General features: G+C 63.7%; 44 protein-coding genes. 20 read left to right on the forward strand and 24 right to left on the reverse strand.

Annotated features, from left to right (window positions below; translation table 11 throughout):
* Positions 1–169: 169 nt before the first annotated feature.
* From AWB65_RS27635 to AWB65_RS27660, 6 genes are all read right to left on the reverse strand, one after another.
* Positions 170–1,012 carry an ABC transporter permease gene (locus tag AWB65_RS27635; protein ID WP_087670199.1) on the reverse strand — a complete coding sequence of 281 codons (843 nt, stop codon included), beginning with the start codon at positions 1,010–1,012 and terminating at the stop codon, positions 170–172.
* Entirely contained in the window at positions 1,009–1,926 is a 918-nt protein-coding gene (locus tag AWB65_RS27640) for an ABC transporter permease (protein WP_087658898.1), read from the reverse strand. Before AWB65_RS27640 ends, AWB65_RS27635 begins: the two co-directional genes overlap by 4 nt.
* A 5-nt stretch (positions 1,927–1,931) precedes the next feature.
* Positions 1,932–3,029, reverse strand: a complete 1,098-nt coding sequence (locus AWB65_RS27645; protein ID WP_087658899.1) for an ABC transporter substrate-binding protein — start codon at positions 3,027–3,029, stop codon at positions 1,932–1,934.
* A 145-nt stretch (positions 3,030–3,174) separates the two neighbouring features.
* Entirely contained in the window at positions 3,175–4,098 is a 924-nt protein-coding gene (locus tag AWB65_RS27650) for a transglutaminase family protein (protein ID WP_087670200.1), read from the reverse strand.
* Positions 4,095–6,671, reverse strand: a complete 2,577-nt coding sequence (locus AWB65_RS27655; RefSeq protein WP_087670201.1) for a circularly permuted type 2 ATP-grasp protein — start codon at positions 6,669–6,671, stop codon at positions 4,095–4,097. The genes AWB65_RS27650 and AWB65_RS27655 overlap by 4 nt, the downstream gene beginning before the upstream one ends.
* 53 nt (positions 6,672–6,724) lie before the next feature.
* The gene (locus AWB65_RS27660; RefSeq protein WP_087670202.1) at positions 6,725–10,177 is read right to left on the reverse strand and encodes a transglutaminase family protein; all 3,453 of its coding nucleotides are present in this window, start codon (positions 10,175–10,177) and stop codon (positions 6,725–6,727) included.
* A 197-nt stretch (positions 10,178–10,374) separates the two neighbouring features.
* On the opposite strand from AWB65_RS27660, the gene AWB65_RS27665 reads away from it, so the two are divergent.
* On the forward strand, positions 10,375–11,577 hold the full coding sequence (locus tag AWB65_RS27665; RefSeq protein ID WP_087670203.1) for a zinc-binding metallopeptidase family protein: 1,203 nt from the start codon (positions 10,375–10,377) through the stop codon (positions 11,575–11,577).
* Between the two features lie 64 nt (positions 11,578–11,641).
* Positions 11,642–12,448, forward strand: coding sequence for a transglutaminase-like domain-containing protein (locus AWB65_RS27670; RefSeq protein WP_087670204.1), 807 nt, complete (start codon positions 11,642–11,644; stop codon positions 12,446–12,448).
* A gap of 16 nt (positions 12,449–12,464) precedes the next feature.
* Here AWB65_RS27670 and AWB65_RS27675 read toward each other — a convergent pair whose 3' ends face one another.
* Complete coding sequence (locus AWB65_RS27675; protein ID WP_087670205.1) at positions 12,465–13,487, reverse strand: alpha-E domain-containing protein; 1,023 nt, start codon at positions 13,485–13,487, stop codon at positions 12,465–12,467.
* Between the two features lie 61 nt (positions 13,488–13,548).
* Positions 13,549–15,021: a circularly permuted type 2 ATP-grasp protein gene (locus AWB65_RS27680; RefSeq protein ID WP_087670206.1), complete on the reverse strand. Its 1,473-nt coding sequence runs from the start codon at positions 15,019–15,021 to the stop codon at positions 13,549–13,551.
* 414 nt (positions 15,022–15,435) lie between these two features.
* Between AWB65_RS27680 and AWB65_RS27685 the strand changes: the two genes are divergently transcribed.
* Positions 15,436–16,266 (forward strand): alpha/beta fold hydrolase, encoded by an 831-nt coding sequence (locus tag AWB65_RS27685; RefSeq protein ID WP_087670207.1) that lies wholly within the window; start codon positions 15,436–15,438, stop codon positions 16,264–16,266.
* A gap of 193 nt (positions 16,267–16,459) precedes the next feature.
* A complete protein-coding gene (locus AWB65_RS27690; protein ID WP_087670208.1) occupies positions 16,460–16,915 on the forward strand; it encodes a response regulator in 456 nt (151 codons plus the stop codon).
* 3 nt (positions 16,916–16,918) lie between these two features.
* Here AWB65_RS27690 and AWB65_RS27695 read toward each other — a convergent pair whose 3' ends face one another.
* Both AWB65_RS27695 and AWB65_RS27700 read right to left on the reverse strand, forming a co-directional pair.
* Positions 16,919–17,158: a hypothetical protein gene (locus AWB65_RS27695; RefSeq protein WP_087670209.1), complete on the reverse strand. Its 240-nt coding sequence runs from the start codon at positions 17,156–17,158 to the stop codon at positions 16,919–16,921.
* Between the two features lie 52 nt (positions 17,159–17,210).
* Positions 17,211–18,776 (reverse strand): diguanylate cyclase domain-containing protein, encoded by a 1,566-nt coding sequence (locus tag AWB65_RS27700; protein ID WP_087670210.1) that lies wholly within the window; start codon positions 18,774–18,776, stop codon positions 17,211–17,213.
* A gap of 173 nt (positions 18,777–18,949) precedes the next feature.
* Here AWB65_RS27700 and AWB65_RS27705 point away from each other — a divergent pair, with 173 nt between their 5' ends.
* Positions 18,950–19,183: a hypothetical protein gene (locus tag AWB65_RS27705; protein WP_087670211.1), complete on the forward strand. Its 234-nt coding sequence runs from the start codon at positions 18,950–18,952 to the stop codon at positions 19,181–19,183.
* Between the two features lie 7 nt (positions 19,184–19,190).
* Here the strand turns inward: AWB65_RS27705 and AWB65_RS27710 are convergent, their stop codons facing one another.
* Positions 19,191–19,613: a type II toxin-antitoxin system HicB family antitoxin gene (locus AWB65_RS27710; RefSeq protein WP_087670212.1), complete on the reverse strand. Its 423-nt coding sequence runs from the start codon at positions 19,611–19,613 to the stop codon at positions 19,191–19,193.
* A gap of 602 nt (positions 19,614–20,215) precedes the next feature.
* Positions 20,216–20,581 (reverse strand): hypothetical protein, encoded by a 366-nt coding sequence (locus AWB65_RS27720; RefSeq protein WP_087670213.1) that lies wholly within the window; start codon positions 20,579–20,581, stop codon positions 20,216–20,218.
* A 257-nt stretch (positions 20,582–20,838) separates the two neighbouring features.
* Between AWB65_RS27720 and AWB65_RS27725 the strand changes: the two genes are divergently transcribed.
* The 4 genes from AWB65_RS27725 (at position 20,839) to AWB65_RS27740 (ending at position 23,848) form a co-directional block, all read left to right on the forward strand.
* Positions 20,839–21,960, forward strand: coding sequence for a purine-nucleoside phosphorylase (locus AWB65_RS27725; protein WP_087670214.1), 1,122 nt, complete (start codon positions 20,839–20,841; stop codon positions 21,958–21,960).
* Between the two features lie 469 nt (positions 21,961–22,429).
* Complete coding sequence (locus AWB65_RS27730) at positions 22,430–22,711, forward strand: hypothetical protein (protein ID WP_235007793.1); 282 nt, start codon at positions 22,430–22,432, stop codon at positions 22,709–22,711.
* Between the two features lie 257 nt (positions 22,712–22,968).
* A complete protein-coding gene (locus tag AWB65_RS27735; RefSeq protein ID WP_087670215.1) occupies positions 22,969–23,409 on the forward strand; it encodes an Hsp20/alpha crystallin family protein in 441 nt (146 codons plus the stop codon).
* A 25-nt stretch (positions 23,410–23,434) separates the two neighbouring features.
* On the forward strand, positions 23,435–23,848 hold the full coding sequence (locus tag AWB65_RS27740) for an Hsp20/alpha crystallin family protein (protein WP_087670216.1): 414 nt from the start codon (positions 23,435–23,437) through the stop codon (positions 23,846–23,848).
* A gap of 43 nt (positions 23,849–23,891) precedes the next feature.
* Here AWB65_RS27740 and AWB65_RS27745 read toward each other — a convergent pair whose 3' ends face one another.
* From AWB65_RS27745 to AWB65_RS27765, 5 genes are all read right to left on the reverse strand, one after another.
* Positions 23,892–24,428 carry a PIN domain-containing protein gene (locus AWB65_RS27745; RefSeq protein ID WP_087670217.1) on the reverse strand — a complete coding sequence of 179 codons (537 nt, stop codon included), beginning with the start codon at positions 24,426–24,428 and terminating at the stop codon, positions 23,892–23,894.
* Positions 24,409–25,476: a helix-turn-helix domain-containing protein gene (locus tag AWB65_RS27750; RefSeq protein ID WP_087670218.1), complete on the reverse strand. Its 1,068-nt coding sequence runs from the start codon at positions 25,474–25,476 to the stop codon at positions 24,409–24,411. Before AWB65_RS27750 ends, AWB65_RS27745 begins: the two co-directional genes overlap by 20 nt.
* A gap of 73 nt (positions 25,477–25,549) precedes the next feature.
* Positions 25,550–28,699, reverse strand: coding sequence for a bifunctional diguanylate cyclase/phosphodiesterase (locus AWB65_RS27755; protein WP_087670219.1), 3,150 nt, complete (start codon positions 28,697–28,699; stop codon positions 25,550–25,552).
* Positions 28,696–29,508, reverse strand: a complete 813-nt coding sequence (locus AWB65_RS27760; RefSeq protein ID WP_087670220.1) for a substrate-binding periplasmic protein — start codon at positions 29,506–29,508, stop codon at positions 28,696–28,698. Before AWB65_RS27760 ends, AWB65_RS27755 begins: the two co-directional genes overlap by 4 nt.
* Before the next feature lie 244 nt (positions 29,509–29,752).
* Positions 29,753–30,763 (reverse strand): cyclase family protein, encoded by a 1,011-nt coding sequence (locus AWB65_RS27765; protein ID WP_159907821.1) that lies wholly within the window; start codon positions 30,761–30,763, stop codon positions 29,753–29,755.
* A gap of 62 nt (positions 30,764–30,825) precedes the next feature.
* On the opposite strand from AWB65_RS27765, the gene AWB65_RS35860 reads away from it, so the two are divergent.
* From AWB65_RS35860 to AWB65_RS27775, 3 genes are all read left to right on the forward strand, one after another.
* Positions 30,826–31,083 (forward strand): hypothetical protein, encoded by a 258-nt coding sequence (locus tag AWB65_RS35860; protein WP_125474220.1) that lies wholly within the window; start codon positions 30,826–30,828, stop codon positions 31,081–31,083.
* Positions 31,084–31,282: 199 nt separating this feature from the next.
* A complete protein-coding gene (locus tag AWB65_RS27770; RefSeq protein ID WP_235007794.1) occupies positions 31,283–31,915 on the forward strand; it encodes a hypothetical protein in 633 nt (210 codons plus the stop codon).
* A gap of 24 nt (positions 31,916–31,939) precedes the next feature.
* Complete coding sequence (locus AWB65_RS27775; RefSeq protein WP_087670222.1) at positions 31,940–32,305, forward strand: hypothetical protein; 366 nt, start codon at positions 31,940–31,942, stop codon at positions 32,303–32,305.
* Positions 32,306–32,314: 9 nt separating this feature from the next.
* Here the strand turns inward: AWB65_RS27775 and AWB65_RS27780 are convergent, their stop codons facing one another.
* The 4 genes from AWB65_RS27780 to AWB65_RS27795 all read right to left on the reverse strand — a co-directional run bounded on the left by AWB65_RS27780 (position 32,315) and on the right by AWB65_RS27795 (position 37,046).
* Positions 32,315–33,868 carry a phospholipase D family protein gene (locus AWB65_RS27780; RefSeq protein ID WP_087670223.1) on the reverse strand — a complete coding sequence of 518 codons (1,554 nt, stop codon included), beginning with the start codon at positions 33,866–33,868 and terminating at the stop codon, positions 32,315–32,317.
* 71 nt (positions 33,869–33,939) lie between these two features.
* Positions 33,940–34,227 carry a hypothetical protein gene (locus AWB65_RS27785; protein ID WP_087670224.1) on the reverse strand — a complete coding sequence of 96 codons (288 nt, stop codon included), beginning with the start codon at positions 34,225–34,227 and terminating at the stop codon, positions 33,940–33,942.
* 69 nt (positions 34,228–34,296) lie between these two features.
* Positions 34,297–35,397, reverse strand: coding sequence for an extracellular catalytic domain type 2 short-chain-length polyhydroxyalkanoate depolymerase (locus AWB65_RS27790; RefSeq protein ID WP_087670225.1), 1,101 nt, complete (start codon positions 35,395–35,397; stop codon positions 34,297–34,299).
* A gap of 77 nt (positions 35,398–35,474) precedes the next feature.
* Positions 35,475–37,046: a sensor domain-containing diguanylate cyclase gene (locus AWB65_RS27795; RefSeq protein ID WP_087670226.1), complete on the reverse strand. Its 1,572-nt coding sequence runs from the start codon at positions 37,044–37,046 to the stop codon at positions 35,475–35,477.
* A 383-nt stretch (positions 37,047–37,429) separates the two neighbouring features.
* On the opposite strand from AWB65_RS27795, the gene AWB65_RS27800 reads away from it, so the two are divergent.
* Positions 37,430–38,620, forward strand: a complete 1,191-nt coding sequence (locus tag AWB65_RS27800) for a chromate transporter (RefSeq protein ID WP_087670227.1) — start codon at positions 37,430–37,432, stop codon at positions 38,618–38,620.
* Here the strand turns inward: AWB65_RS27800 and AWB65_RS27805 are convergent, their stop codons facing one another.
* Positions 38,621–39,397, reverse strand: a complete 777-nt coding sequence (locus tag AWB65_RS27805) for a ProQ/FinO family protein (protein WP_087670228.1) — start codon at positions 39,395–39,397, stop codon at positions 38,621–38,623. It abuts the gene before it with no gap.
* Between the two features lie 323 nt (positions 39,398–39,720).
* Here AWB65_RS27805 and AWB65_RS27810 point away from each other — a divergent pair, with 323 nt between their 5' ends.
* Positions 39,721–40,104: a DUF6632 domain-containing protein gene (locus AWB65_RS27810; RefSeq protein WP_087670229.1), complete on the forward strand. Its 384-nt coding sequence runs from the start codon at positions 39,721–39,723 to the stop codon at positions 40,102–40,104.
* Between the two features lie 66 nt (positions 40,105–40,170).
* Positions 40,171–40,845, forward strand: coding sequence for an HAD family hydrolase (locus tag AWB65_RS27815; RefSeq protein WP_087658929.1), 675 nt, complete (start codon positions 40,171–40,173; stop codon positions 40,843–40,845).
* Between the two features lie 373 nt (positions 40,846–41,218).
* Here the strand turns inward: AWB65_RS27815 and AWB65_RS27820 are convergent, their stop codons facing one another.
* Complete coding sequence (locus AWB65_RS27820) at positions 41,219–41,665, reverse strand: DUF3597 domain-containing protein (protein WP_087670230.1); 447 nt, start codon at positions 41,663–41,665, stop codon at positions 41,219–41,221.
* 369 nt (positions 41,666–42,034) lie between these two features.
* Here AWB65_RS27820 and AWB65_RS36720 point away from each other — a divergent pair, with 369 nt between their 5' ends.
* On the forward strand, positions 42,035–42,328 hold the full coding sequence (locus tag AWB65_RS36720) for a hypothetical protein (protein WP_087670231.1): 294 nt from the start codon (positions 42,035–42,037) through the stop codon (positions 42,326–42,328).
* A 52-nt stretch (positions 42,329–42,380) separates the two neighbouring features.
* Here AWB65_RS36720 and AWB65_RS27830 read toward each other — a convergent pair whose 3' ends face one another.
* Positions 42,381–44,315, reverse strand: a complete 1,935-nt coding sequence (locus tag AWB65_RS27830) for a glycoside hydrolase family 28 protein (protein ID WP_087670238.1) — start codon at positions 44,313–44,315, stop codon at positions 42,381–42,383.
* A 485-nt stretch (positions 44,316–44,800) separates the two neighbouring features.
* Between AWB65_RS27830 and AWB65_RS27835 the strand changes: the two genes are divergently transcribed.
* The 4 genes from AWB65_RS27835 to AWB65_RS27850 form a co-directional block, all read left to right on the forward strand.
* Complete coding sequence (locus tag AWB65_RS27835; protein WP_087670232.1) at positions 44,801–46,120, forward strand: MFS transporter; 1,320 nt, start codon at positions 44,801–44,803, stop codon at positions 46,118–46,120.
* Between the two features lie 29 nt (positions 46,121–46,149).
* On the forward strand, positions 46,150–46,950 hold the full coding sequence (locus tag AWB65_RS27840; protein ID WP_087670233.1) for an NAD-dependent epimerase/dehydratase family protein: 801 nt from the start codon (positions 46,150–46,152) through the stop codon (positions 46,948–46,950).
* 161 nt (positions 46,951–47,111) lie between these two features.
* A complete protein-coding gene (locus tag AWB65_RS27845; protein WP_087670234.1) occupies positions 47,112–47,900 on the forward strand; it encodes an HpcH/HpaI aldolase family protein in 789 nt (262 codons plus the stop codon).
* Positions 47,901–48,551: 651 nt separating this feature from the next.
* Positions 48,552–49,418 (forward strand): type VI secretion system Vgr family protein (locus AWB65_RS27850; protein WP_200821814.1); only part of this gene is annotated, 867 nt, incomplete at its 3' end.

The following is a 49,418-nucleotide window of genomic DNA, read 5'->3' on the forward strand; positions in this document are numbered from 1 at the left end:
GGAAGCTGCTTTCTTTGCTTACTTTCTTTGCAGCAGCAAAGAAAGTGAGTCCCGCCCCGGACAGGGGCAGAGCGAATAGACCGAAAAGAAAGCAAGTTCCATCGGAGCACAAGCGCATCAGACGGCTCACACACCAACCCCACCCCCACCCCCAAGCGCCAGCAAAAAATCACACCGCGACGCCGGCATCTCCTACCAGCTTCTCAAGCATCCAGATAAGCCCAAAGTCGATCACAACGATAAAGACGGCAAACGAAAACACCGTAGGATCGAGCGAAGAAACCGTGCGGCTATAAAGCCAGACCGGCAAGGTCATCGTATCGATGTTGTAGAGAAAGAATGTCACCGTGAACTCGTTGAACGAGACGATGAAAGCGAACAGCATTCCCGCAAGAATGCCCGGCCGCATCAACGGCAGGATCACATCCACGAGCGAGCGCAGCGGCGAGGCCCCCATCACGGTCGCCGCCTCCTCGAACTCCGGCCCGATCGAAGCAACCGAAGCCGCGCAATTCTTCACCGTGAACGGCAGCGCGAGAATCACATGCGCGATGATGAGCCGCACGACGCCCAGCTCCACCGGCAGCGCATTGAACACGAGCAGCAGCGAAAGCCCAAGCATCACCATCGGATACACGAGCGGCAACGCAACGAGTTGCTCGACGAACGCCTTGCCCCGAAACTCATAGCGATTCAAAGCATAAGCCGCCGGCACCGATACGGCAGTCGCAATCAACATCGTCGATACCGCGACGATCATGCTCGTCTTCATCGCCTCGCCGATCGAAAGCACATCGCTCGCATCCGGCGATACGAAGTTGTGCCAGGCCGCCCGATACCACTGCAAGCCGAAATGCTGCGGCGGAAATTCGAGCGTGCCCGACGCGCCGAACGACATCACGATCATCGTGATGATCGGCGCCGCGGTCAGCACGAGAACGATCGTCGCAAGCACGCTCGTCGCCCGCCCAAGCTCGCCCGGCAAGCGCCTCGTAAAACCCATCGTGCTCATCGCCTCGCTCCCAGCATGCCGTGCACGCGCTTCGTCAATGTCTTCGATAACGCCATCACCGCGAGCGCGGCCGCCATCAGCGCAACCCCCGATGCCGACGCCGCCGGCCAGTTCAGCAACGGCGCGACCTGATCGTGCACGAGCAGTGCGAGCATCGGCACACGCCGTCCGCCGAGCAGCAAAGGCACCGCGAATGCGCTCACGTTGTACGCGAACACGAGCAGCGCACCCGCGACGAATCCCGGCATCGCGAGTGGCAACGTCACGTCGCGCAGAATCTGCAAGCGCGTGGCGCCGAGCGTCGCGGCGGCTTCCTCGTGCGAGCGCGAAATCGCACGCAACGCGCTGGACAACGGCAGCACGGCAAGCGGGAACGCAGTCTGGATCAGCCCAAGCAACACGCCCTGCTCGCGATACAGCCACAACACCGGCCGATGTATCAGCCCCGTCGCGAGCATCATCCGGTTCAACAAGCCCGCAGGCCCGAGGATCACGAGCCACCCGTACCCTTGCAGCAGCAGGTTGACGAGCAGCGGCAGCAGCACGCCCGCGAGCAAGAGACGCCGCGCGAACCGCGATTGCACACGCGCCATCGCCAGCGCCACCGGAATCGCGAGCAGCACCGCGAACACCGTGCTCTCGGCGGCGAGGCGCAACGTGAGCAGCATCGAGCGCACGAAATACGGCTCGGCCAGCGCCACGTAGTTCGCGAGCGTGAAGCCGTGCCATTCGTCGCCGCGCGCACCAAAGCTCATTCGCACCACGACGAGCGCCGCCGCGAGCAGCACCGCGAGGAAGAAAAGGATCGGCGCGAGCAGCAGCCACGCGCGCACGCTCCCGCCGCCGATCACCGCGGGCCGAACGAGCGGATCGTCGTCGGGCGGCGCGGCGTGCTCCGTGTCGAGCGCGGTCATCGGGTTCACGCCGAGAAGATCTCGGTGTAGCGCTTGATCCACTGATCGTGCACGGCGGCGAGCGCCTTGTCGTCGTGGAGGATCGCCTTGTCCGCGATCAGCTTCGGACTCGGCACGAGCGCAAGACTCTGCTGCGGAATCACGGCCTTCGAATTGACCGGGCCGTTCAGCACGTCGGCGGCCATCTTGCCTTGCACGCCTGCGTCGAGCGAATGATTGATGAACGCGTGGATCAAATCGATGTCACCCGGATGCGCCTTCGGGATCACCGTGAACATCAGTTGCGCGGCAAAGCCTTCCTTCATGCCGTAGGTCACGCCCATCTTGTACTCGGGCTTTCTGATCGCGTCGGGGAAAAAGGCCGGTGAATAGATCCCGCCGATATCGAGCGACCCCGTGCGGAACAGGTCCGCCACCTGATTCGGATTCTCGCCGAGCGTCATTACACGGTCCTTCAGTTGCGCCAGCTTCTTGAAGCCCGGTTCGATGTTCTGCTGCGAGCCGCCATCGAGGCGCGCCGCGATGATCGCCATGTCGACCGCTTCCACCCATTCCGGCGGCGGCAGGAAAATGCGGCCGGCGTACTTCGGGTCCCACATCGTTTCGTAGGTCGTCGGCGCCTGCTTGAACGTCGTCGTGCTGTAGATGAGGCCGTCGGTCCACAACAGATAGCCGACGCCGAAGCCGTTCGCGCCCGATCGATACGACGCGGGCACGTCCTTCAGGTTCGGCAGCTTGTCGGGATCGGGCTTGGTCAGAAGGCCGGCGTCCGCGAGACCCGACGCGCCGACGCCCGCGAGTGTGATCACGTCGTATTGCGGCTTGTCGCCCGCGGCCTTCAGTTTCGCGACCATGCCCGACGTGCCGTCCGCGCGGTCGGCGATGACCTTCGCGCCCGTCTTCGCCGTGAACGTCGCGGCGATGTTCTTCAGCGCGGCGAGACCGGTGTCGTCGGACCACGTCAAAAGGCGCAGCGTCTTGCCCGAGAAGTTCTGGGTTTGCTGCGCGCGCGCCGCGATGAATGGCGCGGGCAACACCGATGCGGCGAGTCCCGCACCGATGGTCTTGAGCGCGTCTCTTCTGCCACGTTTGATCGATTGCACGTCAGTCTCCTTGAGCGATGCCGCCGCAAGAATGGTCGGCGCGCACGAGCAAGGTAGGTTTGCCAAAATACGCCCGCAAGCGAAATATCGTCATGGTTGCCATGCGTTGGGCGCATGGCTACTGGCTGTGATTGAAGGGAATGCTTCAGGTGTCGGAAGCGGCTTCCTCTTCGGGCGCGTCGAGCCCGAGCACCGTCACGCCAACATCCACGCGATGCGACCCGCCGCCGAGAATCAGCCCTCTCAGCAGCGACACGTCGCTGTAATCGCGGCCGATCGCGAGCGTGATGTGATCGAGGTCCGCGAGGACGTCGTTGGTCGGGTCGAGGTCGATCCAGCCGCTGCCCGGGCAGAACACCGACACCCAGGCGTGCGACGCATCCGCGCCGATCAGCTTGACCTGCCCTGGCGGCGGATCGTTGCGCAGGTAGCCGCTCACGTACCGCGCCGGCAGGCCGATCGCCCGCATGCAGCCGATCATCACCTGCGCGAAATCCTGGCACACGCCGCTCTTCAGTTCAAACGCCTGATGCGCGGGCGTATCGTATGAAGTGGACATCGGCCGGTATGCGAAATCCGCATGGATGCGGTGCATCAGGTCGATGGCGCCCTCGGCGAGCGGCCGCCCTTCCGAAAAGCTTTCGAGCCCGTAATCCTGCAAGTCCTGCCTGAGCCCGATATTCGGCGACGCGAAGCAGAACTCCGTCTCCGGCAGGAACGGCGCGCCCGCGCTGAAACGCGTGCTCGCCGAGATGCTTTCCCACGCGGGCGTCGCGGCGGGATCGAGCGATGCCCAGCGCGGCGTGAGTTCCACCGTCGTCTCGCTCAGCATCTGCAGCGAGCGATGCGGCGATTCCAGCGAAAAGTACAGCACGTCGTTGCCGAACGCATCGACGCGGCTGTTGATATACGACGGCTCCGGCTCGATGCTTTCCTCGTGCGCGATCACGCGCTGCCACGCGGTGTTCTGCGGGCGGATCGTCGCGAGATGCTGTGCGGTTTCGACGAACGTCGAGTAGCGGTAAGTGGTCCGGTGCGACACGGACAGGATGGATTTCTCGATCGTCACGACGACACCTGCAGCGATTGCGTCTTCGCGTGGCTGAAAAAGCGCGCGCTGATTTCGTGGGCGGCGGCGCTCGCGTTGTCCTCGAGTTCGTCGCAGGTGGAAATGAGTTCCGCGTAGGTGCCTTCGGCATCGGTCGTGCAGAGCGTTTCGAGATCCGGCAGCGATGCCGCGAGACGCGTCGCCTGGCTGAAATCGCTGTGCGTGCCTCGGCCCGCAGCCTGCGAAATCTCGATGAGCTTCGCGCACAGCCGACGGTACACGCCGTAAAGCCCGCGTGGATTCGTCGGCTCGACCACCAGCAGGTCGATCAGTGGCGGCACCTCGAAGCGCCCCGGATAGAGCGACCGATACGTCAGCGTGCTGTCGAAGAGTTGCAGCAGGAGATCGAACGCGGCGGGCGTCGAAATCTGTCCGTGCTTCGCCGCCGTGCGAAGGTAAGTCGCCATCGTCGCGACGCGTTCGATATGACGCCCCGCGAACACGAGCCGCCACGCTTCGTCCCGCGTCATGCGATCGCCCTGCGCGCCGCTGATCGCGAGCAACTGCGCCGCGAGCGTTTCGAGCGTGCGCGTGAGCATCACGCGGTCGTAGCGCTCAACGCCGCGCGGCGGTTTCAGCGCCTCGATGGCATCGCGGAAATCATTGCGCGCCGCGAGGATCGTGCGCCAGTGGTCGGTCGAAAGGCGTCCGCGAATCTCGCCGCTTGCGCGCGCCTGGCTCGCAAGGTTCTGCCCGATGCTCGCCGCCGCGCTGCCCTCGCCGAGATTCGCGACGAGCAGACGCTCCAGCGACGCCGCCGTGTGCCCGCTCTTCGGCGCGCCCGGCGGCAGCAGGCCCGACTGCCACGCGAGATCGACCATCGTCTCAAGCATGCCTTCGGCGTCGTTACTTTCCAGCGACGAGAGAATCACGCGCACGAGCCGAACGTTGTTCTCGGCGCGCTCGCCGTAGCGGCCGGCCCAGAAGAGGTTCTCCGCGGCGCGGCTCGATACCGTCCGATGCTTGCGCACGAGATCGTCGGGCGTCATCGGCGTGGGGAGCAGCGAGAAGGTGGAGCTAGGATGGCTCGACAGCACCCACGTATCGACGCTGCTGCTGCCGTACTGCATCGATACCGACGGCTGGCGTTCGGCACCGAGGCGCGTGAAGCCGCCCGGCATCACCGACCAGCCGCCGTCCATGTCGGCGATCGCGTAGACGCGCAGCACGCACGAGCGTCCCGCGATCGTGCTCTCTTCGTAGCGCGGCGCGTGCGAGCCGGGGAACAGCTCCTGGATCGTGAAGGCGTCGGGCATCGCTTCGATGCGCTTTTTCCATGCCTCCAGCGGCTGGAGCCCGTCACCGAAACCGCGCGGGCTGTGGCCGTCGAGTTCGACGCCGGGCCACGTCGGAATCACGAACGCCTCGTCGAGCGAGTCCAGCGCCGACTCGCGTGCGGCCTCTTCGCCGCACCACCACGTCGGCACGCTCGCCAGTTCGAGCCGTTCGTTCAGCAGCAAATGCGAAATCGCGGGCAGAAAGCCGTGCAACGCAGGCGATTCGACGAACCCCGACCCGGGCACGTTCGACACCATCACGTTGCCCGCGCGCATCACCTGCAACAGGCCCGGCACGCCGATGCTCGAATCGGCGCGCAACTCGACGGGGTCGCAGAAGGCGTCGTCGAGACGGCGGACCAGCACGTGCACGCGTTCCAGGCCCGCAAAGGTCTTGAGGAACAGCTTGTCGTCGCGCACGGTGAGGTCCTTCCCCTCGACCAGCGTCACGCCGAGATAGCGCGCGAGAAACGCATGCTCGAAGAAAGTCTCGCTGAAGGGGCCGGGCGTGAGAAGCGCGATGTGCGGCGAGCCTTCCTCGCCCGCCATCGTCGCGCGGCCGCCTTCCACGAGCGACGCGATCAGCCGCGAGTAGAACGGCGCAAGCCGCTGCACGCGCATCGAGCGGAACGGATCGGCGAACGTGCCCGCGACGATCAGCCGGTTTTCGAGCGCGTAGCCGAGCCCCGAAGGCGCCGCGGTCTTGTGCGCCATGATGACCCACGCGCCGCTCGGCTCGCGCGCGAGATCCACCGCGACGAGTTGCAGATACTGCCCGCCCGGCGGCGTGAAGCCTTTCACCGAACGAAGATAGCCGGGATGCCCGAACACGAGCGCAGGCGGCAAGAAGCCTTCGTGCAGCAGGCGCTGCGGGCCGTACACGTCCTTGACGATCGCGTTCAACAGCGTCGCGCGCTGCTTCACGGCGCGCTCCAGCACCGACCACTCCGCCTCGTCGATGATGAACGGCAGCAGGTCGAGCGCCCACGGACGCGGCTCGCCGTTGTCCGCGTAGACGTTGTAGCTGATGTCGTTGTCGCGCACCTGCTGCGCCACCGACTCGACCGCGTGATCCAGCCCGGCGATGCCTTCATCGCCCAGCAGGTCGAAGAAGCGCCGCCAGATGTCGCGCAACTGGCCCGACTCGTCACGCAGTTCGTCCCAGTGCCCTTCCCTCACCGGGAGCGCACGCAATGGCGACGACACCTTCGCGCGGTCCGCGACTTCTTCGAAAGGGAGTGAAGTTTGAACGGCCAAGTTTGACTTTTTTGGTTTAGGGAGTCGCCGCCGCTGCCGTCTCAGTGAAAAGATCACCGTCGGCGGCGCAGGTCGAGCGTGAACGGAAACTCCAGACTGCGCTGTGCTGTGCCCACTTCCATGCGTCCCGGCGTGTGTCCGGTCTTGAAGAAACGCGCGCGCCGGCGGCTCTCCGCCTCATAGGCGTTGACCGGAAAGGTCGCGTAGTTGCGCCCGCCCGGATGCGATACATGATACCGGCATCCACCGATCGAGCGGCTGTTCCAGGTATCGACGACATCGAAGGTGAGCGGCGCATCCACGCCGATCGACGGATGCAGCGCCGACGACTGCTCCCACGCCCGAAAACGTACGCCCGCGACGTGCTCGCTCGCGCGGCCGGTGGGCTGCATCGGCAGCGGCGCGCCGTTGACGGTGACGACATAGCGGTTGTCATTGAGACCAAGCACGTGCACTTCGAGCCGTTCCACCGACGAGTCCACGTAACGCACCGTGCCGCCGACCGAGCCTTCCTCGCCCATCACGTGCCACGGTTCGAGCGCGTTACGCACGGTCAGCTCGATGCCGCTCGTCTGGATCGCGCCGACGAGCGGGAAGCGGAACTCGAAGTGCGGCGCGAACCACGCGGCGTCGAAGGCATAACCCGCTTCGTTGAGTTCGGCGATGACGTCGTCGAAATCCATCCTGATGAATGTGCCGAGCAGGAAACGGTCGTGCAGTTCCGTGCCCCAGCGCGTAAGACGCGTCGTGTACGGCTTGTCCCAGAAGCGCGCGACGAGCGTGCGCAGCAGCAGTTGCTGCACGAGACTCATGCGCGCGTGCGGCGGCATTTCGAAGCCACGCAGTTCCAGCAGGCCGAGGCGGCCGGTCGGGCCGTCGGGCGAATAGAGCTTGTCGATGCAGAACTCGGCGCGGTGCGTATTGCCGGTCACGTCGATCAGCAGGTTGCGCAGCGTGCGATCGATCAGCCACGGCGGAATCCGCGCGCCTTCTCGGCCGCCGAGACGATCGAGCTGGCGTTGCAGTTCGTGGAACGCGAGTTCGAGTTCGTAGAGCTGGTCGTTGCGCGCCTCGTCGACGCGCGGCGCCTGGCTGGTCGGCCCGAGGAACAGCCCGGAGAACAGGTACGACAGCGACGGGTGATTGATGAAGTAACCGATCAGGCTCGCGAGCAGGTCCGGGCGCCGCAGGAACGGGCTGTCGGAGGGCGTCGCGCCGCCGAGCACGAAATGATTGCCGCCGCCGGTGCCGGTGTGGCGGCCGTCGGTCATGAACTTCTCGGTGCTCAGATACGTCTCGTGCGCCGACTGATACAGGTACTCGGTGTGATCGACGAGTTGGTCCCAGTTCGACGCCGGATGGATGTTCACCTCGATCACGCCCGGGTCAGGCGTCACCTGCAGCATCTTCAGGCGCACGTCGCGCGGCGGCGGATAGCCTTCGATGATCACCTTCATGGTGAGGTCGGCCGAAGTCGCTTCGACGGCGGCGATCAGGTCGAGGTAATCGTCGAGTTCGGTGAGCGGCGGCATGAAGACGTGCAAGAGGCTCTTGCCGCTGCCGAACGCTTCGGCTTCGACCTTCGGCCCCGCCGCGCGCGCGGGGTCGCGTGTTTCGACGCAGAGCGCCGTGCGTCGAATCCATGACGCGGATTCGCCTCGCGAGGGCGAACGTGATGCCTGCGCGGAGGTGGCCGGTCCTGCTGCTGCTCCGGCAACTCCCGCTGCATTGGTAGCACCTTCGCCCGTGCCGACATCGCCTTCGGCCAGCGTCCCGCCGCCATACTGCATCCGCAGTTCCGCCGCCGATCGCAACGGCGCCGGCGGCGCGAACGGATCGTGCGCGTGCTGGTACGGATAATCGCCCTTGCTCACCCACGGCAGCGATTCGAGCGGCAGCCGGTAACCCATCGGCGAATCGCCCGGGATCAGGTACATGCGGTCGTCGCGGAAGAACCACGGGCCGCTCACCCAGCGCGGCGGCTGCATCGGCAGGTCGCGTTCGCGCGTGATCGGCAGCACGTAGCCCGTCACCTTCGACAAACCCGCGTCGAACACGCGCCGCAGACGCACGCGTTCCAGTTCGTCGTCGAGTTCGGATTCGAACGGATCGACGTTCACCGGCAGACGACGCTCGCGCCACAGGTAGTAGAACGTGTCTTCGTAGCCCGGCTGGATGTGCTTCGTATCGAGCGCGAGCTTCTGCGTCAGGTGCGTGATGAAGCGCTCGGCGTCCGCCGGCGTGTAGTTGCCGGGCTCGCGTTCATCGGCGAACAGCGACGGATTCGACCAGATCGGCTCGCCGTCCGCGCGCCAGTAGAGCGACATCGCCCAGCGCGGCAGTTGCTCGCCCGGATACCACTTGCCCTGGCCGATATGCAGGAAGCCGCCCTCGCCGTAGCGCGCGCGCAACTTGTCCATCAAGCCGACCGCGTAGCCGCGCTTGGTCGGCCCGAGCGCGTCGGTGTTCCATTCGGCGGCGTCACGATCGCGCACCGCGACGAAGGTCGGCTCGCCGCCCATCGTGAGGCGCACGTCCATTTCGTCCAGACGCTGGTCAACTTTCGCGCCCATCGCCTGGACGTCGGCCCAGACTTCCTCGCTGTACGGCTTTGTCACGCGCGGCGTTTCCAGCACGCGCTCGACCGACATCAAATGCTCGAACTCGACTTCGCTCTTGTCGACGGCGCCCGAAATCGGCGCCGCGCTGCCCGGCTCCGGCGTGCACGCGACCGGAATGTGCCCTTCGCCCGCGAGCAGCCCCGACGTCGGATCGAAGCCGATCCACCCCGCGCCCGGCAGATAGACCTCGCACCACGCGTGGAGGTCGGTGAAATCGACTTCGGTGCCGCTCGGGCCGTCGAGCGAGCGCTGATCGGGCGTAAGCTGGATCAGGTAGCCCGACACGAAGCGCGCCGCGAGGCCGAGTTGCCGCAGCGTCTCCACGAGCAGCCAGCTCGTGTCGCGGCAGGAGCCGAGCGCCTTCTCGAGTGTTTCCTCGGGCGTCTGCACGCCCGGCTCCATGCGGATGATGTAGGCAACCTCGCGCTGCAGCCGCTGGTTCAGTTCGACCAGAAAATTGGTCGTGCCGGCGGGCGTCCTGTCGATGCTGTCGACGAACGCCTTGAAGCGCGGCGTCATCTCGCGCTTGACGAGATACGGCGCGAGTTCCTCCGCGACGTGTGGCTCGTACTTGAACGGAAAATCCTCGGCGCTCGGCTCAAGGAAGAAGTCGAACGGGTTGTACACCGCCATCTCGACGACTAGATCAACCGTGATCTTGAACTCGCGCGTCTTCTCCGGAAAGACGAGGCGCGCCTGGTAGTTCGCGAACGCGTCCTGCTGCCAGTTGATGAAGTGATCGGCCGGCTCGACGCGCATCGAATACGACACGATCGGCGTGCGGCAATGGGGTGCGGGCCGCAGCCGCAGCGTTTGCGGCCCCAGCGCCACGAGGCGGTCATAACGGTAGTGCGTGATGTGGTTCAGCGCGACTCGGATCGACACACCTGGCTCCTCAACGAATTATTAGCAACGACGCCGTTGCGGTTCTGGCGGATTGTACGTCTCAACCTGCGGCGGACAATTTACCGAATGCTAAAAGTCACTGGACGGTTCACCGTGTGCAAAGCCACCAAAAATACGCGGCACGCGCCTTGCTGACAGCGGTCAGACCGCCCTCTGTCCTTATCCCACTGTCTACCATGAAAACATTTCACTGCGATCGCTGCCAACAGCACGTCTTCTTCGAAAACGTGAAATGCGAATCCTGCGCGGCGCTGCTCGGTTACGTGCCCGAGCTCGCCGAGGTCTGCGCATTCGAGCCGGCCGCCCAGGAAGGCGAAGGCGTGCCGCTCTGGGTCAATCTCCATGCGAGCGCGAACGGCGCGCTCTATAAACAATGCAATAACTACGCGTTGGAGAACGTCTGCAACTGGATGATGCCCGCCGATTCCCCGGACGTGCTCTGTCCCGCGTGCAACCTCAATCACACGATCCCCAATCTTTCCGTGCCGGAGAACCGCGTCTACTGGTATCGGCTGGAAACGGCCAAGCGGCGTCTGCTCTACGCGCTCGCCGCGCTCGGGCTGCATGTCGAGTCGCGCAAGAGCGACCCGGTCACCGGCTTGCAGTTCGAGTTCATGGAAGATGGCGGCGTCGGCGAGAAAGTGCTGACCGGGCATGACAACGGCCTCATCACGATGAACATCGCCGAAGCCGACGACGCCCATCGCGAGAAAACGCGCATGGAGATGGGCGAGCCGTACCGCACCTTGCTGGGGCATTTCCGGCATGAAATCGGCCACTACTATTTCGACCGCCTCATCACCGGCACGCAGTGGGAGGAGCCGTTTCGCGAACTCTTCGGCGACGAGCGCGCGGACTACGGCGAGGCGCTCGCGGCGCACTACGAATCGGGACCGCCCGCTGACTGGGACATGTCCTACGTGAGCGCGTACGCGACGACGCATCCGTGGGAGGACTGGGCGGAGACGTGGGCGCACTACCTGCACATCGTCGATACGATCGATACGGCGGCCGCATGCGGTCTGGAACTCAAGCCCGACGACGACAACGAGCCGACCCTCACCGACAGCTCGCCGATCGAAAGCGAAACCTTCGACAACCTGATGAAGCGCTGGTTTCCGCTGACATACGCGCTCAACAGCCTCAATCGCAGCCTGGGTCTCGCGGACGCGTATCCGTTCACGCTCGCGCCTGCGGTCATCGACAAATTGCGCTTCGTTCATAAGGTGATCGCGAAGGCGGGCGAAACGTCGCACGAGCCGGTACAGAAGCAGATCAGCGAGCCTGGCGTCGAAGTTGCGCAAGCGGACGTTGTCCAGGACGCGCCCGCTCCCGTGGACGCCGCAGCGAACCCGGAAGGTGGTACAGCAGTTGCTTGATTGCAAAAGCCGCGAGCGGCATCTTTTGTGATCTTCATCCTGCACAACCTGAAAGGGCACTTCGATGAGACTGCGCGTTGGTTACGAACTGGTTTTCGAGTGTCCGCAGCCAACGCCGATGTTGCTGATGCTCAACACGCATTACTCGCGTGCGCAGGACATGCTCGTGCCGGATCACATCTATACCAATCCGCTCGTCCCGCTGCGGCAATACCAGGACGTGTTCGGCAATCTCTGCACGCGGCTGACCGCGCCGCCCGGCGTGCTCACGCTCTCCGCACGCGGCGTGTTCGAAGTCCCGCCGCATCACGAGCTGCCCGACCTGAACGGCTATCAGCACAGCATCGAAGAGTTGCCCGACGAGTGCATGGTCTACCTGCTCGGTAGCCGCTATTGCGAGACGGATCTCCTGTCGAACGCCGCGTGGCAGATGTTCGGCCAAATGCCGCTCGGGCGCGATCGCGTGCAGGCGATCTGCAACTACGTGCACAACCATATTCACTTCGACTACAACTGCGCACGGCCGACCAAGACCGCCTTCGAAACCTGGAGGGACGGCGTGGGCGTCTGCCGAGACTACGCGCATCTCGCCGTCGCGCTGTGCCGCGCGATGAACATTCCGGCGCGCTACTGCACCGGCTACATCAGCGACGTGGGCCTGCCGCCGCCCTACGCGCCGATGGACTTCTGCGCGTGGTTCGAGGCGTATCTCGGCGGCACGTGGCACACGTTCGACCCGCGCAACAACGCGCCGCGCACAGGACGCATCCTGATGGCACGCGGCCGCGATGCCGCCGATGTCGCGATCAGCAACACGTTCGGGACATCGCTGCTGCGCAGCTTTCTGGTCGTCTGCGAACCGGATTCCTGAACGCGTTGCCGCGGCTTCACGGCACCGGCGGCACAGATTCCAGCTTCTGCGTCTGCCCTTCTTGCGACTGCGATTGCGACTGAGCGCCTGGGTCCGGTGCAAGCGGCACCAGGAAGTCACGGCTGATGCGGCTCGCGAGGTCGTTCACACGTGCAAGAAAATCGACGAGATAGGCATGCAGTCCGCTATCCATGATGTCCTGGATACGGCCTTCGGCAAGTTCCTGACACAATGCCACCGCGAGCCTCGACGTCTCCGAACTGCGGCCGTTCATCACGCGTCCGATCAGGTGCTGCACTTCCGCGATACTCGCCGCAAGCGAACGCGGCCAGTCGACGTACAGAATCAGCAGCCCCGCGACGCGCTCGGGCGTAATCACATCGCGATACACCTTGCGATACACCTCGAAACCCGACACCGAACGCAGCACCGCCGTCCAGTGGTAATAATCGAACGGCTGCGCCGAGGTATCCGCGCGCTGCTCCAGCATCTCGAACTTCACATCGAGAATGCGCGCCGTGTTGTCCGCGCGTTCGATGAAGGTGCCAAGGCGCATGAACCAGAACGCGTCGTCTTTCACCAGCGTGCCAAGCTGCACGCCGCGCGACAGGTGCGAGCGGAACTTGACCCATTCGAGAAACTCGTAGGGATCGCGTTCGAGCACGCCGTCGGCTAGCAGGCGCTGCGCATCGAGCCACGTCGTGTTGAGGCTTTCCCATAGTTCGCTGTTGGTCGAGCTGCGCACGGCGCGCGCGTTCTCGCGAGCCGCGCGCAGGCAGCTCATGATCGACGACGGATTCGACAGGTCGCGCGCCATGAAATCGATCACGTCGCGGTTGCTCATGCCCTGATGCCCGGCGGCGTAATCGCCGGAGAGCTCGGAGATCGACAGCATCGCGCGCCATCCCAGTTCCGCGTATTCGTCGGATTGGGGCAGCAGCGACAACTGGTAATTCGCGTCGAGCATCCGGGCGGTATTTTCGGCGCGCTCGGTATAGCGCGCCATCCAGAAAAGATGATCCGCGGTACGGCTCAGCATGGGTGGTCCGGTCCTCTTGTTCGACTCTTGTTGAATGGTCCGACGTGTTCTTTCCAGCGTCTCAGCGCTCGAGCACCCACGTATCCTTCGTGCCGCCGCCCTGCGACGAGTTCACGACGAGCGACCCTTCGCGCAGCGCGACGCGCGTGAGTCCGCCCGGCACCATGCGCACCTGGTTGCCCGACAGCACGAACGGCCGCAAGTCGATATGGCGCGGCGCGATGCCCGCTTCCACGTAGGTCGGACAGGTTGAGAGCGCGAGCGTCGGCTGGGCGATGTACTTCGCCGGATTGGCGACGAGCGCCGCGCGGAACGCCTCGATCTCTGCTTTCGTCGATGCCGGCCCGACGAGCATGCCATAGCCGCCCGCGCCGTGCGTTTCCTTCACGACCAGATCGTGCAGGTTGTCGAGCACGTGACCGAGATCGTCGGCCTTGCGGCACATCCACGTCGGCACGTTGTTGAGGATCGGTTCCTCACCGAGGTAGAAGCGCACCATGTCCGGCACGTAGGGGTAGATCGACTTGTCGTCGGCGATGCCGGTGCCCACCGCGTTGCACAGCGACACGTTGCCCGCGCGATACGCGGCGATCAGGCCCGGCACGCCGAGCGTCGAATCCGCGCGGAAGACGTTCGGGTCGAGGAAGTCGTCATCGAGGCGCCGGTAGATCACGTCGACGCGCTGCGGACCCTGCGTCGTGCGCATGTAGACGTGATCGTTATCGACGAAGAGGTCCTGCCCTTCGACCAGCTCTACGCCCATCTGCTGCGCAAGGAACGCGTGCTCGAAGTACGCCGAGTTGTACATGCCCGGCGTCAGGACGACGATACCGGGGTTGTCGACGCCATCGGGTGCGGCGGCGCGCAGTGTATCGAGCAACAGGTCGGGATAGTGCGCGACGGGCGCCACGCGGTTGCGCGCGAAAAGATCGGGGAAGAGCCGCATCATCATCTTGCGGTTCTCGAGCATGTACGACACGCCCGACGGCACGCGCAGGTTGTCCTCGAGCACGTAGAACTCGCCCTGCCCCGCCCGCACGATGTCGATGCCCGCGATATGCGCATAAATATCGCGCACCACGTTCACGCCGACCATCTCCGGCCGGTACTGCGCGTTGTTCAGGATCTGCTCGGCGGGAATGATGCCCGCGCGGATGATCTCCTGCTCGTGATACACGTCGTGGATGAAGCGATTGAGCGCATTCACGCGCTGTCGCAGGCCGCGTTCGAGCGCCGCCCATTCAGCGGCGGGAAAGATGCGCGGGATCACGTCGAAGGGAATCGTGCGCTCGGCATCGACGCCGGGCTCGTCCTTCGCGCCATACACGGCGAACGTGATGCCGACGCGCCGGAAGTTGAGGTCCGCCTCGGCGCGCTTGTTGCGGATCTGCTGCTCGCTTTGCGTCGCGAGCCAGTTCATGAATTCAAGGTAGTGCGAGCGCGGATCGCCCGCACCGCGAAATGCCGCGGGCGGCACGCCGGCCGCCTGCAAGTCGGATCGCTCGAACATCTCGTTGAAGAATGCTTGCGTCATAAACCGGTCTTCCATGTGAAGTGCCTGCCGGATCGACTCCGGCCTTCTTGTGCCTGCCTGGCTTCAGTACGCGCGCAACCGGTGCACCGGCTTGGGGCCGGCGCTTCATGTGCGGCGCGTGCCCAAAGCGCGATGCACATATTCTTCCCCGACAAAAAGAGCGAGAACGTGCGATGCACAACGCGTTGCGCCATCCATCGCCGCGTCCGGTCGATTTAACTCTTTGGTTAAAGCAACAAGCGCGCCATGCCAACGTGTTCATAAGGGGCGGCGCAGACGCGGCTTGGCTCGCAGCGGATTGCACCAGCGACCGTGGATCGCGTGTAATTAAACCGATGCACCAGCACGGGGCATGGTGTGCACCCGGCTTCGCTTTATCCTTAATGTTCGTCAATTTCCCTGACCGAGGCACTCATGACCGGCGCGCTCTCTTTGCCAGAATCGTTCGACTTTGAAGGCCAGATGGTCCGCTTCGGCGTGATCGGGTCTGGCGAGCCGATGGTGTTCGTCCACGGCACGCCGTTTTCGTCGCAAGTGTGGCGACGCATCGCGCCCATCGCGGCACGCACGCGGCGCGTCTTCTATTTCGACCTGCTCGGATACGGCATATCGGAGCAGCGCGATGGGCAGGACGTGTCGCTCGGCGTGCAGAACCGGCTCCTCGCCGCGCTGCTCGCGCACTGGCGGATCGAAAGGCCCGACGTCGTCGCCCACGACTTCGGCGGCGCGACGGCGCTGCGGGCCGCGCTCCTGAACGGCTGCGAATACCGGTCGCTGCTGCTGATCGATCCGGTCGCGGTCGCGCCGTGGGGTTCACCGTTCGTGCGACACGTGCGCCAGCACGAGGCGGCGTTCGCGGGTGTGCCGCCGTACATCCATCAGGCGATGCTCGACGCTTATCTGCAAGGCGCCGTGCACCGTCCGCTCGATGCCCGGACGCTGCGCATCCATTCGTCGCCGTGGACGGGGGCGACGGGGCAAGCGGCGTTTTATCGGCAGATCGCGCAGATGGACCAGCGCTACACCGACGAAGTCGAGCCGAGGTACGGGACGCTGCGTTGCCCGGTATCGATCCTGTGGGGCGAGGAGGACGGCTGGATTCCAATAGAGCGCGGCGAAATGCTGTCGGCGATGATTCCGGGCGCGCGCTTCACGCGGGTGGCTGGCTCAGGTCATTTGATGCAGGAGGACGCGCCGGAAGCGATCGTCGGAGAGTTGCTTGCCTTCATGCAGCCGGAAACCTGAACGCGACCCTGGCCCAGATAGTGCATTTCCCACCCACCTGAAAGCGGCGCGCACGTCCAGACGGGCCGCGCCCCCGATAAATGCCCCGGCGCAGTGCGTTCGTCATCCAAGCTGGTGCACGATGCTGCTGCGATGCACAAGAACGGCATCCGTTGAAGTTAAAAATGCCATCCCCGACCCTGACGAGGATTACGTGAACAATCGCGCGTCCGAACCGAGCCTGGCACGATATGCACTCTGGAATCGCAAGCACAAACGCAACACGTCGAAGTCGAAACGCGTACTCGTCGCCGATGCCGACAAGGCGCTCGGCGAGTCGCTCGTATCGTTGTTTGCGCTGAAGGGATTTGCCACGCAGTACGCGCTCGACGTAGCGTCGCTACGAACGATCGTTCGAACGTGGCAACCGCAGGTGATCTTTCTCGACACGCGCATCGGCGCGTGCGGCAACTACGCGCTCGTGCGCGAACTGCACGCGATCAACGACGAACCGGCGAGTCACATCATCGCGATGAGCGGGTTTTTGCCGGAGGAGCCGGTTAATCTGCTGAAGGAGGCGGGCTACGACGGACATTGCCGGCGGCCGTGCGCCGTCTGGCAAATGACCGATCTGCTCGATGAAGCCTTCGCGCCCGGGACGCCGCGCTGAGGTTCAATTGGCGCGATGCTGGGCGACGCTCGTCGCCTCTTGCGATGGCGGCTGCGGTTGCGGCGTGAGTGCGAAGCCAGCGGGAGCCGCATCGCTCGCGGCAACGGTTCTTTCGACGGTGCCCGGATCGGTCACCTGCGCGTGCTTGCCGCCGCCTCCGTAGCTCACGATCATGAGCGTTGCGAACACGGCGACGCCGACCAGAACCGCTACAACGGCAAATCCCTGACTCTTCTTCCGCATATTTCTTCCCGATTCCGATTCGATATTTTCACGCGCATCTTAAACACAACCCTCAAGGCTCGCGCGCGAAAAGCGCCGATGCTTCCTCCGGGGTCTGCCGCGGGCCGCGCAAGCGTACGACGCCCCGTCCGGCCGCCTTCGCGTCGTAGAGCGCAAGGTCGGCGTGTTTCAGGACCTGATCGAACGATTCGCCCTTCTCGGCCACCGCGATGCCGACGCTCGCGCACACGACCGCCCGCGTACCCGAAGACAGCACATACGGCGCGCCCAGTTCCTTGACGATGCGCTGGGCGAGCACGTCACTCGACGACGCGCCCGTCTGCGTGACGACGACCGCGAACTCGTCGCCGCCCAGCCGCGCGACGAGTTCGCCGCGCCGCATCACGTTGCGCAGACGGTCCGCGACCTGCTTCAGCACTTCGTCGCCGGCATTGTGGCCGTGCGAATCGTTGACGTCCTTGAAGCCATCGAGATCGACGTACATCACCGTCACGCGATGCCCCACGCCGCTCGCGCATCCGGCCATCAGCCGTCCCGCGTGGTCGCTCAGGTAGCGGCGGTTCGGCAGGCCCGTCAGCGAATCGTGATGCGCCCAGTGCAGGATCTTCGCCTCCGACTTCTTGCGCTCGGTGACGTCCTCGATGATGACGACCTCGCTTCCGTCGGGCACCGGATTGCGCGTCATCTCCAGATGACGGCCGTCGGTGAGCTTGAGGTCGAGCGGCGCGCGTTCGTCCGCGAGCCATTGCGTGCAACGCTCGACGAGTTGCGAGCGCAGCGTCTCGCCGAATTTCGCGAGCCCCACGTAGCCGATGAACTCCGGCAGCGGCACGTTGAGCCGCAGCATCTCGACGGTCGCGCCGAACAGTTCCGCCGCCTTCCGGTTAGCGATGACGACACGGCCGTCCGCATCGATCGTGCAGAGTCCGTGCGGCATGTGGGCGAGCGCGGCGTCAAAGCGCGCCGCGAGTTCCGCGTGTCGCTGCTCGGCCGTCATCAGGCCGACCAGGCCGCTGTAGTGGCGCTGCACCACCGACGCCATCGCGCCGATGTACAGAAAGAGCGGCGGCACGAGGATCCAGCAGGCGGTGTCGTCGGCGAGCGCCGCGCCGATGCCGATCGGAACCGCGCCGAGGCACACCTGCGCGACCGCGAGGCGCGGCAGCGACGCGTTGCGCGACGCGATCCCGCCGAGGATGCCCGCTGTCACCATGATGGCGAGCGCGGCGAGCACATAGTCGCCCGACATCACGCAGCCCATCGTGCCGAGCCCGAAGAGCAAGCACGCGGCGAGCGCAAACGGCGTGTAGCGCGCGGCCCACGGTCCGGGGTGAAGCGCCGCCGGACGGCTTCGCACGCGATAGCAATGCACGACGCCGAGCCGCGCGCCGAGGATCGCGAGATCGAGCGCCAGCCACAGAAGCGGCCACCACTGGTACAGGCGCACGGCTGCGGCCAGCGCGACGAACATGCTCGCCGCGCCCGAAAGCAGCAGCGGACGACGGTCTTCTAGGACGGTCGAGAGGAGGGCACTGCGGATGGCGGGCGTGATTTGCTGGCCGTCCTCGGTCGGCGGCGTCGCCAGAATGGAATCGAGGAGGGAGGTGTTGCCTGACATACGGTGGCCGTGTCCGAACGAGGGTTCCGAGAGGCCGCACCGGAGCCGCCGCTAACCATATTTACGGCGCGGGCCGGCGGTTTCTTTAACGACGGCGGATAGCGGCGCCGTGTGGCCGAGCGCACATGGTAACGGTTATGCCGCAGCGGCGCTCGGGAAACGCGGCGGCTAAAATGGCGGCGTCGCAACCCTTCTACACCGCCATGCCCGATTCACCCGGACGCGCGCGCTCGAAGCGCAAACCGCTGCGCGGCGCGCTCATGCGCTATCAGGACCGCATCGCCGAAGTGCTGGGCGAAGCACGCGGACAGCGCGTGATGATCCGCTCGATCCATGCTGATGGCGTGGAGCGGAGGACTGCGGTGAAGTGGCGAAATCTGCTGCCGTTGGAGGAACAGTTGTTTTAGGGGTGGGTCACGCGGGCGTAGCGGTGATCTCCAGTTGCAAGCCCAATGCCGCGAGGGCGGCGGCAATCGTATCGATTTTCGTCGCGTGGCCAAGGTCGATTACGCGGTTTACCTCCTGCCGCCGCGTGTTCAAACGGCGCGCCAGTTCGGCGGGCGTCACCTCTTGCGCGACCATCGCGTTAAGCAGCAACACTTTTGCTGCGACGCTCGCCGGCAGTTCAATCAGCACGTCGCCGCGCTTCGGCCGCGACGGCGGTGGCACTGCGCGCTTGTCTTCGAAGTAGAAATCCATCGCGGTAACAAGCGCGTCGGCGGCCATCTCAATCGCTTCTTCGCGCGTCTCTCCGCATGTGATCGCTTCGGGTATATCGCGGAATGTGACCGCGAAGCCAGTGCCGTCAGGAATCAGGCGGACGGGGTATCTGAACATGGTGGTTCCTGTATTCGTCGCAGGATGCGGGCAGCTTACGCCGCCCACTTTCATTTGATGCCGAGTTGTCTGAGAATGAGCTTTCTGGTCACGTCGCCAAGTTAGGCACCGGGGTGCCGGGGCATCACCGACTGCCGCCCATGCAAGAAGATTTTCGTATGGCGCGACCCCTCAGTGAACATCGCGCCCTGCCGGGCAAGCCATCTCTTGAATTCACTTTGCTTCACCTTCCCCTCGCATCGTTTGCATTTTATCACTGTAATCATAAATGTTTACATCAGATGAAATGTGTAACGTTGCGTGTTAGTTTGGCGCGCCTAATTCGATGCAGAGATCAAATCGTTGAGAGTGTGGTCAGCTACCGTGGGGATCATTGTTTAAAAGGACGTCCTGCTCAGCGCGAAGCGCGTTTCGGAATACTCAGGAGGACGCAATCGTGGTTGCTACTAGGACGCACGACAAACAGTAGGGAGTACCGCAAAAGCACGGCAATCCGGCGAGCAGGATGGGCGCCAGGCCATTCACTGTTATGAAATTGAACGTCACTAATCCCGATTTCACGAAGGTAGCGACTTCGTCGATCGACTAGTAGCCCATCGCGCTCACGCGGTCCGCCCGTGCCTCCACCGCGTGGGAGACGGCATCAAGGCCGACACTAGTGCGAACGCCTGCCGGATCATCGAAGGCTTTGCGCTTTCGATCACCTCCGGCTCGCTTACGACTTCCTGCGCCGATGGTTTATCAGGCTGCGGCAGCGCCTCTCGCGCGTCAGCGCATCGCCGGTTGAGCAACATGCGCATCTCACGCTCGTCGATCAGCCCACGCGCCTGCAGCCAGCCGCGCTCGAAGCGCAGTTCGTAGTCGATGTCGGTGAAATCGTGATAGCGGCCGGTATCGGCCAGCGCCATCGCCGATGAAATGACACGCTGCAGCGTCCACGCTTCTATTTCGTTGATGTCCGTCGGCACGCGCCCCTCGCTCACGGATGAGGTGTTCGGATCATAGCCCGGCTTGGCTGTGGACTCCGTCGTCTGCGGACAACACCCTCTCAAAAAAGAGCGGCGTGCGGCGTTTCGACGGATGCGCGTCGTAAGGCTCAAGCATCGTCCAGTCTCGCAAGCGCCATCCGTCTTCGATTTCCCGCCCGCCCGAACTTTTTTCGCTTCTATAATCCCCCGTGCCATCCGGCCCGTCCCTCGTGCTTTCCAACCTCACGGAGTCACCGATGAATGCGATTGCGCTGTCCAAGAAGAGCCTGCCACTCCGCCGCTCGTCCCGGGTGCTCATCGCAAGGAGCGCGGTCGCGATCGCCGCCACGCTCGCCTTCGGCGCTTGCACGACAACGTTTGCGCAAGACTCCGGCGGCTCCCGATTCGAGCGGCATCATGGCGGCGAAGGCCGCGACGTCAAGGTCATGATCATCTCGATGTTCGGACCGGAAGGACAGGTCTGGCTCGATCGTCTCGGACCGTGGAAGGCCATCAAGGTGCCGGGCCTGTCGCCCGACTATCCCGATGTGCATTGCAACCGGCAGGACATCTGCGTGATGACGACCGGCATGGGCCACACGAATGCGGCGGCGTCGCTGATGGCGCTCACGTTCTCCGATCGCTTCGACCTGCGCCGCACGTACTTCATGATCGCGGGCATCGCCGGCATCGATCCGCAGCAGGGCACGATCGGCTCGGCGGCGTGGGCGAAGTACCTCGTCGATTTCGGCATTCAGTGGGAGATCGATGCGCGCGAGAAACCCGATAGCTGGCCGAGCGGCTTCCTCGGCATCAATACGAAGACACCCGATCAGAAGCCGCCGCTCGACTACCGGACGGAAGTGTTCGCGCTGAATGCGAAGCTCGCCGACACGGCTTTCGCGCTGTCGCGCAATGTGACGCTGTCGGACAGCGCCGAGGCGCAGACGGCGCGCGCGAAATTCGACTACGCGCCGGCGAACCGCGCGCCCAAGGTGATCCAGTGCGATACGCTCGCGGGCGATACGTGGTGGTCGGGCAAATATATCGGCGAGCGGGCGCGCGTCTGGACGAAACAACTCACCGACGGCAAGGGCGTCTACTGCACGACGCAGCAAGAGGACAACGCGACATACGAAGCGCTCAAGCGCGCGGCAAGTACGGGTCGCGTCGATTTGAACCGTGTCGCGGCGCTGCGCTCGGGTTCGGATTTCGATCGTCCGTATGAAGGGCAATCCGCTGCCGACAATCTCGTCAACTATGCGACTCAAGGTGGCTTTGCGCCGGCCATCGAGAACCTGTATCGCGCGGGCAATCCACTCGTGCAGGATATCGCCACGCATTGGGGCGAGTGGTGTGATGGCGTGCCCGCACGATAAGTTCCTGGGGCGGCGCGAGTATGGTCGCGGGTCCTTGAGCTGAGTTGGCCTGAATCAATAAATGCGCCCACGCTCTTCAGGAATTTTGCTTCGATTTATTAGCGTTGCTTTGAATAGCAGCAACGCTAATAGACTTCCTTTCAAGTCCTGGCGGCAAGCACTGAATTAATCACCTGGCGAACGCGAATCACTGCCTTTGCGTCACGCACTCAAGCAAGTAAGTAACATCTCCATATGCCCTCCCCCCAAACGAATACCCGCTTGACGAGGACTATACGTTAGCTGGCGGCGTCTATAACTTTAGTGTCGTGCTTGCCGTCATGCATGAGGTTCAACTTGTGCGCGGCGTTAGCCAAAGCCGGCCGCTCATCGTCAGCAGTCTCTTGTGCCTGACAGGCGCCATCCCTTCGCTCTCGCGCGAAGAGTGATCCGACACGACCGACGCAATCAAATACCTCAGGAGCCCATCATGAACGCAAAACTCATCGCCACCGCCGCCGCAGCGGGATTTCTCGTCGCTCAGGCAGCGCTTGCGCAGATGCCCGAGCAAGCGCAGCAACTCGTGCAAACCATGCGGCCGATGCAAGCCGCCCCCGGGTCGGGCATGTCGCAGGAAGCCCCGACGCAAGCGGCATCGACGAATGAAACGTCCTATGGCGGCGCGACCGATACACGCAGCATGTCGGCCTCCGCGCGCCGTCAAGGCGCTTGCGGTGCCGCGCAGAACTGCGACATTTTCTTCGGCCAGTAAGCGCAACATCGGGACGTGCAGAACAGCACGTCCCTTTTTATGGCCACGCAAGCGGACATAGCCAAATAAGGCCACCAAGACGCATTTCAAGCCCTCCCCTCCTTTATATCGACATCACCCGAAAATAACGTTCGAGTGATATTGAAACTTTCCGCGCAGATCCTATCTCGGTTTCAGAACGGCACGACGACATTCGCGTCAAGCCCCTTTCTGATACCAACGTCCTCATCGACGGACATGTAACGCGGAGATAAATCATGAGTGACTTCTACTTCGGCAGCGATCTGCTCGGAGACCTCGAACGCGTGCAGCGCCAGATGTCGGCGCTCTTCGGCAATGCGCCGTCGAGCATCCGCTCGAGCCGCACCGACGCGTTCCCGCAACTCAACATCGGCAGCACCGAAGAGTCGATCGAGATCGTCGCGTTCGCGCCCGGCGTCGATCCGGCCGCGCTCGAAGTGACCGTCGACAAAGGCACGCTCACGATCAGCGGCGAGCGCAAGCCGAACGATAAAGGCGCGAGCGGCGAAACGCGCACCTATGCGAAGGAGCGCTTTCACGGCGCGTTCCGCCGCGTGATCGAACTGCCGCAAAACGTGAATCCGGACAAGGTCGAAGCGCGTTACGCGGACGGCTGCCTGACGATCAAGGTCGGCAAGCGTGAAGCGTCGAAGCCGCGCGCGATCACCATCCAGTAACCGATACCAGACTTGAGGGAAAGCCATGAACGAGAACACACAAGTCGCTCAACGCAACGCGGGTAACGCGGGTGAAGTCGCGCGACGCAACGATGATCGCGCGCGGCGTGTCACGCTGACGCCGGCCGTCGATATCATCGAGGACACTCACGGCGTCACGCTGTGGGCCGATCTTCCCGGCGTGCCGCGCGAGAAGCTCGATGTGAAAGTGCACGACGGGCGTTTATATATCGAAGCCGAAGCCGCCGTGTCGACACCGGACAACATCAGACTGAATCACGTCGAGGTTCGCGCGCCGCTATTCGCACGCGCGTTCACGCTGAGCGATGAATTCGACACGTCGAGAATCGATGCGAATCTGCAGAACGGCGTGCTGAAGCTGAGCATCCCGCGACGCGAGGAAGCGCGTCCGCGTCGGGTGCAGATTCGGGCTGAGTGATGGTGGATGGACCGGCCATCGTCTTTTGGCGATGGCCGGCTTTTTATTCCGCCGGCGCTTTGATGCGCCATACCGCTGCGTTCGAAATGCATTGCTCGGCTTCGGCTTCAGACAGCATTCGTTCGGCGATACTCCATGGCAGACGCCTTCCACGAGCGTGCATCTGCCGATACCCAGCCCGTGCAACCAGAGCGGAAATCTTCCCCGCCCTCACCATTTCCGAAACCAGCCAAAGCGTCCCGCGCACTTCGATACGCTCGCTTTCAGCCGCTGCTCTCAGGTCGCGGTCGCCGGTGAGAAGCGGGCAGCGCTCTTCGGCGGCCAGCACCAGCGCGAACAAGTCGATGCGACCTGGACGCTTGTACTTGCGTGCGAACTGGGCAACGCGCATCACCATCCGGTCGTCGAGTTCGAGAACTTCGAGTCCCATGTTAAGCAGATGGCCGTGCTGTTCTGCCAGCTCCTCATGGAACAGCACATCGGGCAGCGCGAACCGATAGTCGAGACTGAACATCGGCGCGGTCAAGCCGCCCACCTCGATGTCGATCAGGATGTTGGCGTCACTGATCAGCAGCAGCATCGCTGCCCTCCAGTGCTCGTTCGGCCTGAAAAGCGCTCAGCGACATCGAGAGCAGTTCCGCCGCTTTCGATTCGCCGATATAACCCTCCGCGAGCGCATGGAAAACCATCTGCTCGAACAGGTGCGCCTTTTGGGCGGGATGGCGTTTTCCGGGTTCCGCGACATGCCAGCCCTTGTTGCGAAAGAGCCTCGCCTGCTCATCGCGCCACGCGGGGGTCACGATACCGAGATCGCGCGCGCGATACAAAAGACCCGCCATGCTCAATCCGAATTCTTCCTTGAGCAGCGAGAGTTCCTTGGGCTCGATGACGCTGCGATGCGCACCGAGCGCCTGAATCACCGAATGCTGCGGAATGATGAAAGCGCCGGCGAACCGGTTGCACACCGTCTCCTCATCGAAACTCGCGCCGATACGGCCGGCCAGCATGAGATGCCCTAGCTCGTGAGCGAGCGTGAAGCGCTGCCGATCGCCGGGCCAGTTGCTTCCGACGACGATCACCGGCATGTCGTTGACCGAAGCCGCAAGCCCGTCGAACTTGGCGTCGGCATTGGCGTCGATCATGAAAACTCGCACACCGCGCGCTTCCAGGACGTCGATCAGGTCCGGAATGGGGTCGTAGCCCAAGTCCCATGCGTCGCGTACCGCCTCGGCTGCATGTTCGATCTGGGACGCGTCGTCAATGACGTCCGGCAATCCCTCGACCGGCGCGAACGCGGCAACCGGCGGCGTGGGAAACAGCGCTTCCAGTTCGATGCGTCGCTCGATCTGGTCGATCACCTCATGCTCGATGGCGTCGAGCCGTTTCTTCGGCAAACTGCTGCGTTTGCGATATTCGATGCGATCTAGCGACGCAGTCTCCGGCCGGAAAAAATACTCCATTCGTACGTTAAGCGTGCGTGCCAGATTGAGGAGGGTGGCCGACGTTGGCGTCGCCTGCTCGTCTTCGTATTTCTTGATGGCCGCGTGAGTCAGACCGACACGCGCGCCCAATTCGCGCAACGACAACCCCGCCGCTTTCCTCGCCCGGTTCAGCCGTTGACCGATCATCCCGGCCTCCGATTAGTGGTTTACAAAAATCGATATTATATTCGCTTTTGTAAACAACGTCGGCAGCGGCCATTTATTCCGCCACGATCCCGTCCCGCGCTACAGCCCGCTCCCTGTTGGCGTTTCGCCAAGGATCGCACCGGCTCACGAACGCCTCGAACGCTTCGATCGCTACCGGCCTGCAGAAGTAATACCCTTGATACGCGTGACATCCCGCCCCGGCAAGAAAGTCCCGCTGCGCCTCGGTCTCCACGCCTTCCGCGATGACTCCCAACCCCAGGCTCTGCGCCAGCGCGACAATGGTTCTGGCGATCGTCGCATCGTTCGGATCGACGAGCACGTCGCGCACGAACGACTGATCGATCTTCAACTGATCCAGCGGCAGCCGCTTCAGATAAGAAAGCGACGAGTATCCGATCCCGAAATCATCGAGTGAGAACACCACGCCCTTGGCCTTCAACGCGTACATCTTCCGAATGATGTCCTGCACGTTGTCGACGAGTACGCTCTCCGTCAGTTCCAGCTTCAGCCGGTTCGCCCGCGCGCCCGTGTGACCGATCACCGCCAGCACCTTGTCGACGAAATCCGGCTCGCGCAATTGCTGCGCGCTGACATTCACCGCGATCGTCAGGTGCGCCATGTCCGGCCGCGTCGACCACAGCGTCAATTGCCTGCACGCAGTCTCCAGAACCCAGTTACCTAGAGGCAGGATCAGACCGGTCTCCTCCGCGAGCGGAATGAAGTCCGCGGGCGGCACGATGCCACGCTGCGGATGCCGCCAGCGCACGAGCGCTTCGGCGCCCGTCACGCGGCCGCCGTCGGCAATCTGCGCCTGGTAGTGCAGCAGGAACTGCTCTTCATCGATAGCCTTGCGCAAATCCGCTTCCAGCGCCGCGCGCTCCAGCACCACGGTCTGCATCGCGGGATCGAAGAAGCAGAGCGCGTTGCGTCCGCGCTCCTTCGACTTGTACATCGCGAGGTCGGCCTGCTTGAGCAGCTCGTCGATCGACGTGCGATGGCCCTGGAATACCGTCGCGCCGATGCTCGCCGTGCTGCGGTATTCGACATCGCCGAGCTGGTACGTGTTGCCGAGCACTTCGAGAATCTTTTCGCCGATGGCCTCGGTCTGGATCGCCGCTTCCTGCCGGCTCGCATGCAAGCTGCCGAGCACCACGACGAACTCGTCGCCGCCGACGCGCGCCACCGTATCGCTGTCGCGCACGCTCGCGGCAAGCCGCTGCGCCACTTCCTGCAGCAAGCGGTCGCCCTTGTCGTGGCCGAGCGTATCGTTGAGCGTCTTGAAGTGATCGAGGTCGATGAAGAGCAGCGCGCCGCACGCGTCGCCGCGTGCGCTCGCGGTGATCGCCTGCTTTAGGCGGTCGAGCAACAGCGAGCGGTTAGGCAGGCGCGTGAGGGCATCGAAGAATGCCAGTTCCCTGATCCGCTCCTCCGCGATCTTGCGTTCGGTGATGTCGTGATGCGTGCCGACGTAGTGGCTCACGACACCGTCCTCCCCGCGCACCGCCGATACCGTGAACCACTTCGGGTAGATCTCGCCGTTCTTGCGGCGATCCCAGATCTCGCCCTGCCAGCCGCCTTCGCGATCGACCGCCTCCCACATCTCGCGGAAGAACGTTTCGTCGTGACGGCCGGAGCGCAGGAATAGCGGCGTCCTGCCGACGACTTCCTCGGGCGTGTAGCCGGTGCATTCTGTGAACGCCGAATTGACGCGCAGGATGATGTTGCGCGAATCGGTGACCATCATCGCTTCGAGCGAGTCGAACGCGACGGCCGCGATGCGCAACTCCGCCTCGAGTTGCTTGCGCTCGGTGATGTCGCGCCCGCTCGTGCGAAAACCGGTGAACGCGCCCTTGGCATCGCGGATCGGCCCCCATGAGACGGAGAACCACACGAGCGAGCCGTCCTTGCGCACGCAGCGGAATTCGAGATCGTCGCCGCGCAGGCCGTGCATGCCCTTCAGGAACAGCGGCGCGACACGCGGCATGTCTTCCGGATGGATCAGCGTGGCGGCGAGGTCGGGCATCGCCATGCATTCGTCGACGGTGTAGCCGGTGTATTCCCTGACGGACGGGTTGATCCAGCGCGGCTTGCCGTCCGGGCCCCACCAGACCTCCCAGTTGACCGTGCAGTCGGCGATCGCGCGGAACTTCTCTTCGTTCTCGCGCAGTTCGCGCGTCATCGAGGACGCCATGTGCAGCGCGCGCCGCCGCCCCGTCATCGTGAGCCAGGCGAGCAATGCGAGCAGCAGGCTCAGGCCCGTGCCGCTCACGGCGATCAGCAATTCGGCGTTGCGGCCGAAGCGCGCCCTGAAGTCGTCATGGGCGTGCATCGCGAGCGTCCAGTTGTGGCCGTCGACCACCAGATACTCGCTCGCGGACACCACGGATTTCATGTGCGGCAGGTGCTTTTCCGGCGATCGGTGCAAAAGCGTCGCGTCGGAGATGCCGACGCCGTCATAGATAGCAAGGCCGAGTCCGGGCAGCCGCTCACCGTACAGGCTCGCGATCACGTCGCTCATGCGAAACGACGCGTACACCCACGCGATCACGCTCGCGCGCCGCTCGGCGACGCTGTCGTGCGGCAGTCCGCGTGCGTAGACGGGCAGGTACATGACGAAGCCGGGCGGAGCGTCTGGCTCGTTGTCGACGGTCAGACGCACTTTGCCGGTGATCGCGGCCATGCCGGAATCGCGCGCCCGTTCCATCGCGGTGCGGCGCGTGGCGTCGGCCCAGGCATCGAACCCAAGCGCTGCGCGATTGCGGCCGACGTACGGCTCCCGCTGCACAATCGGCGCATAGTCCGCGCGCGGGCCGGCCGGCTGGATGGCGTAGTCGATGAAACCGAGGCTCTGCATCGTGGCGACGTGCGCGTCGCGGCGCGCGGCAGGCACCCATTCGACGATGCCGATCGCCTGCACGCCCGCGAAGCTCGGATCGAGCACGAGGGTGCCGACGTAGTCGCGGAAGTTATAGCGTTCGATCTGATCCTTGGCGGCGAAAAGGCTCTGCACGCCGCGCAGCATCAGCTCGTAGGTCGCCATGCGCTGATCGACGCGGCTCACGGCGTCGCCGAGCGCGAAGTCGAACTGCGACAGCACCTCGTGGCGCGACGCTTGCCGTTCGTGATCCCAGACGGCCCACGTCACGCCAAGCGACGCGCACAGGATCATCAGCGGTAACAGGACGATGCGCGCAAAGTTCACGGCGGCGTCGGGAAATCGACCATCGAGGCGGCGAGATCGCGCCTGAAGTATTTCTCGAAGATGCGGCGCACGGTGCCGTCGGCGCGCATGTCGTTGACGAGCGCGCGCCACTTGTCCTGCTCGGCGGCCGGCAGCGCTTTCTTCGACATGATGAGGCCGTGCGGCACCGCCGGATCGTTGAACTCGATGATCGTCGTGACGTCGCGGATCTTGCGCTCGTCGAGCGCGGGGTAATCGAACGGCTCGATGATCATGCCCTGGATGCGACGCGTCATCAGCGCCTGGTAGAGCGGATCGAGGCCGCCCGCCTGGCTCGTGCGGTTGGCGGCGGCGAGTTCGTCGACGAGGCGGTTGGCGGAGTCGCTGTAGCGGAAGCTGCGGATCACGCCGAGCTGGAAACCGTCTTCGTGCTCGAAATCGGTGAGCCGCTGAATGCCGGCGTCCTTGCGCACGAGCAAATAGTATTTGTTGCTGAAGTACCAGGCGAAGGACGCGTACTGGTTGCGCTCGGCATTCGTGATGCCCGAAAGGCTGAAATCCAGCGCACCCGATTCGATCAGTTGCCAGATGCGCGCGCGCGACATCAGGCTGACGCTGATCTTGCAGCCGCTGCGGCGGATCAGTTCGTCGGCGAAATCCTTGTCGATGCCGGTGTCGGTATCGGCGGAGTAGAGCAGGCCGTGATCGTGCAGCGCGAGCGTGAGCGGGCGCGAGCAATCGGGGCGGGCGTCGTGAGCGGGACCGGCTGCGAACGCATGGCTGGCGCAGGACAGCGCCAATAGCAGACCGGCAAGACCGTGTCGGACCACAATATCTCCAGAATGATGAGCGAAACGGAGCGCGGGCGTTATCGCCGGCGTATTTCCGATGGCGCGGTTGATCGTGTCTGCAGTCGGGCGGCGGGACGTCGGGAGGCCGGCGCATTGACGCACGGTCGCTCTCCAAACGGACTCCCTACTCATTGACGGCAGCGTGGCGCCATTCTTGAGGTGGGGCGGAGGATTTCGTGAATGAAATATTTATGTCGGCCGGGCGCGGCACACTTCAGAACACTCAGAACATCGCGATCGGATTGACGGGCGAACTCGTCGCGCCCTTGAAGCGCCACGGCCCGACAGTCACGAAGAACTCCCAGCGCCCTTCCTGCGCGCAGTGCAGCGCGAGCGCGTCGAGGTCGGTGTTGTCGAGAATCGGCAGGCCGAGATACGGGATCGCGACCATATGCACCGGTTCGGTCCAGCGCTTGAAACCGGGCGGCGCGGGATGCACGTCGCTGTCGGAATCGCTGCTCACAACGGCGATGCGCCGCTCGCGCAGCCACGGCAGACACGACGCGTGAAGCCCCGTGCCGAGCTTCAGCGCGTTGCGCGCGCCCGCGCCGTTGCGGATGAACAGGATGTCGCCCTCGCGCACGGTCAGCTTCTGCGCGCGCTCGGCGGCGTCGAGATCGGCCGGCCAGATCGTCGTGCCGGGCGGAAGCGGGCCGCCCTTGAGCGCCGCGATATCGAGCAGCACGCCACGCCCGGCGATCCCCTGCGCGCCCATCACCTCGACGCCGAGCTTCGTCGCGCCTTGCGGCGTCACGGCGCTGATCGGGAAGCCGTTGTACATCCCCTGCTTGCCTTCGGGCGTGAAGAGATGGCAAAGCGCGTCGATGTGAGTGATCGCGAAACCGTGATACACCATGCCGATGTAGTCGATGCAGCCCGATTCCTCCGGCAGTGCGTCCGTATAACTGCGCATCTCGTAGGTCTGGCGGCGCACGCCGTCGGCGGCGGCGACCGGTATCTCGCGCGCGAGCGGGATGATGTGCCCCGTGCGCACGAGCTTCACAGCGGCGAGCCGCATCGCCGGCGTGATGTAGTTGAGCGTGCCGAGCTGGTCATCCGGTCCCCAGCGGCCCCAGTTGCTGAGCGCGGCGAGATGGCGGTCGAGATCGGCATCGTCGTGGATGGCGATGTCGGGCGGCGGCGATGCCGGCGATTGCGCTGCTTCGACGGAGGGCAGCACGGCGGCGGTCGCGCCGGACAGCGCGGCGCTTAAGAATCGTCGGCGGGACGGCATCGCGCATCTCCTCATCGATCGCTTGTCGGTGCAGGAAACTATAGACGCTGCGGGAAAGGTCGATGCCGTTTTTAACCAGGCGCCTGCAGCCTGAACGTGTGCTTCAAAAAGCGCAGCGCCGACAACGCGCACACACGGTACGGCACACACTCGAACGCGATGAACGTATTCTGCTGATGGATAAGCAGGCCAACATCCTTTCGCCACGCGAACGGGTTCCAAAAGCCGTGCCGCGCTTCGTCATCCGCCAGGTAGCGCGCGCACGCCTAGCGCGAAAAGCCTTCATTTCATTCGCAATCCACTTTCATTCGATTGCTTGAGAGTGGCGGAACACAGCTATGCCGCAGGCTTGCCGCAATGAAGTTCGCGATCCTATATTGCGTGTGGGCCGTTTTCACGCTTCCATTCGCTATGCGATGAATCCGTCCATGCGCCTCCACTGTTTCGTCGATCGAGCGTCCGCGGCGCCCTTGCTTGCGTCTGATGATACAGACGCTTCGTTCAACGACCGGAGTCAACATGACACGAAACCGGAGCCGCTATCGCAGGTCCGCATGGCTCGCCGCGCTACTGTCGGCGCTTGCGCTGTGCACCGCTTGCACCGTGCAACTCGCGCCGCCCTACGATGCGTCGCTCGTGAATGGAATTCGCGGCGTCAGCAACGACATCATGCAACTCTATGCATCGGCGGGGATGGGTGTCTCGAAGACGACCTTCGTCGAGCGCGCGGGCCAGTACAACGCAATCATCGGACGTGCGGATGCGCTTGCGCTGCAATCGCAAAGCCGCCCCGTCGCCGATAGCGCGCTGCGCGACAAGGCCGATCAGGCAATCAAGCAGAGACTCGCGATCAGCCCGCTTCCCAAGACCGTCTCCGATGACGCACTGGCGCTCGCCGCCGGCGAATGCGCCGACGCGCGGCATGTACCGCGCACGCCGGCGCTGCCGTCGTTCGGGCCACCGCCCGCCAATACACAGCCACAGCTTCCCGCCAGCGCGCTCGCGCTCGCGCAGGTCTCGCGCGCGATCGCACTGCTGCGCGACACCGACTGCGCGCACGGATTGAACGGAGCGCAGGTCGCCGCGAACAAGGGGTACGTCACGCACTTCATGTCGGAAGCGCTCGTCTACGAGACTTTCCTGCAACAGTAAACCGTCGAACAACAAGGAGCCGCCATGGCACTCGATCTCACCAGCGTCGCCGATGTCTTCAAGGACAGCATCTCGTCCGCGGTCAAGACGACGACTACCAAGGACCTCGCGACCTTCACGGGTTTCGCGCAGAGCCAGTTTCAATCGCTCGTGCATCAGTCCGCGCTCGTCACGGGGATGATCGAAGCGAACGTGTTCACGGCGGCGGAGCGTTCGTTCTACCTCGACGGTCTCGGACAAATGGCGCAGGGCTTCGCCGAGACGCTCGTGCAACTGATCGTGGTGGAACTGGAGAAGCTGACCAACGCGGTCGTCGATGCGATCTATGCGTCGATCAACACGGTCGCGGGCGTGGCGTTGTCGGCGCCGCGCCTGGCCGCGCCGGCATAGCGCATCGCATCACAACTGCGATTCGATCGGCAGCAGCCCGAGGAACCAGATGCCGGTGCGACGCCAAGCCGATACGTCCGGCTCCTTGTCGAGCACCGTGACCGTGCCGTTCGCCGCCGTATCGATCCACACGATGTGGCTGCCGCCGTTCGCATCGGGGCGCAGTTCGAGGCGCCACGCAACGCGATCGAGATTCGCATCGATGCCGTCGACCACTTCGCTCGCCGCCGCCTCGCTCTCGCAGTAGACGCCGATTTCCGTATTGAGTTCGACCGAGCGCGGATCGAGATTCATCGAGCCGATGAAGATGCTTTTGCGATCGAACACGTAGGTCTTCGCATGCAGCGACGCCTTCGACGAGCCGAACGTCGATTTCTTGTCCTTCGACGCGTCGGTCGCGACCGGCTTGAGCTCGTAAAGCCGCACACCCGCCTCCAGCAGATCCTTCCGATAGCGCTGATACCCCGCGTGAACTGCGGCGACATCGGTGGCCGAGAGCGAGTTGGTCAGCACCGTGACCCGCACGCCGCGCGACGTCATCCCGCGCAGCCATTCGACGCCTGCCTTCTGCGGCACGAAGTAAGGCGATACGATCAGCATCTCGCGCTCAGGCTTGAGATCGAGCGCCCGGAACTGGGACATCAGATGCCCTTCTGCATCGCCCGGCGCGCGCGTGATTTTCGCCGGGTCGTCGTAGAGCAGCGTCGCGCGGCCCCACGAGAACTGCGCATCGCGCGTATGGATCACGTCGGTCAGGCGCGCTTTCGCCTGCTGGAAGTACGGCGTCTCCATCTCGGTCGAAAGGTATGCGTCGAGCTTCGCGCGGTAGCCGGCGAGCGCCTCCGGGTCGGCGCTCTTGCCCATCAGCCGATCGACGGGATACGCCGACTCCGAGTTCCAGTATTGGTCGAAGGCCGTCGACACTTCGCGCACGACCGGGCCGTGCACGAGCACGTCAAGATCGCCGAACGCGACGGTCGTCGATGCGCCGAAGTATTCGTCGCCGATGTTGCGGCCGCCGAGAATCGCGCCCTGGTTATCGGCGATCAGCGCCTTGTTGTGCATGCGCCGGTTGACACGGAAGAATTCGACCGCGGAGCCGAGCTTCTTGAAGCTGCGGCTCGCGACCGGGTTGAAGAGCCGGATCTCCACGTTTGGATGCGAGTCGAGCGCGAGCAGCACGCGGTCGTCGGCGTTCGTGCCGAGATCGTCGAGGAGGAGCCGCACGCGCACGCCGCGGTCCGCCGCGCGCAGCATCGCCGCCGCGAGCGTGCGGCCGGTCGCGTCGTCGTGCCAGATGTAGTACTGCATGTCGAGCGTGCGGTCTGCGCCTTCCATCAGGATGACGCGCGCGACCAGCGCGTCCATCGCGTTGGGCAGCAGATGGAAGGCGTTATCGGCGGGATGCGTTGCTTCGCCCGGCGCGAAGGCGACGCCGAGGCGGGTGTCGGCGGTGTTCGGGAGCGCGTGCGTTTCAGTGCGTCCGGCCTGCGGCGGCAAGCTCGCGCACGCGTTGAGAAGCATGACGAGCAAAGCCGCGAAGCAACGTCGAAGCACGATCATGTCCGCTCTCCACCAGGCTGTAGTTCACGCGTTGGGGAAGTGTAGCGGCATGACCGCTTTACAGGGATGCGTCATGCGTCGGGATTTTTCTCCGGCAGCGGCTGGTCCGTGCCCGGCTCCGCGTGCGTGGTCGGGATCGCGTCGCCGATCGGCTTCGATACATCGATGGGCGGTTCGGCGGGCGGCTCGAAGGTCGAATCCGGGCCGGGATCGGCGTCGGCCTTTTCGGGCAGCGGCTGGTCGAGGCCCGGCTCGACCGGCGTCGGTATCGCGTCACCGATGGGCACCGAGATTTCCGTGGGCGACGCGGCCAGGTCTTCGTCAGGCGTGGCGGGTTCGTCCGAGGATGCGGTCGTCATGGCGGCCTCCTGCCGGCAGTGATTGACTCCTTTCGACTGCGCAAGTCCCGTTCCACACGTGCCGCGCGCTCAATGCGCCGCGCCCGAAGTCAGCCGATCGATCATGTTGCGGATCGCGCGCATCTGGATGCCTTGCTGATCGGCGAAATGGCGGTCGGTGTAGCCCCACCAGTCCCAGCATCCATTGGGATTCGACAGCGGAATCGACACCGCCTGCGGATACAGCACGACGATACGGTTGTTGTCCGCCCACTTCGCGTAGCCCGCGTTGCGCACGAAAGTCGTGCCGTAGAAGAGGCCGCCGCCCGGCGGCGACTGCAGCGGCAAATAGTCCTGCCCCTGCTCGCAGCCATGCAGCGCGACATGCAGGCGGCACGGCGCGCCCGCGCTGCACGATGCGGGTACGTAGAGCCAGCCGCTCGTGTCCATCCCCGTCGACGATCCGAAGAACGACGACTTCCCCTCCGGCACGTAACGGCTCTGATCGAAGCGGATGAAGCGCCCTTTTGGCGTCGTCGTGGAAGGTGGCTTTAGCGAGTCGGGACCGTAGATCCAGCTCAGGATCGCCCGCGCGGCGTCGTAGCGGCACTTACCGATGAACGGTGACTCGGTCGCGCTGCACGGCACACCGTAATCGACGGTCGGCATCGTGTGGCCGGCATTCGGGAGTTCGATCTTCGAGACGTTTTGCGCCGGCGTCCCGAACGCCGCGTAATAGCCGATGAGCTGCGTGACGACGGGGCGCGGCACGGTGGCATCCTTCGCACCGGAAAAGGTAATCACGCGCTGGCGGCGAAGATTCGCGACATCGTCGATGAGGCGGCTCGTGGCCGACGTCTTCGTGAACGTGACGAGTGCCGGGACGCTCGCGCTCGCGGGCGTCACGTCGCATGAGCTTGCGGGCGCGATCGTGCACGAGCAGCGCGTCGTCGCGATGCGGATGTCGCTTTGCGAACAGTAATACGGGCCCGCCGCGACCACGCCGACGCCCTTGATGATCGACGAATAAGCGACCGCGAACTGCACCGCCATGAACCCTCCGGATGAAATGCCCGAAACGGAGGTCTGCGTGATGTCGATGTTGAGCGCAGGAAGCTGCGGGTAGTTTGATGCCGCGCTGGCGAAGCTGATTCGCGCGATCAGGGCGCAGAAGCACAGGACAGCTTTCATCGCTCGGGGTTTCGCTGGCGCTTGTAGTCTGGATGCCTCGAACAGGGTAAGCCAACGAACCGCACGCACCGGCATCCTCAACGAACGAGCAATCCCTGCTCGATATCCGTGCACTCCGCGCTGATCACTTCTCCCGCGCAGCGGCTCGCGAACGCCACCATGTTGCGGCCCATCGCCTTCGCGCGATAGAGCGCGCGGTCCGCGTCCTTCAGCATGTCGGAGACGTCCATGGCCGATTCCGGGTCCCAGCTCGCCGTGCCGATGCTCGCTGTCACGCGGCCGAACTCGCTGCCCGCGTGCGCGAGCGAGAGATCGCTGATCGCCACGCGAATCTTCTCCGCGATGAACGACGCGCCCGCCGCCGGCGTATTCGGCAGCACGACCACGAACTCCTCGCCGCCATAACGCGCCGCCGTATCGCCGGGACGCCGGATGCTCTCGCCGATGCACTTCGCCACCGCCGCGAGCGCCTTGTCGCCGGCCTGGTGGCCGTAGGTGTCGTTATAGGCCTTGAAGCGGTCGATATCGACGAAAAGGAGCGAGAACACGCTGCGTGCCCGGCGCGCGCGCCGCCATTCGAGATCGAGCACTTCGCCGAACGTGCGGCGGTTGTTCAGGCCCGTGAGGCCGTCGGTGCGCGCGAGCAGTTGCAACTCGGACTCCGCGCGCATGCGTCGGCGCAACTGCGTGCCGAGCACCGCCGAGAGCCCGACGAAGGCGAGGCCGAACGTCGCCATCAGCGAGCCGATCGTGAGCGCGCGGCGGCGCCAGGTCGCATAGATGTCTGTCTCGGCCATCGCGACCATGATGATGAAAGGCAGATGCGGCAGCGTCTTGAACGTGTAGAGGCGGCGAACGTTGTCGATGCTCGCCGTATCGCTGAAGTCGCCTTCCTTCTCGGCGATGAAGCGCTTGAAGGTGCTCGCGGTCTTGATGTCGCGGCCGATGATGCGCACATCGTACGGCTGGCGCATCACCATCAGGCCGCTCTGCCCGATCACCGACGCCGATCCGCGCTCCCCGAGCGACAGCCCGGCGAACAGGTTGCGGAAATAGTCGAGGCTGATCGCGATCATCGCGACGCCGCCGAACGTGCCGTCGGCGCGCGTGATGCGCCGGCTCAGCACGATGCTCTGCATGTCGTGTTCGAGCGTGAAGCGCAGCGGGTCGCTGATGTAGAGCCCCGCGTCGCCTGCGCGCTGCGCCTTGAAAAATGCGCTATCGGCGAAATTCGCCTTGCGCGGCACCTCGCTGACCGAATCGACGACGATGTCGCCTGTTTCGTCCAGGACGAGTAGCGCTTCGAGGTATTTGGCCGTGGCCGCGCGGTCGAACAGCACGTCGCGACGCAGGTGGTCGGGCAGCGCCATGACTTCCGGCTGCGCGAGGCCTTCGATCACGGCCTGAAGCGACAGGTCATATAGCTCGAAATTGCGAACGATGTCGCGCTCGGCGATCAGCGCGACGTTACGCGAGGTCTCGCGCGTCCGTTCGAGCGCGTCCTGCCGGCTTTGATAAAGAACGAGTGCGCAAAGGCCGACCATCACCAGCGAAATCAACGCAGCGCCATAGACGATGCCATGAAGCGCAGTCGATTCCTTGCATTTGAACCGGTCCCTCTGTCGAATAAACCATTCGTTCGTTTTCATTGGCCGTGACTTATTGAAACGTTTGCCCAAAGGATTCTATTTTTAAATGCGCTTCAAGGCTATGAAAAAAATCGGACGAATGGCTTTCGTTGGATATATGACGAAGTCAGCAATGGTTTCGTAAATCGATTTTCATCGCCGCGATAGGGCTGCGTTAGTATCCACTTGCCTTGAAGCCCGGTGGCGCCTTGCTGGCGGGGACCGCGGGTTTGTCCCGCGTTGCGCACCTGACCCGGATCAGATATGTAGCACGAACATTCGTATCGACGAATGCGCTTGCGTTCGGGCCGCATTCGTGACGCCTTATTGCGGCCGTTAATCGACCGGCTGGACGAAAAGTCGGCAGTTGGGTTAAGCATTTCTGAAATACGAAAACAAAAGCGATGACAAGTGTGAACAGCGAATTAATCAGCGAGCCTGAATCGCTCTGGCGGTTGTTCTGGACCGTATGCGGTTTATCGGCGGTATCGTGGGGCGGGCTCGCATTAATGGCGCAACTCGAACGGCATTATGTCGAACGCCAGCCCCGGCTTTCGCCATTGGCATTCGCCGATCTCACGGCGCTTGCGTGGATGGTGCCGGGGCCGGTCGGCTGCAACGTCGCCGTGCAATTGGGGCACGTGTTGCGCGGACGGGCAGGCGCGTGGGCGGCGGGCATCGCGAGCGTCTTGCCGTTTTTCTTGTTGATGACCGTTTTCGCGATTTTTTATCGCACGCCGCTGATCCGCTCGCTGACTTCGCAGACGCTCGTCAATCACTTCAGCGTCGTGCTGGCCGTGCTGATCGGCGTGACCTGGTACAAGCAGACTCGCACGATCCTGCGCGGCAAGGTCGAATGGGCGGCCGCGGCGTTCGCGTGCGCCACGCTCGCGCTGGCGCATGGACCGGCGGCCTACGTGCTCGTGCTGGCGAGCACGTTCGCGGCGGGATGGATGCTGGAAGCGGAGCGCGAGACGAGCGTGGATGTCGTACACGCCCATCGCGACTGGCGCTTGCCGGTCGTGCTCGTCAGTTTGCTGTTGATTTTCGCGCTGCCGCTGCCGACGCCGTGGCAATTCGCGCTGCTCTGGCCCCGTCTAGCGGGCGCGGGGCTGACGCTTTTCGGCGGCGGATTTTCGGCGCTGCCGGTGCTGAAGGCGCTGTTCGTGAGTCCGAGCACCGGCGTCTCCGATACCGACTTCACGCTCGCCTTCGCCCTCTCGCCGATCGCGCCGGGGCCTTTGCTGAACGTGATCCCGTTCTTCGGCTATCTGATCGATGGGTGGATCGGCGCGCTCGTCGCGACGGTCGCGCTATTCGTGCCGTCGGGGTGTCTCGTGATTTTCGCGCAGCGGCATCTGGCGGCGCTCAAGACGTATCCGCGCTTCGAGAACGGTATGCGCCTGCTGCGCGCGGCGACGACAGCGTTTCTCGCGATCGCCGTGTTGAAGATCCTGCTGCACATCCCGCCGCAGCCCGCGTATCTCGTGACGGCGGCGTTCGGTTGCATGTGTCTCGCAAAGCTGAAGCTGCCGGTTTATACCGTGTACGCGACCGTTGCGGGCGCGTTCGGAATCTGGCTGCTATGCCATTGATCAGGCGGCGGCTTCAGGGGCGGCGGGAGCGGGAGTTGCCGCTTCTGTAGCAGCGGCGACGGGCGCTACGGCTGCGGGAGCCGTTTCCGGTTCAGCAGCGATGGCCGTGCTACCGGCCGCGTCAGTAGCGACCGGGGCCGGTTCTTCCGCGCCCTGACCCGCCTTGCGAGCGGCTTTCGCGATGCGATTCGTTTCGGAACTGCGTGCGCGCACCGCATCTTCCGCCGATACGGCTCCGGCCGCCTCGCCCGAGAGATCCACACGCGGCGCCCCTTCGACGAGACACGACCAGTAGCGGCTGCCCCGGCACCAGATCTTGATCGCGTCGCGCAATTCGGCTTCGGTCAGCGCGAGTTCGCCAGCGAGTGCCACCAGCTCCTTGAAAATGCCGACCTTCAACGGAACCTTCGATGCCGGCTTCTTCGGGAATGCCAGCGGGAAGCGGTTTTGCAGCTTGCGGATCGTGAGGACGGCCGGGTCGGTGATTTTCGCCTCGGCCGGCTTCGCTTCGCTCGCCTTCGCCTCGATCGCCGCCGCCGCCGCGACGCGCGGCCCGCGATGCGGACGCGCCGGACGCGCGTGCTTCGGCGCCTGCGCGGGCTTCCCCGACTGCGGCTTCGCCTGCTGCGGCTGCGACTTGGCCTGCGTCGACTTGGCCTGCTGCTGCGGCTTGGCCTGCTGATGCTGCGGCTTCCCCGGCGCAGACGCCTTATGCGGCCGTGCTTTCGACTGTTTGGCGAGTTGCTCTTTCAATACCGCGAGTTGTTCGAAGCCCATCGTGCATGCCTCAGGAAATTTTCGATGCTGGTCGCGCGTTCGAAGCGCGCTGGGAAGCCGCGTGACGCGACCAAAGAAACCATGATACGCAACCGCTTCACATTCTGCCGTGAGCCGCGCGGACCGGCCATGCCCGCTATTGTGCCGTCCGGCGTGCTGCGGGCGAAAAAAAGCCCGCGCATTTGGCGGGCTTAATCCATATCGGTTGAGACATGGAGGAGACAACGTCAGTATAAACCCGAATCGCAATTGGCGCTACATAGGGCTCGATTACGCATTTCGCGTCTATAACGGTATGCATCGACCAACGGCACTCGCTCGCCATGGACGACATCGATCGGATTCGATATTTGCGCATCGCGCTTGTCGCGGTCGGCTTGATCTCGATTGCGGGGATTTATCCGCTGATGCTCGTCTGGCCGTCGGGCTGGGCGTGGCACTCAGGGCATTCCGACTATCCGCTGATGATTGTCGGCATCTATGCGACGCTCGGCGTCTTTCTGCTGATGGCCGCGCGCGATCCGCTCGCGCATCTGAGCCTGATCTGGTTCACCGTGTGGTCGAGCATCGTCCACGGCGCGATCATGACGGTTCAGGCGCTTGCCGGCAGCGGCCAGCGCGGCCATCTGATCGGCGACGTACCCGCGCTTTTTATCATCGCGATTGTGCTGGCTGTTCTGACACCGCGCCGCGCCATAAGCTCTTGAGGGCGACGCATGCCATGACGCTGCCGTACACTGATCCGCCGATCACTCTCCCGAAGGACTTTCATCATGCGCATCGAAACGTCATTCCTGTTCGACCTCGACGGCACGCTGGTCGATAGCGTCTATCAGCACGTCCTGGCGTGGAAGGAAGCGCTCGACGATGAAGGCATCGAGCTGTCGGTGTGGCGCATCCACCGCAAGATCGGCATGAGCGGCGGCCTTTTCATGAACCAGTTGCTGCGCGAGACGCACGGCGAGATCAGCGAGGATCGCGTCGAAAACCTGCGACGTCTGCATGCTGAGGCGTACAAGCGGCTGCGGGCGCAGGTGTGTCCGCTGCCGGGCGCGCGTGAACTGCTCGCGGCGCTCACGGACGCCGGCACGCGCTGGGCGATCGCGACGAGCGGCCGGATGGAGACGGCGGCGGTCAATCTGGAGGCGCTCGGGGTCGATCCGGCGAAGGCGGTCGTCGTGACGCGCGACGATGTGAAGTACGCGAAACCCGATCCGGATCTGTTTATCGCGGCGGCGGAGCGGCTGGGGGTGTCGATCGAGCATACGGTCGTCGTCGGCGACAGCATCTGGGACATGCTCGCGGCGCGGCGTTGCCGGTCGCTGGGCGTGGGCTTGTTGTCAGGCGGGTACGGGATGGAGGAGCTGGAACGGTCGGGCGCCCTGCGCGTGTACGAAGATCCCGCCGACTTGCTGCTGCATCTGGATGAGGTTGCGGCGCGGCCGTAAGTGATTGCCCAGCGCGTTCGCGGGCCGGGTCTAAGAAGTTGGAACAATTTGAGCAAGCAGCGCAATTCGTGAGATCGCGGAATCGCGTGCCGAAGTTGCGCGGGATTTTGCTCGCTCGCCAATTGGCGATTGGTCAATGCCTCGGCAGGCCGGGTCTGAGAAAGCGACGCACCTGGTGAAATCGCGGGCGGCGCCCGAAAAATCGCGTGACGCAGCTTCGCGGGACCGGCCAGATCGCTTGCTCATCGCGACTTCGCGGCGCAGCTTTCAGTCAACGCTGGCCGTATTTGAACGATCAGCGCAGTCCCGCAGCGACTTGATGTCGCGCGCTCACGAATAATCGGCGCGGTGTTCCAACCGCGCCAATCCCGCCTCAGTCTTTCAAATCGGCCGGAACCTTGCCGCCGTTCTCGGCCAGCTTCTTCATCACCGCCTTGTGCAGCCACATGTTCATTGCGGCCGAGTCCTCGGTGTTGCCGCTGTAGTGCAGTTCCGCCGCCAGTTCCTTGCGCGCCGTGAGACTGCTGTCGAGGCCGAGCAGCTTCATCAAATCGACGATCGATGTACGCCAGTTCAGCTCCTGTCCTTGCTTCGCCTGCATCGCGGAGAGAACGGATTCGACGTCGACTTCCGGCATCGGCGTGACCGGCGGCTGGACGGTGCCCGCAGCGGCAGGCGTCGATGAACCCGCAGGCGCGGCGCCCGGTGCGGCTGGGCTCGGCTGTTGCGCCGTGGCGGGGGCGGCGGTGGCGCCGGAGCCGGTCGCGGCCGGGTGATCGTGCGGGAAAATCTTGTTGAGGATGTTCGAGAAAATGCCCATGTGCGTCTCCGATGACGGGGTTGGTGACTCGTCCGAGAGCGCAACGATCGTTCCTACCCTGCTTTTAAACGCCCGCACACATTTACATTTCGCCTTGCCCGGGTCGCCCATGACGCCGATGATGCCGATTCGCAACGCGGCCCGAAAAAATGCCTGCGGCCGCGTATTAGCGCCCTATAACAAAAGCAGGAAGCAGTTATGGCAAGCGGAATCACGCACCGGCGCATAAAGAATGCACGTTCATTGGACGTGAACATCGCTTTCAGGAACGCACGCGCCTCGACCTCGCGGCGAAGTGCGCCAATTTTCCTCCCCCTTTTGCCGAGAAAAGGAGTCTCGCAACCGAGGCGTCATGCAAGGAGCATCAAAATGAAGTCGACTCTCGTTTTGAACGCAGTTTTGAGCACGTCGAGCGCCGTTCTGCTGGCGGCGGCGAGCGTCGCGATCGCGCAGGAAACGCCCGTGCCGCAACCTTCCGGGCGAGCGCTGATGCAACACAACGCCAATACGTCGGCACAATCCACGACCGACATCTCCTATGGCGGCAGCTCGGATACCCAAGGCGCGGCGGGCGGCGCAAACCCGTCACAGGCGGTGCCGGACGCGCAATCGGCGAGCCCCGCCGGCGCGCGCACCACCACGCAGCCGGGTCCCTCGCGCTAGACACTTCCACGCATTGTCAGGCCTGCCTCAACAGGCCCGACTTCGCCAGCGCCTAGCGGGCGTCCGTCACCGTCATGTTGACGGTCTTTCCCGCGATAAGCGTGTTCGAAAGCGTGATGTCGTGCACGTTGTACGCGTAAATCGGTCCGGGCGACGTCGAGGTCGCCGGGCCCGCCGCGACCGGCGTCCCGAAGTCGCAATTCGTGATCGTGACGCCGGCGATCCCCGGAATCGCAGGCGTGGGCGCCGGGCCGTTGTAGTCGAACGCGACCGGGCCTTGCGCGACGACCGCCTGGAAGCACGATCCCGTCACGCCGTTCAGCGTCACGTTGGTCGCCTTCACGTTCGATATGTTGACGTTCTGCACGAGCGCCGGACGCGTGCGGATCGCGTCCTTCGACGGCTGGTAGTCGCAATCGAACGTGATCAGCCCGCCCTGCGCCGCCGACGGATTCGCCGCAGCGGCAGTCGCCACGCCGAGCGGCACGGTGCCGTTGATCGGGCTGCCCGCGAGCAGGCTGCTGCCATAGCCCGACGGCGTGAGGCTCACGCCGTTCGGCAACGTCACACCATCGACGTAAAAATCCTTCACGAAGCCGCCGCGATTCATGTTCGTCTTGATACGGATCGCGATGTTCAGCGAATTGGTTGCCCAGAACTGGTTGAGCATCGCGAGGTTGCGCGCATAGATCTTTTGCACGCCACCGCCCATTTCGCTGCCGAGCGTGATGCCGCCGTGACCGCTGTTCATCGTGCAGTTCTGGATGACGTGGTTTTGCGCGGGGCCGTATTCGTTGTCGAGATTCTTGCCCGACTTGATCGCGATGCAGTCGTCGCCGGTGTTGAACACGACGCTTTCGCACAGGACCATGTCGCAGGCGTCGGGGTCGAAGCCGTCGTTGTTCGGTCCGATGCTGTCCACCGTCACGCTGCGGATCACCACGTTCGTGCAGTCGGTCGGATGGTGCTGCCAGAACGGCGTGTTGATCGTGCGGTAGCTTTCCATCAGCACGTTCGTGCAGCCCAGGAACTCGACCATGCACGGCCGCAGGTAGTGGCCCTTGCCGAAAATGCGCTTCTCGATCGCGACACCCGCCTCCGACAACGCTGGCAAGTAGTTCTGGTCCTGCTGCCACGGCGTGGCGGGATCGGTCAGGCGCGTGTAAAGCGTGTCGGAGATGCCGGGCGCCGCCGTGCGCAAATCGACGTTGTTCGGGTTCGCGTAGGCCTGCGACGGCGTCGACGAACCGGCGAATCCGTATGCGCCGCTGTTGCCCTTCCACGTCCACCAGCAGGTGCTCGTGTTGCCGGTGCCCGCGAACGGCGTCATGCCCTGGCCGTTGAGGATGGAGCTGTCGCCCTCGCCGGTGATCGCGATGTTCTTCTGGTTGCGCGCGTAGACAGGCGGGCCGTAATTCAGGCAATCGTTCGACTGCCAGCGGCTGTAGTAGAGCTTGCCGTTCGCGCCGCAATCGATCGGGCCGTCCTTCGCGAAATCGGCGGGATTCTGGCTGAAGTAGACCGTGCAGTTCGCGCTCAGATGGAAGTTGACGTTCGAGAGCAGCACGAGCGGCCCCGCGCAATACCAGTTGCCCGCGGGCACGACGACCTTGCCGCCGCCGGCCGCGTTCGCCGCCTGGATCGCGGCGAGGAATGCGGGACGCGAATCGAAGGAGCCAGGCGCCTGCGTCTTGTCGGCGCCGGTGCTGAGCGGTGACTTCGACGGATCGGTGTACGGATTCACGGCCGCCACGACGGCGCAGGCTTTCGCGCCGTAGTCGGTGACGAGGAACGTGCGGTCCGGGAACATCGACTGCGCCACCGTTTGCAGCGAGTTGATGATCTGCGTCGCGGCGCCCGACGGACCCCAGATCGGGTCCTGTGCGACGGGCGGCGTGGGGTCGCCGGAGCTGTCGTGGCCGCCGCAGCCGCCGAGCACGCCGAGCGCGCCGAACATCGACACGCTCGCCGACGCGCCCGCCAGCATCACGAACGATCGCCGCGCCGGGGATTGCGGTGCGGATTGCGCGCGGTTGTGATTCTTGTCCTCGAGATGTTTCAAGGTTGTCTCCTTATCCGGCATTGCCGGTTATCCACGGTTGCTCGGGTGAACCGAATCGGGGTCTTGTCAAAAGACGCTTATAGAAACGATGTCATACAACATTTCTAGTGCCATCTCCGGCGATTGTTATGGGCGATCTGGCCTGCGCCCGATCGCATGGTGCCGAAGATAGCGAAGTTGTCAGATAGCCGTCAAGCAACTTTTTTAAAGCCCTAACTGGCTGAAATCTACAGTCTGCTTGCCATTGAAGTGCATTCAGACGGGGTTTACCCGCTTTAGACTTGTTTGACGTTGACAACTTTGCGTGATTCGTCGAAAGTTGTCGTACACATTATTTCAGGCGTCAAAGGTTTCATAGTTATACGACGTCTTATATGAATGGCCTGGCATTAACTGGAAGGAGACGCGCCATGCTGGCAGACAAGATCAAGGGATTGAGATGGTGGATCGTCGGGCTGATCATGCTCGGAACCGTGTTCAACTATCTCGCGCGCAGTTCGCTCTCGGTCGCGGCGCCGACGCTCACCGACAAGCTGCACATGACCACGCAGCAGTACTCGTACGTGGTCGCGGCATTCCAGGGCGCCTACACGGTGATGCAGCCGATTGCCGGCTATATCCTCGACGTCGTCGGCCTCAAGATCGGCTTTGCGATCTTCGCGACGGCCTGGGCGGCGTCCAACATGCTGCACGGCCTCGCGACCGGCTGGGGCTCGCTCGCGTTCTTCCGCGCGCTGCTCGGCATGAGCGAGGCGGCGATCTTCCCCGCCGGCATGAAGACCATCACGCAGTGGTTCCCGGCGAAGGAGCGCTCGGTCGCGACCGGCTGGCTGAACACGGGAACGTCGATCGGTGCAATGCTCGCGCCGCCGCTCGTCGTGTTCTGTATTCTCCAGTTCAACTGGCAGACGGCGTTCGTCGTCACCGGCGGCATCGCGCTGTTGTGGGTCGCGCTTTGGGTGTTCTTCTACCGCTCGCCCGCCGACCATCCGAACCTTTCCGAAAGTGAGCGCGAGTACATCCTGAGCGGCCAGGAAGCCGGCAAGCTTGATTCGACGCAGCGTCCTTCGTGGAAGCAGTTGCTCGGCACGCGTCGCTTCTGGGGTATCGGCATCCCGCGTTTTCTCGCCGAACCCGCCTGGCAGACCTTCAACTTCTGGATTCCGCTCTATCTCGTGTCCGTGCGACACATGAACCTGAAGGAGATCGCGCTGTTCGGCTGGCTGCCGTTTCTCGCCGCCGACCTCGGCTGCGTCGTCGGCGGGTATCTGGCGCCGTTCTTCCTGCGCAAATTCAACACGTCGCTGCTGACATCGCGCAAGCTCGTGATGATCTTCGGCACGCTCTTCATGTTCGGCCCGGCGTGCATCGGCCTCGCGACGAGCCCTTATGTGGCGATCGGCCTCTTTTGCCTCGGCGCGTTCGGCCATCAGGCGATTTCGGGTGCGCTCTACACGCTCGCATCGGATGTCTTCGGGCAGCACGAAGTCGGCACCGCGACCGGCCTCTCCGGCATGATGGGCTGGCTCGGCGGGATGATCTTCTCGCTGATCGTAGGCGCGCTCGCGACCACCATCGGCTATAACCCGCTCTTCGTCTGCCTCGTGCTATTCGACATCGTTGGTGCTACCGTCGCATGGTTCCTGCTGAGGCCGGGTGACTACGCCGGCACACTACGCGCGCCCAAGGCCCCGCCGCCCGCCGCGCCCGCAACCAGCACCGGACGCTAACGCCGACCATGACACAAGGACCCAAAATCGTGACCAAGATTGCATTGAGCGGTGCCGGCGGCCAGCTGGGCACCGTATTGCGAAAGACGCTGCTGGAACGGGGCTACGACCTGCGCTCGGCGGGCGGCTCGCGTCCCCTCACGCCGATCGTCGAAAACGAGGACATCATGCACGGCGACCTGCGCGATCCGGCCGTCGTCGACCGGCTGCTCGACGGCGTCGATGTGCTCATCCACATGGCGGGCACGAGCGTCGAGCGGCCGCTGCCGGAGATCATCGAGAACAACCTGCGCGGGCTCGTCGAAGTGTACGAAGGCGCGCGGCGCAAGAAGGTACGCCGCATTCTGTTCGCGAGCTCGAATCATGCGATCGGCATGTACCCGGTCGATGAAAAACTCGCGCTCGACTGCGAGTTTCGTCCCGACGGTTTCTATGGCCTGAGCAAGATGTGGGGCGAGGGCATCGCGCGGATGTATTGGGACAAGCACGGGATCGAGACGGTTTGCGTACGGATCGGAAGCTGTATCGAGAAGCCGACGGAGTTTCGTCACCTCAGCACCTGGCTCTCGCATGACGATTTGATGCGGATCGTCGAGCGGACGATCGATGCGCCGAAGGTCGGACATATCGTCGTGTGGGGCGTCTCGGGCAACACGCGCAGCTATTGGAACAACGACGGTGCCGCGCGGCTCGGCTACGTGCCGCAGCAGAACGCGGAAGATTTCGCCGACGAAATCCTGCAAAAGCCAAATCCGCTCGATGCGATCGGCCAGCGGTATCAGGGCGGCAGTTTTGCCGGCATCGACTTTACGCCTTTGGATGAACGCTGAAATCTTGCGTTGGATGTTTTCGTCATGCCCGCCTTGGCAATCGCAAGCGGGCATTTGCGCTTTACTATTGAGACCGCCCGTTACGGCGCTGCAGCGCACGCCGGCGGCGCGTTCTAAGCCACAGGCCCGAGACGCGGCCTGCCAACAAGAGGAGCACGAGCATGCGTGAGAACCGGATTCGTTCGATCTGGAAAACTGGCGGGGCGGTTGTCAACGGATGGCTCGCAATCCCGAGCGGGTTTTCCGCCGAGACGATGGCGCATCAGGGATGGGACTCGCTGACGGTCGATCTGCAGCACGGCGTGGTGGATTATCAGAAAGCGGTCGAGATGTTCACCGCGATCTCGACGACCCAGACCGTACCGATGGCCCGCGTGCCCTGGAACGAACCCGGCATTCTGATGAAGGTTCTCGACGCGGGCGCATATGCGGTGATTTGTCCGATGGTCAATAGTCGCGCGGATGCCGAGCGGCTCGTCGCGGCAACGCATTATCCGCCGCTCGGGACGCGCAGCTTCGGGCCGATCCGGGCGCTGCTTTATGGTGGCGCAGATTATCCGACGAAGGCTAATGAAACGGTCGTGGTGTTCGCGATGATCGAAACGCGCGAGGCGCTGGACAATCTGGAGGAGATCGTGTCGACGCCGGGGCTGGATGCGATTTATATCGGGCCGTCGGATTTGTCGCTTGCGCTGGGGTGTACGCCGACTTTCGATGATGTCGATCCGCCGGTGGTCGAGGCCATCGAGCGTATTCTTGCATGCGCTAAAGCGCATGGGGTGGTGGCGGGGATTCATAACGGCACGCCGGAGAAAGCGCTCGAACGGATCGCGATGGGGTTTCAATTCGTGACCGTCAGTTCGGATGCGCGGCTGATGGCGGCTGGCGCGCAGCAGGTGATGGGGAAGATGCGGGCCGGGGGTGCGAAGGGATCGGACGGGGGGTATTGAGGGCGCGGGGCCTTGAGCGGATTTTTGCGGAAGCCTGGCTTAGGGCCTCGATTTTCGACATCGTTCGATATGATGTTTTGGCGGTCTATATCTCTGACCCTGTCGCGGCAGTTCTACTTGCTTTACAGCGTTCTACGCGTGCCTGGAGTCTGTTACAAAATCAATGACACACGCTCAATATTGGGTCTGTGCCAACGCCGCGTACTGTAGTGATTCTCGCAAGTCTGCCCCGGACTCTCCCAAACGGGGGCGCGCTACGGGACGCTGACCGGAGATAGTATGGCCGGTCATGAAATCGACCGTAGTCTTCGGCGCAATGTCGTTGCGAACGACCAGTTCAGAAATTTTGGGACGTAACGTTGCACGGTTTTGTTGTGCATGTCACGCCGGCTGGCCCGCTCAGCTACACGTTCCAATGGACGTCACCGGACGGGATACGAAGCAGCGCAGTGCGGACGCCGGTGAAGCGGTGACGCCACTGAACCATTCTCGGTTTTCGATTGCGTGCCTGCTTCAACAGGACCTTCGTCTTCAACGTCGATCGGAAACGGCCGAAACTTTCATGAATTCGGAGTTTTCTGTTATTTAAGATCTGACGAAATGACTAATCTCCCGATTACATAAGAAATAAGTAACGGGAGAAATTCGTTCGTGAGTTCGACTATCGAGCCATCCGGCGTGGCGCGCCGTGCCCCGCATCAATCCGTTGTTCCTTCACTTCACGAAACCTACTTTCTCGACGTGCCACGCGCGGCCAGTGCCAAGGACATGAGCGTCGCGTGCTTCACCGGCGTCGAAGCGATCGGTGAAGCAAGCCGCTTTGCAATCACGCTTACCCATTCTCTTGCGAATCTGCCGCGTGGCGATTATCTGAATCGCCTGGCTACCTTCATGATTCAGCCGTCGCGTCTGGCCGGCGTGTCTGTATCGACGGTTGCGTGCCGCAAGATTCAGGGCGTCATCACTGCGTTTAGCCAGCTAGCCAGCAACCGCGACCAGACGACCTATGAAATCGTGCTGGAATCGCGCCTCGCGCTGCTGCGCAATACGCCCAAATGCCGGTTCTTCCTGAACCTGAGCTTTCCGAGCATCATCGAGCAGATTCTGCGTGAGCACGGTTTCGATGCGATTCGCGCGCGGTTCGACTTCAGGCTGTATCGGCAATACGAGCCGCGCGAATTCGTCATGCAGTGGCACGAGAGCGATCGTGCATTCGTGACGCGTCTGTGCCGGCGCGCGGGCCTCTGGTTCGTGCAGGAGGAAGGCGAGCATTGCGAGGTGGTGCGCTTCGGCGACGACCTGACGCACTATCGACGCAAGCCCGGTCTGAGCGTGCCGTTTCACGCGCAGGCCGGATTGGCCAATACGGGCGCGGAGTCAATCGAGTCCATCGAGACGCATGCCAGGACGATTCCCGAGCGGCAGCGGGTGCGCGCCTATTACTACCGCACCGCGCCGCTTCCGATCGACGCCGAGAACATCATCCGGGGCGACGACACCACTTACGGCGAGACGTAC

Source organism: Caballeronia humi (assembly GCF_001544475.1).
GTDB classification, from domain to species: Bacteria; Pseudomonadota; Gammaproteobacteria; order Burkholderiales; family Burkholderiaceae; genus Caballeronia; species Caballeronia humi.

What these genes read in the sequence shown, in the direction of transcription:
- AWB65_RS27635 (WP_087670199.1), bottom strand. Translation starts at nt 1,012, where the DNA reads ATGAGCACGATGGGTTTTACGAGGCGCTTGCCGGGCGAGCTTGGGCGG.
- AWB65_RS27640 (WP_087658898.1), bottom strand. Translation starts at nt 1,926, where the DNA reads ATGACCGCGCTCGACACGGAGCACGCCGCGCCGCCCGACGACGATCCG.
- AWB65_RS27665 (WP_087670203.1), top strand. Translation starts at nt 10,375, where the DNA reads ATGAAAACATTTCACTGCGATCGCTGCCAACAGCACGTCTTCTTCGAA.
- AWB65_RS27670 (WP_087670204.1), top strand. Translation starts at nt 11,642, where the DNA reads ATGAGACTGCGCGTTGGTTACGAACTGGTTTTCGAGTGTCCGCAGCCA.
- AWB65_RS27675 (WP_087670205.1), bottom strand. Translation starts at nt 13,487, where the DNA reads ATGCTGAGCCGTACCGCGGATCATCTTTTCTGGATGGCGCGCTATACC.
- AWB65_RS27680 (WP_087670206.1), bottom strand. Translation starts at nt 15,021, where the DNA reads ATGACGCAAGCATTCTTCAACGAGATGTTCGAGCGATCCGACTTGCAG.
- AWB65_RS27685 (WP_087670207.1), top strand. Translation starts at nt 15,436, where the DNA reads ATGACCGGCGCGCTCTCTTTGCCAGAATCGTTCGACTTTGAAGGCCAG.
- AWB65_RS27695 (WP_087670209.1), bottom strand. Translation starts at nt 17,158, where the DNA reads ATGCGGAAGAAGAGTCAGGGATTTGCCGTTGTAGCGGTTCTGGTCGGC.
- AWB65_RS27700 (WP_087670210.1), bottom strand. Translation starts at nt 18,776, where the DNA reads ATGTCAGGCAACACCTCCCTCCTCGATTCCATTCTGGCGACGCCGCCG.
- AWB65_RS27705 (WP_087670211.1), top strand. Translation starts at nt 18,950, where the DNA reads ATGGCGGCGTCGCAACCCTTCTACACCGCCATGCCCGATTCACCCGGA.
- AWB65_RS27710 (WP_087670212.1), bottom strand. Translation starts at nt 19,613, where the DNA reads ATGTTCAGATACCCCGTCCGCCTGATTCCTGACGGCACTGGCTTCGCG.
- AWB65_RS27725 (WP_087670214.1), top strand. Translation starts at nt 20,839, where the DNA reads ATGAATGCGATTGCGCTGTCCAAGAAGAGCCTGCCACTCCGCCGCTCG.
- AWB65_RS27730 (WP_235007793.1), top strand. Translation starts at nt 22,430, where the DNA reads ATGAACGCAAAACTCATCGCCACCGCCGCCGCAGCGGGATTTCTCGTC.
- AWB65_RS27735 (WP_087670215.1), top strand. Translation starts at nt 22,969, where the DNA reads ATGAGTGACTTCTACTTCGGCAGCGATCTGCTCGGAGACCTCGAACGC.
- AWB65_RS27740 (WP_087670216.1), top strand. Translation starts at nt 23,435, where the DNA reads ATGAACGAGAACACACAAGTCGCTCAACGCAACGCGGGTAACGCGGGT.
- AWB65_RS27745 (WP_087670217.1), bottom strand. Translation starts at nt 24,428, where the DNA reads ATGCTGCTGCTGATCAGTGACGCCAACATCCTGATCGACATCGAGGTG.
- AWB65_RS27750 (WP_087670218.1), bottom strand. Translation starts at nt 25,476, where the DNA reads ATGATCGGTCAACGGCTGAACCGGGCGAGGAAAGCGGCGGGGTTGTCG.
- AWB65_RS27765 (WP_159907821.1), bottom strand. Translation starts at nt 30,763, where the DNA reads ATGCCGTCCCGCCGACGATTCTTAAGCGCCGCGCTGTCCGGCGCGACC.
- AWB65_RS35860 (WP_125474220.1), top strand. Translation starts at nt 30,826, where the DNA reads ATGCCGTTTTTAACCAGGCGCCTGCAGCCTGAACGTGTGCTTCAAAAA.
- AWB65_RS27770 (WP_235007794.1), top strand. Translation starts at nt 31,283, where the DNA reads ATGACACGAAACCGGAGCCGCTATCGCAGGTCCGCATGGCTCGCCGCG.
- AWB65_RS27775 (WP_087670222.1), top strand. Translation starts at nt 31,940, where the DNA reads ATGGCACTCGATCTCACCAGCGTCGCCGATGTCTTCAAGGACAGCATC.
- AWB65_RS27780 (WP_087670223.1), bottom strand. Translation starts at nt 33,868, where the DNA reads ATGATCGTGCTTCGACGTTGCTTCGCGGCTTTGCTCGTCATGCTTCTC.
- AWB65_RS27785 (WP_087670224.1), bottom strand. Translation starts at nt 34,227, where the DNA reads ATGACGACCGCATCCTCGGACGAACCCGCCACGCCTGACGAAGACCTG.
- AWB65_RS27790 (WP_087670225.1), bottom strand. Translation starts at nt 35,397, where the DNA reads ATGAAAGCTGTCCTGTGCTTCTGCGCCCTGATCGCGCGAATCAGCTTC.
- AWB65_RS27795 (WP_087670226.1), bottom strand. Translation starts at nt 37,046, where the DNA reads ATGAAAACGAACGAATGGTTTATTCGACAGAGGGACCGGTTCAAATGC.
- AWB65_RS27800 (WP_087670227.1), top strand. Translation starts at nt 37,430, where the DNA reads ATGACAAGTGTGAACAGCGAATTAATCAGCGAGCCTGAATCGCTCTGG.
- AWB65_RS27805 (WP_087670228.1), bottom strand. Translation starts at nt 39,397, where the DNA reads ATGGGCTTCGAACAACTCGCGGTATTGAAAGAGCAACTCGCCAAACAG.
- AWB65_RS27810 (WP_087670229.1), top strand. Translation starts at nt 39,721, where the DNA reads ATGGACGACATCGATCGGATTCGATATTTGCGCATCGCGCTTGTCGCG.
- AWB65_RS27815 (WP_087658929.1), top strand. Translation starts at nt 40,171, where the DNA reads ATGCGCATCGAAACGTCATTCCTGTTCGACCTCGACGGCACGCTGGTC.
- AWB65_RS27820 (WP_087670230.1), bottom strand. Translation starts at nt 41,665, where the DNA reads ATGGGCATTTTCTCGAACATCCTCAACAAGATTTTCCCGCACGATCAC.
- AWB65_RS36720 (WP_087670231.1), top strand. Translation starts at nt 42,035, where the DNA reads ATGAAGTCGACTCTCGTTTTGAACGCAGTTTTGAGCACGTCGAGCGCC.
- AWB65_RS27830 (WP_087670238.1), bottom strand. Translation starts at nt 44,315, where the DNA reads ATGCTGGCGGGCGCGTCGGCGAGCGTGTCGATGTTCGGCGCGCTCGGC.
- AWB65_RS27835 (WP_087670232.1), top strand. Translation starts at nt 44,801, where the DNA reads ATGCTGGCAGACAAGATCAAGGGATTGAGATGGTGGATCGTCGGGCTG.
- AWB65_RS27845 (WP_087670234.1), top strand. Translation starts at nt 47,112, where the DNA reads ATGCGTGAGAACCGGATTCGTTCGATCTGGAAAACTGGCGGGGCGGTT.